Annotated in this window: 38 protein-coding genes and 1 tRNA gene; 23 read left to right on the top strand and 16 right to left on the bottom strand. The window is 51.2% G+C overall.

From position 1 onward, the window contains the following. Positions 1 to 69: 69 nt before the first annotated feature. Together AC0QH1_RS19190 and AC0QH1_RS19185 are read left to right on the top strand one after the other, a co-directional pair. A complete protein-coding gene (locus tag AC0QH1_RS19190; RefSeq protein ID WP_324632877.1) occupies positions 70 to 891 on the top strand; it encodes an alpha/beta hydrolase in 822 nt (273 codons plus the stop codon). 226 nt (positions 892 to 1,117) lie between these two features. Then, positions 1,118 to 1,747, top strand: a complete 630-nt coding sequence (locus tag AC0QH1_RS19185) for a precorrin-8X methylmutase (RefSeq protein ID WP_324632876.1) — start codon at positions 1,118 to 1,120, stop codon at positions 1,745 to 1,747. A gap of 58 nt (positions 1,748 to 1,805) precedes the next feature. Here AC0QH1_RS19185 and AC0QH1_RS19180 read toward each other — a convergent pair whose 3' ends face one another. Together AC0QH1_RS19180 and dapB are read right to left on the bottom strand one after the other, a co-directional pair. After that, positions 1,806 to 2,489 (bottom strand): phosphate ABC transporter permease, encoded by a 684-nt coding sequence (locus tag AC0QH1_RS19180; protein WP_324632875.1) that lies wholly within the window; start codon positions 2,487 to 2,489, stop codon positions 1,806 to 1,808. Between the two features lie 157 nt (positions 2,490 to 2,646). Continuing rightward, positions 2,647 to 3,474, bottom strand: a complete 828-nt coding sequence (gene dapB, locus AC0QH1_RS19175; protein WP_324632874.1) for a 4-hydroxy-tetrahydrodipicolinate reductase — start codon at positions 3,472 to 3,474, stop codon at positions 2,647 to 2,649. Between the two features lie 410 nt (positions 3,475 to 3,884). On the opposite strand from dapB, the gene AC0QH1_RS19170 reads away from it, so the two are divergent. The 4 genes from AC0QH1_RS19170 (at position 3,885) to AC0QH1_RS19155 (ending at position 12,133) form a co-directional block, all read left to right on the top strand. After that, positions 3,885 to 6,788 carry a CHASE2 domain-containing protein gene (locus AC0QH1_RS19170; protein WP_324632873.1) on the top strand — a complete coding sequence of 968 codons (2,904 nt, stop codon included), beginning with the start codon at positions 3,885 to 3,887 and terminating at the stop codon, positions 6,786 to 6,788. A gap of 606 nt (positions 6,789 to 7,394) precedes the next feature. Next, positions 7,395 to 8,492 (top strand): magnesium chelatase ATPase subunit I, encoded by a 1,098-nt coding sequence (gene bchI, locus AC0QH1_RS19165; protein WP_442957337.1) that lies wholly within the window; start codon positions 7,395 to 7,397, stop codon positions 8,490 to 8,492. A 145-nt stretch (positions 8,493 to 8,637) separates the two neighbouring features. After that, positions 8,638 to 9,132: a crossover junction endodeoxyribonuclease RuvC gene (gene ruvC, locus AC0QH1_RS19160; protein ID WP_324632872.1), complete on the top strand. Its 495-nt coding sequence runs from the start codon at positions 8,638 to 8,640 to the stop codon at positions 9,130 to 9,132. A 628-nt stretch (positions 9,133 to 9,760) separates the two neighbouring features. Further along, entirely contained in the window at positions 9,761 to 12,133 is a 2,373-nt protein-coding gene (locus AC0QH1_RS19155) for a sensor histidine kinase (RefSeq protein ID WP_324632871.1), read from the top strand. A gap of 24 nt (positions 12,134 to 12,157) precedes the next feature. Here AC0QH1_RS19155 and AC0QH1_RS19150 read toward each other — a convergent pair whose 3' ends face one another. The 3 genes from AC0QH1_RS19150 to nfi all read right to left on the bottom strand — a co-directional run bounded on the left by AC0QH1_RS19150 (position 12,158) and on the right by nfi (position 14,416). Continuing rightward, positions 12,158 to 12,715 carry an FHA domain-containing protein gene (locus AC0QH1_RS19150; protein WP_324632870.1) on the bottom strand — a complete coding sequence of 186 codons (558 nt, stop codon included), beginning with the start codon at positions 12,713 to 12,715 and terminating at the stop codon, positions 12,158 to 12,160. Between the two features lie 578 nt (positions 12,716 to 13,293). Beyond that, positions 13,294 to 13,551 carry a DUF7219 family protein gene (locus AC0QH1_RS19145; protein WP_324632869.1) on the bottom strand — a complete coding sequence of 86 codons (258 nt, stop codon included), beginning with the start codon at positions 13,549 to 13,551 and terminating at the stop codon, positions 13,294 to 13,296. Positions 13,552 to 13,753: 202 nt separating this feature from the next. Beyond that, complete coding sequence (gene nfi, locus AC0QH1_RS19140; RefSeq protein ID WP_324632868.1) at positions 13,754 to 14,416, bottom strand: deoxyribonuclease V; 663 nt, start codon at positions 14,414 to 14,416, stop codon at positions 13,754 to 13,756. A 241-nt stretch (positions 14,417 to 14,657) separates the two neighbouring features. On the opposite strand from nfi, the gene AC0QH1_RS19135 reads away from it, so the two are divergent. Together AC0QH1_RS19135 and AC0QH1_RS19130 are read left to right on the top strand one after the other, a co-directional pair. Then, positions 14,658 to 15,503, top strand: a complete 846-nt coding sequence (locus AC0QH1_RS19135) for a prohibitin family protein (protein ID WP_324632867.1) — start codon at positions 14,658 to 14,660, stop codon at positions 15,501 to 15,503. A 259-nt stretch (positions 15,504 to 15,762) separates the two neighbouring features. Further along, complete coding sequence (locus AC0QH1_RS19130) at positions 15,763 to 17,097, top strand: cytochrome P450 (RefSeq protein ID WP_324632866.1); 1,335 nt, start codon at positions 15,763 to 15,765, stop codon at positions 17,095 to 17,097. Positions 17,098 to 17,172: 75 nt separating this feature from the next. Here AC0QH1_RS19130 and AC0QH1_RS19125 read toward each other — a convergent pair. Next, positions 17,173 to 17,254: transfer RNA gene (locus tag AC0QH1_RS19125), tRNA-Leu, on the bottom strand. Positions 17,255 to 17,481: 227 nt separating this feature from the next. Continuing rightward, the gene (locus tag AC0QH1_RS19120) at positions 17,482 to 18,438 is read right to left on the bottom strand and encodes a DNA polymerase III subunit delta' (protein WP_442957336.1); all 957 of its coding nucleotides are present in this window, start codon (positions 18,436 to 18,438) and stop codon (positions 17,482 to 17,484) included. A gap of 221 nt (positions 18,439 to 18,659) precedes the next feature. On the opposite strand from AC0QH1_RS19120, the gene AC0QH1_RS19115 reads away from it, so the two are divergent. Both AC0QH1_RS19115 and AC0QH1_RS19110 read left to right on the top strand, forming a co-directional pair. After that, positions 18,660 to 19,982, top strand: coding sequence for an FAD-binding oxidoreductase (locus AC0QH1_RS19115; RefSeq protein WP_324632865.1), 1,323 nt, complete (start codon positions 18,660 to 18,662; stop codon positions 19,980 to 19,982). A 147-nt stretch (positions 19,983 to 20,129) separates the two neighbouring features. After that, positions 20,130 to 21,536 carry a (Fe-S)-binding protein gene (locus AC0QH1_RS19110; RefSeq protein WP_324632863.1) on the top strand — a complete coding sequence of 469 codons (1,407 nt, stop codon included), beginning with the start codon at positions 20,130 to 20,132 and terminating at the stop codon, positions 21,534 to 21,536. Positions 21,537 to 21,695: 159 nt separating this feature from the next. Here the strand turns inward: AC0QH1_RS19110 and AC0QH1_RS19105 are convergent, their stop codons facing one another. From AC0QH1_RS19105 to AC0QH1_RS19085, 5 genes are all read right to left on the bottom strand, one after another. Further along, the gene (locus AC0QH1_RS19105; RefSeq protein WP_324632862.1) at positions 21,696 to 22,253 is read right to left on the bottom strand and encodes a hypothetical protein; all 558 of its coding nucleotides are present in this window, start codon (positions 22,251 to 22,253) and stop codon (positions 21,696 to 21,698) included. A 327-nt stretch (positions 22,254 to 22,580) separates the two neighbouring features. Then, a complete protein-coding gene (locus AC0QH1_RS19100; RefSeq protein WP_324632861.1) occupies positions 22,581 to 22,769 on the bottom strand; it encodes a hypothetical protein in 189 nt (62 codons plus the stop codon). Positions 22,770 to 23,086: 317 nt separating this feature from the next. Then, the gene (gene murD, locus AC0QH1_RS19095; protein WP_324632860.1) at positions 23,087 to 24,463 is read right to left on the bottom strand and encodes a UDP-N-acetylmuramoyl-L-alanine--D-glutamate ligase; all 1,377 of its coding nucleotides are present in this window, start codon (positions 24,461 to 24,463) and stop codon (positions 23,087 to 23,089) included. A gap of 206 nt (positions 24,464 to 24,669) precedes the next feature. Further along, on the bottom strand, positions 24,670 to 26,829 hold the full coding sequence (gene glyS / locus AC0QH1_RS19090; RefSeq protein ID WP_324632859.1) for a glycine--tRNA ligase subunit beta: 2,160 nt from the start codon (positions 26,827 to 26,829) through the stop codon (positions 24,670 to 24,672). After that, complete coding sequence (locus tag AC0QH1_RS19085; protein WP_324632857.1) at positions 26,811 to 27,233, bottom strand: hypothetical protein; 423 nt, start codon at positions 27,231 to 27,233, stop codon at positions 26,811 to 26,813. The genes glyS and AC0QH1_RS19085 overlap by 19 nt, the downstream gene beginning before the upstream one ends. A 211-nt stretch (positions 27,234 to 27,444) precedes the next feature. On the opposite strand from AC0QH1_RS19085, the gene AC0QH1_RS19080 reads away from it, so the two are divergent. Beyond that, positions 27,445 to 29,439 carry a CHASE domain-containing protein gene (locus AC0QH1_RS19080; RefSeq protein WP_324632856.1) on the top strand — a complete coding sequence of 665 codons (1,995 nt, stop codon included), beginning with the start codon at positions 27,445 to 27,447 and terminating at the stop codon, positions 29,437 to 29,439. Positions 29,440 to 29,514: 75 nt separating this feature from the next. On the opposite strand, the gene AC0QH1_RS19075 is transcribed toward AC0QH1_RS19080, so the two are convergent. Beyond that, positions 29,515 to 30,381: a tetratricopeptide repeat protein gene (locus AC0QH1_RS19075; protein ID WP_324632855.1), complete on the bottom strand. Its 867-nt coding sequence runs from the start codon at positions 30,379 to 30,381 to the stop codon at positions 29,515 to 29,517. A 451-nt stretch (positions 30,382 to 30,832) separates the two neighbouring features. Between AC0QH1_RS19075 and AC0QH1_RS19070 the strand changes: the two genes are divergently transcribed. After that, positions 30,833 to 32,881: an elongation factor G gene (locus AC0QH1_RS19070; RefSeq protein WP_324632854.1), complete on the top strand. Its 2,049-nt coding sequence runs from the start codon at positions 30,833 to 30,835 to the stop codon at positions 32,879 to 32,881. Between the two features lie 215 nt (positions 32,882 to 33,096). Here the strand turns inward: AC0QH1_RS19070 and AC0QH1_RS19065 are convergent, their stop codons facing one another. Next, positions 33,097 to 33,564: a VOC family protein gene (locus tag AC0QH1_RS19065; RefSeq protein ID WP_324632853.1), complete on the bottom strand. Its 468-nt coding sequence runs from the start codon at positions 33,562 to 33,564 to the stop codon at positions 33,097 to 33,099. Between the two features lie 1,042 nt (positions 33,565 to 34,606). On the opposite strand from AC0QH1_RS19065, the gene AC0QH1_RS19060 reads away from it, so the two are divergent. Then, the gene (locus AC0QH1_RS19060) at positions 34,607 to 34,840 is read left to right on the top strand and encodes a hypothetical protein (RefSeq protein ID WP_324632852.1); all 234 of its coding nucleotides are present in this window, start codon (positions 34,607 to 34,609) and stop codon (positions 34,838 to 34,840) included. 309 nt (positions 34,841 to 35,149) lie between these two features. Further along, on the top strand, positions 35,150 to 37,672 hold the full coding sequence (gene ppsA / locus AC0QH1_RS19055; RefSeq protein WP_324632850.1) for a phosphoenolpyruvate synthase: 2,523 nt from the start codon (positions 35,150 to 35,152) through the stop codon (positions 37,670 to 37,672). Between the two features lie 369 nt (positions 37,673 to 38,041). On the opposite strand, the gene AC0QH1_RS19050 is transcribed toward ppsA, so the two are convergent. After that, positions 38,042 to 38,365, bottom strand: a complete 324-nt coding sequence (locus AC0QH1_RS19050; protein ID WP_324632849.1) for a Uma2 family endonuclease — start codon at positions 38,363 to 38,365, stop codon at positions 38,042 to 38,044. Between the two features lie 187 nt (positions 38,366 to 38,552). Next, positions 38,553 to 39,725, bottom strand: a complete 1,173-nt coding sequence (locus tag AC0QH1_RS19045) for a helix-turn-helix domain-containing protein (RefSeq protein ID WP_324632847.1) — start codon at positions 39,723 to 39,725, stop codon at positions 38,553 to 38,555. Positions 39,726 to 41,069: 1,344 nt separating this feature from the next. Between AC0QH1_RS19045 and AC0QH1_RS19040 the strand changes: the two genes are divergently transcribed. From AC0QH1_RS19040 to AC0QH1_RS19000, 9 genes are all read left to right on the top strand, one after another. Continuing rightward, positions 41,070 to 42,071 (top strand): L-lactate dehydrogenase, encoded by a 1,002-nt coding sequence (locus AC0QH1_RS19040; RefSeq protein ID WP_324632845.1) that lies wholly within the window; start codon positions 41,070 to 41,072, stop codon positions 42,069 to 42,071. 659 nt (positions 42,072 to 42,730) lie between these two features. Further along, a complete protein-coding gene (locus AC0QH1_RS19035; protein WP_324632844.1) occupies positions 42,731 to 43,372 on the top strand; it encodes a DUF6391 domain-containing protein in 642 nt (213 codons plus the stop codon). 112 nt (positions 43,373 to 43,484) lie between these two features. Continuing rightward, positions 43,485 to 43,865 carry a photosystem I reaction center subunit IV gene (locus AC0QH1_RS19030; protein WP_324632843.1) on the top strand — a complete coding sequence of 127 codons (381 nt, stop codon included), beginning with the start codon at positions 43,485 to 43,487 and terminating at the stop codon, positions 43,863 to 43,865. Positions 43,866 to 43,868: 3 nt separating this feature from the next. Next, complete coding sequence (locus AC0QH1_RS19025; protein ID WP_324632842.1) at positions 43,869 to 44,735, top strand: DNA-formamidopyrimidine glycosylase; 867 nt, start codon at positions 43,869 to 43,871, stop codon at positions 44,733 to 44,735. Positions 44,736 to 44,962: 227 nt separating this feature from the next. Next, a complete protein-coding gene (gene ndhO / locus AC0QH1_RS19020) occupies positions 44,963 to 45,178 on the top strand; it encodes an NAD(P)H-quinone oxidoreductase subunit O (protein ID WP_324632841.1) in 216 nt (71 codons plus the stop codon). A gap of 26 nt (positions 45,179 to 45,204) precedes the next feature. Continuing rightward, on the top strand, positions 45,205 to 46,182 hold the full coding sequence (gene mdh / locus AC0QH1_RS19015; RefSeq protein ID WP_324632840.1) for a malate dehydrogenase: 978 nt from the start codon (positions 45,205 to 45,207) through the stop codon (positions 46,180 to 46,182). A 155-nt stretch (positions 46,183 to 46,337) separates the two neighbouring features. Then, on the top strand, positions 46,338 to 48,314 hold the full coding sequence (locus AC0QH1_RS19010) for an AAA family ATPase (RefSeq protein WP_324632839.1): 1,977 nt from the start codon (positions 46,338 to 46,340) through the stop codon (positions 48,312 to 48,314). A 489-nt stretch (positions 48,315 to 48,803) separates the two neighbouring features. Beyond that, positions 48,804 to 49,034, top strand: coding sequence for a hypothetical protein (locus tag AC0QH1_RS19005; protein ID WP_324632838.1), 231 nt, complete (start codon positions 48,804 to 48,806; stop codon positions 49,032 to 49,034). A 108-nt stretch (positions 49,035 to 49,142) separates the two neighbouring features. Continuing rightward, positions 49,143 to 49,325 (top strand): hypothetical protein, encoded by a 183-nt coding sequence (locus AC0QH1_RS19000; RefSeq protein WP_324632837.1) that lies wholly within the window; start codon positions 49,143 to 49,145, stop codon positions 49,323 to 49,325. Positions 49,326 to 49,499: the final 174 nt, after the last annotated feature.

Below are 49,499 nucleotides of genomic sequence, written 5' to 3'. Positions count from 1 at the left end.
GGGGAGAACTCCTCCCTACGCATAAATGACGAGGGTTTCCGTTCTCCCCCTTACCAACCCTAATTTCTGATGAACAAGAAAATCATAAAACGTCTTTTAATTGGCGAATTTTCTTTAAAACGGCTGATGATTTCGGTGCTTTTTATCTATGCAGCAATTGGAAGTTATGGGTATTTTTTGTCAGATTGGATGATTTTTAAACCGCAACCTGATAGCTATCAAGACAGCGGCGATATTCTCAAACTAAAGTCTGGGAAAGGCAACTTAATTTCGGCAATATATTTGCCCAATCCCCAGGCGACTTATACCATTCTTTACAGTCATGGAAATGCAGAAGACTTGGGGGACATCCGCCCGGTCTTGAATCGAATTCGCCAGATGGGCTTTTCCTTGTTTGCGTATGACTATCAAGGATATGGAACCTCCGAAGGCAAGCCCTCGGAAAACAATGCCTATGCAGATATTAATGCAGCCTATGCTTATCTGACACAGAAACTAGGAAAATCACCGGAGCGAATTATTATTTACGGACGGTCTGTGGGTGGAGGGCCTGCGGTCGAGTTAGCAACCCGAGAACCGATCGCCGGTTTAGTTTTAGAAAGTGCCTTTACCTCAGTTTTCCGAGTTATCACCCAAATACCGATTTATCCCGTGGACAAGTTTAATAACATTCAAAAGATTAAGCAGGTGGATGCACCGGTGCTAGTGATTCACGGAACTGAAGACGAGGTGATTGCATTTTGGCATGGAGAGAAACTGTTTGCGGCGGCGAACGAACCCAAGACCTTTTTTCCCGTGCAAGGAGCCATGCATAATAATGTGATGGGGGTGGCCGGCGATCGCTACGCCGAGACCCTGCGCGAATTTGCCGCCGCCATCGAAGCCGAATAATATCAGCTAACAAATTCGCAATTGCCAACTTCAGAGAAAAATCCCAGGGGGATTGACGAATGGGGGAAAGGGGGATTAAATCAGCAGATAGAGGGAGAGCGTAGGCTGGTATGATTCTGAAGAAAGGCAAGCTGCCTGCTGGAAACAGCAATAGCACGGATGCCAGAAACAGAAAAATTCCGGCAATGGTGCTTGAAAATAAACGATTAATAGTAAAACGCTTAACATGGAATGGCACGCAACCGATGCCCAGAGTTTGGCAATTATTGACAGCGAAATCGGCGAGCACGTCTTCTCGCCGGCAGAGTACGAGATTGTCCGGAGGGCAATTTATGCCACCGCCGACTTTGAATACAAGTCCCTGATTCGCTTTTCTGACCAAGCCCTGCAGGCGGGTGCGGCGGCGTTAGCGGCGCGGAGTACGATCGTGGTAGACGTACCGATGGTGCAGGTTGGGATTACGCCGCATATTCAAACCACCTTTGCCAATCCGGTTTACTGTTCGATGGAAGCACTGACCCGGCCCCAAAAAGAGAAAACCCGTGCTGCATGGGGGATTGAGACCCTTGCGAGGCGCTATCCCGAGGGAATTTTCGTCGTGGGTCAGGCTCAGACAGCCCTAACCGCCCTCGTGGAATTAATCGAATCCGAGGAAATCCGACCCGCCCTCGTGATCGGAACCCCCTCCGGATTTGTGGGAGTAGATGCAGCAAAAGCGAGACTCAACGACTCGATGATTCAGAACATTCGAGTAGACGGGAGAAAAGGCAGTGCGGTAGTTGCGGTTGCCATAGCCAACGGGTTAGTGGATTTAGCGTGGCAGGCATACGGACAAGAAGGCAGGGGGATTATTTGACAGCAGTCAAAACTGGCGGGTGGACGCCCACCCCACCTCATCCCTGCACCCTTCCGAGTTAACGGCGTTTAGCGCGACGTTTGGGAGAGCGCCGATCGGCCTGGTAGCCGACCTCTTGAGAGACTTCTTCAAATAAATCGCGTCGCAAGTAGGGATAGTCGCTGACCCAAAAATTAATCCGGGGCAGAAAGATATCCGAGACCTTAGCAATGCGACCGAGGTCCCCACGGTTAGACATCACGAGCATTTCAGCGATATCCCCCGGAGCGATCGCCTTATGTTCGCGACGCAGGGGAACCCGAATGATGGTACTAAACCCAGTTTCATCACCCACCTCCAGATTCAGCCGCCGCTCGCGGTTTTCCACGATCACCAGCTCTCCGCGCTGGTTGACCGTTTCCTCCGTGCCCACCACATCTTCCGTGACGAAAACATCCAAGACCTCTCCTTGCCAGAAGCCACTGTATTTGTAGCGACGGCACTCGTAATTGCGACGAGCGGCGGAAGCGACCGGTCCCCAGAGCCAATACAGACCGATCGCGATTCCCAGGAGCAGCAGAAAAGGACGCCACTCATCTGGCAACAGATTCACCAACAACGTCAAACTTAAAATCCCGACCACAGAAATCAGCAGTCGCTGTAAAAAATCATTAAACTTGCCCCAAAAATAGAGATATTGAGCGCCAGTGGCGATGGCAGGAATCAGGGCATGAAAGGTTTCGCGAGTTAACGGAACTAGCATGAGCGAACGATAGGTAAGGGAAATTCTCGAGCAAACAAATAGAACGATCGAACAGCGCGAAGAAAGAAGTTTTGAGGCGGGGAATGGAGAGACTCCACTCACCCAACGCTCAAAACGCGAATCCAACCCCGGAAAAATCTTCGTTTAGAGAGTCGGGTTACAGGAGTTTTTCCAGACCATAGATCGTAGTTTTAAGTTGGAGGACCTTGCGAATAGCCAGGAGAACTCCCGGCATGTAGCAGGCGCGATCGCTGGTATCGTGACGGAGGGTATAGACCTGGCCCGGTGCGCCAAAAATCACCTCTTGGTGAGCGATCGAACCCGGGAGGCGGAGGCTGTGGATCCGGATGCCCTCGTGGATCTGGGTGCCCCTGGCCCCAGAGAGCTTTTCCGTTTCCTTCACGGCGGGGACATTATAAGTTTTCCCCAATTCCGCCAGCATTTGAGCCGTTTGAATTGCGGTACCGCTAGGGGCATCAGCCTTTTGGTTGTGGTGACGCTCGATAATTTCCACATGGTCGAAATATTGAGAAGCCGAGATCGCCGCTTGTTGCAGCAATACCATCCCAATCGAGAAATTCGGAACGATAACACAACCGATGCTCGCCTTTTCAGAAAACTCAGCCAGCTCATTAATTTGTTGCGGACTCAACCCCGTCGTGCCCACCACCGGGCGAATCCCATAGGCGATCGCGGCGCGGGTATTTTCATAAACCGAACTCGGGTGAGTAAAATCCACCATCACCCCCGGTTGTTTTTCCTGAACCGCCATTCCCAGAGTGCCCTGCAGGTCATTAATAATGGGAACTTCCAGCGGACCGCAACCTGCCACTTCGCCCACATCTTTGCCCATATACTCCGGATTGCGATCGACCGCTCCCAAAAGCATCATATCTTCAGCTTGGGCAACCGCCTTGACCACTTCGCGACCCATTTTACCGCCTGCCCCATTCACAACCACTGGGATAGGAAGTTGATTCGCCATAATCGAAAAATCCCCTTGAAGCTAACAAAGGAATTTTACCTTGGGAATGAACATGCAAGCCTAAAATAGCAACTAGAGAACACTCAGAAACTCGCCATCTGGCGAAAGACAGAGCCGACTTTCACTCGGGCGGAACAACCAACCTCCCCAGGTGATGTGCTACCAAGGAAGAGAAGACCCAACAAACCCGATCCGATTCTTGCCCGTCACGCGCCAGAGCCAGAGAAAAGTTGCGCTAGCGGCGTCCAAGACGAACGACGAGGGTGCATGTTCGATGGTCCCAAACATTCTGGAGGCGTTAGATGCGACCCCTACACCCCATACCACCATTTTCCCATCCCAAATTACCCCACGAAATGCAAAAATCTTCCTTTTAACCTTTGCAATCACTTCCTCCCCAATCAAACCCAGTGATTTCTCAACTTTGCCAAAAAATCAGTTCGATTTGGTCTGTGGTGCATCGACAGATAGGCGAAAGCCGACTCAACCGGATACAACCGGCATTTGGCTCCGTCTTCATTGCCTGCTTGCTCGTTTCCGGGGTCACGATCGCCGTGCGGGTAGCGGGTGGATTTCAATACTTAGAACTGGCCAACTTTGACTGGATGATGCGGTCTCGCTTGGGCGATCGCGATCCGGATGAGCGCCTGTTGCTCGTCACCATTACCGAGTCCGACATTCAAAACCAGAACCAGTGGCCCTTGTCCGATCGCGCGATCGCCACAGTATTGCAGGAATTATCCCAATACGACCCGGCGGTTATCGGACTCGACCTCTATCGCGATGTCCCGCACGAACCCGGTCATCAAGCACTGCTCGCACAGCTCGAAAAAACCCCCAATCTCATCGGCATTACCAAACTCCCGGACGCCCAAGAAGCCGGGGTGCCCCCGCCGCCGATGCTATCCCCGGATGCTATTGGATTTAACGATATCGTCAACGATCCCGATGGCGTGGTGCGGCGCAACTTACTCTTTGCCTCCAGCCAGACCAACGGTTTATCCTATTCCTTTGCCTTGCGCGTGGCGCTGCGCTACATGCAACAGCAAGACATTTCCTTGGAAAATAGCCCCGCCAACCCGTTGCACATCAATTTCGGCAAAGTCCGATTAAAGCCGTTACAGTCCAACTCTGGCGGCTATCAAACCATTGACGCCAACGGCTACCAAATCCTGCTCAATTATCGCTCTCCCGGCGCGATCGCCCCGGAAATTACCCTCACCGAAGTTTTAAACGGCGAAATTGACCCCAATCTCGTCAAAGATAAAATCGTCCTCATTGGCACCACTGCCCCCAGCCAAAAAGACTTATTTTTCACCCCCTATGGCGTGAAAACCGAGCGCGAAAACCTGCAAATGCCAGGGGTAATCATTCACGCTCAGATGCTCAGCCAACTGTTAAGCAGCGCCTTGGATGGACAGCCCTTGTTTTGGTATTGGCCCGAGTGGGTGGAAATCCTCTGGGTGGTGAGCTGGTCTTTTGCCGGCGGAATTATCTCGTGGCGCATGGAGCATCCCCTGGAATTGGGAGTCGCCGTTATGCTCGGTTTGGTAGGCATTTACGGGATTAGTTTTGGCGTATTTCATGGAGCCGGTTGGCTCCCCGTCATTGCCCCCGCCGTGGCATTTGCCAGCACCCTGAGCACAGTGGTGGTTTCCAAGTTACTGTATTATGCCTTTCACGATCGCCTCACCGGTTTGCCCAACCGCTCCTTATTTATGAAGCAACTGGAGCGATCCCATGCCAGAGTGCAAATCAAAACCCAAAAATCTCAGCCCCCGCAGGAACGCCCGGTTCCACACTCGGCAGGGGACTTAGAAAACCAGCTTTCGGTGGAGATCTGCGCACTGAATCCGCGTTCCACCCTTTCTACCTTAATCGCCGTCCTGTTTTTAGATCTCGATCGCTTCAAAAATATCAACAATGGACTCGGACATGACTTAGGCGATCGCTTGCTGATCGCGATCGCGGAGCGCATTCGCAAAACCCTAGCCCTTCAGCAGCGCTGCGGTCACTTTTCCACCGTGGAAATCGCCCGCGTCGGCGGAGACGAATTTGCCATCCTCCTCGAAAACCTCGACAGCGAACAAGAAGGCATTCACATCGGCGAAAACCTCTGCCGCCAACTGACTTTACCCTTTCACCTCCAAGGTCAAGAAGTCTTTACCACTGCCAGTATGGGAATGGCCCTCAGTCAGGGAGAAGAAAAACGCGATTTACTGCGCGAAGCCCATACCGCTATGTATCGCGCCAAGGCCCTGGGCAAATTACGTCCCGAGGTCTTTGAAAGCAAAATGCAACAAAATGCAGTGACCCGCTTTAAGCTAGAAACTGACCTGAGACGCGCCCTCTCCCAATGGGTGAAAAGTCCTGACGGTTCTGCATTCACCGATCCGGCTGGGGGTCGGCGAGCAGATGGCTGTGGGGTCTGTGCGGCACAAGAAACCCCCAATGGCAAAGCGGGGCAACCCCAGGCACAAATCCAACACTGTTTTTCGGGCACTGCGGGAAAACAGGCTAACGGTGCGAATGGGCGATCGCTCCCCACTGCCCCATCCCTCGACTCTGAATTCGTCCTCTATTACCAACCCTTAATCTGCTTGAAAACCGGAAAAATAGCCGGGTTTGAAGCTTTGGTTCGTTGGCTGCACCCGGAACGGGGAATGGTCTCTCCGGGAGAGTTTATCCCGATTGCAGAAGAAACTGGCTTGATTATCTCCCTCGGCGAGTTAGTCTTGTGGATAGCTTGTTGGCAGACTCGCCAGTGGTCCGAACAGTTCGATCGCTCTACACCCTTAATGATGAGCGTGAATCTCTCCGGGAAACAGTTCGCCCAACCCAATCTCATTGAGGTGGTCCAACAAATCCTTCGCGAAACCAATATCGATCCGAGCTACATCAAACTGGAAATGACCGAAAGCGTGGTGATGGATGACGTAGAGTTGGCCATTGAAATGCTTTGCTCCCTCAAAGGGTTAAACCTGAAGCTCGGCATTGATGATTTCGGCACGGGATATTCTTCGTTGAGTTACTTGCACCGATTTCCCACCGATACCCTAAAGGTGGATCGCTCCTTCGTCAGTCGGATGAATGAGGGAGATGAAAATGAAGCCATTGTGAAAACGATTATTACCTTGGCTCATAACTTGAAAATGGACGTGATTGCCGAAGGGGTGGAAACCGCCGACCAAATGGAACGCCTGCGATCGCTCGGTTGCGAATACGGTCAAGGGTATTTCTTCGCCAAACCGTTACCGCCAGATGCCGCTACAGAATTGCTCGCCTCCGATCCCACCTGGGGCTTTAACACTTAAACCCGAAAATCGCTTTCTTTGAACCCTCTGCATTGTCCCCCTCGCCGCGATCGCCGCGTGCTGCATGGGTAGACAAACGACAAACAACCACAGATCGCGAGACAATGAAAAACGCTATCCTTGAACAAACGCGATCGCACTCTCCATCCGTCGCGATCGCACGGTGGAGTCAAGACGGGGTGATTTTGCCTCCCCCAAGCAGAAATGCTCAACGCAGTTCAGCGCCGGAGTTGGTAGAGGAAAAATCGCCAAACTCTGGTAAACTTGTACCAGCTCAATGGGTACGGTAAAGGGCGGACACAGATTCCGAGCAAACCGGAGACACGACCCATTTGGCAAGGCTGGATGCCCTGTAAATCCTGGTATCGCCCAATTAGTAAATCTAGGGCGCTAGGTTAGAATCCAAGGACAATTCATTTTCTCAAATTAGCTCCAGACGGAAACGATTTGGAGGCGCATCTGGGCAAAAGCTTCCAGTGCGCGGTGAGAATGCCACCTGACTGGGATACGGGGAGCGGGCCTGACAGCCCACCGCCCTACCGGGACACCTCCACCTTGCTCCAGCAGGTGGGGGAGCATTCATATATTAGTATTTTAGGTAAACAAGTGAGTCCGACTGCCCAAGCTATTCCAACCCCTACCGCGATGGCGCGGCGTGCTGTCTTTCCTTTCACGGCAATTGTCGGTCAGGATGAGATGAAGCTGGCACTGCTGCTCAATGTAATCGATCCCAAGATTGGCGGGGTGATGATTATGGGCGATCGCGGCACTGGCAAATCTACAACGATTCGCGCACTCGCCGATCTGCTTCCCGAAATCGAAGTGGTCGCTGATGACCCCTTTAACAGCGATCCGTCGGATCCGGAATTGATGAGCGACAGCGTGCGCGATCGCGTCGCCAATAACGAATCCTTACCGGTGATGCGGCGCAAAGTGCAGATGATCGACCTGCCCCTGGGGGCCACCGAGGATCGCGTTTGCGGCACCATCGATATCGAAAAAGCCCTCTCGGAAGGTGTAAAAGCCTTTGAACCGGGACTGCTGGCAAAAGCCAATCGCGGCATCCTCTATGTGGATGAAGTCAACCTGCTTGACGATCACCTGGTGGATGTGCTACTCGACTCGGCAGCTTCTGGCTGGAACACCGTGGAACGAGAAGGGATTTCCATTCGCCACCCCGCGCGATTCGTCCTGGTGGGATCCGGGAACCCGGAGGAAGGGGAACTGCGCCCCCAATTGCTCGATCGCTTCGGGATGCACGCGGAAATCCGTACCGTGAAAAAACCTGCTTTGCGGGTGAAAATCGTCGAGGAACGCTCGGCATTTGACCAAAATCCCAAAGTCTACCTGGAACAACGCGCCCAAAAGCAAGAAGATTTGCAACAAAAGCTGATCGAGGCGCAAAATCTCTTGCCTTCGGTGACGATGGACTACGATCTGCGGGTGCAAATTTCCCAAGTTTGCGCCGAACTCGATGTGGATGGTTTGCGCGGCGATATCGTCACTAACCGGGCGGCGAAGGCGATCGCAGCTTTGGAAGGTCGCACGGAGGTGACGGTGGATGATATCCGCCGCGTGGTGACGCTATGTCTGCGTCACCGCCTGCGGAAAGACCCCCTCGAATCGATTGACTCGGGTTATAAGGTGCAAAAGGTCTTCTGCAGCGTCTTTGGCGTGGAAATGCCGGAAGAAGACAATGCCTAAGCTCTGAGATTTCTTCGTTGCGCTTTAGCGTCCCTAGCGGCGCTAAAGCTCAGGGCTTTGACCGGGATGAAACCAACAAGCAATCACTCTACAATGTAATATTCACTACCCTCCTTCAGCCGTTTTCCCACAGATTTATTCACTCATGGAAAAACGCATCCTGGGCCTCGACCCCGGGTTAGCTACTCTCGGATTTGGCGCGATCGCCTGCGAATTGGGCCAAGGTCGAACTGGCGCGGATAAGGTCTCGATTCTCGATTTTGGCATCATTCAAACCCCCGCCAAGCAACCGATGGGCGATCGCCTTCGCACCATTTACGACGATATGCAAGCCCTGGTAGAACAGTTTCAACCCGACCTGGTTGCGGCAGAAAAACTCTTCTTTTATCGCATGGGCAACACGATTTTAGTGGCTCAGGCCCGGGGGGTCATTCTGCTCGTATTGGCCCAGCATAATGTTCCCGTGGTGGAATACACCCCCGCCCAAGTTAAACTCGCACTCACCGGCTATGGCAATGCGGAAAAATACGACGTCCAAGAAGCGGTCGCTCGCGAGTTTAACTTAGAGAAAATACCGAAGCCCGATGATGCAGCCGATGCTTTAGCTGTGGCGCTCACTGCATGGTTTCAGGCAGTTTAAATCCAGGCATAAAAACATGATAAAAAGCGCGATATTTGAGGGAATATCGGTAAATTTTCGGAAATTATAAGCCGACAAAACAGCTCGAAACTGGGGAGCGGGATACGTAGAATTACCGACTGGAGCGCCGAGGGATGTGGGTAAAATCAACGAATTTTCCCGGGGAATTGTGCAGTAACAAAAAACAATAAAATGGGAGTGAGTAGTCCGGTGCAGCAAAAGCGGGATGCAAGGCGAGGATTTCTTGGGATTGTGACTGGAAAGCAGCATCTTCTATGACACAGATCACTGCAAAATATGGAGAGTGGGTTAATCTAAATTGGAATCGATTAAACATAAATCGCCTGTTACCCGAGAAGGTTGCAATGTCTCGTCTCCGAATGAGGTTATGTCGCCAATTCTACGAATGGGGTCAAATCGAGGCTGGATGCGCTCAGAAAAGGGGGTATGGGGATAGACATTGTGGCAACCGAGCCGAAGTTCGCATCCGGGGTAGCGATCGCGCCATAATTGCGGCGATCGCTTCGGGGCCTGATTCCCCACTGGGGGAGTTCGGGAGGATTAGACGACTTTCGCGAGGCGATCGTGGCAGTTGTAAGGGCATCTCATGGGCTAGGGAAGAAAAAAAATGCGCCAAAAAAAACAGCAGGTACAGCAGAGCATAATAGGAGAATGGGAACAGCGCTACCACCAATTAGGGGAGATGATTCCAGAGGCGATCGCCTTGGTGTGCGAAGCGCGAGTTTCTTATATTAACCGAGCGGGGGTGCGATTATTCGGTGCCGCTACACCGGAAGAATTAATCGGTCAACCCGCACACAAGTTGGGACTTCCTACCCTCGATCCGACCTCGGACGTACAAAATCCCACCCTCACCCAGTGCTTCCGGGTGGATGGCAAGACGGTGCAGGTGGAATTGCGCGGCTGCTTTTGTAGCTACAAAGGTAAGCCTACTATGCAGTGGGTGGGGCGAGAGATTTCCCCGATTCGAGCACCGGAAACGGCGGGGCAATCGGCAGATGGAAAACTCGACATTTTCTTCGATCGTTGTCCGGTGGCGGCGATCGAGTGGGATCGCGAGTTGCGGGTGTGTCGGTGGTCCGCCCAAGCCGAAACCCTCTTGGGGTGGCGTGCCTCGCAAGTAGTGGGCAAGCATCTCAGAGACGGGATTTTGGTCTATCCTACAGGGGCGGACTCAATGGAGGAAGCGATCGCCGATTTGCGGCAGGGGAGAGCGCGCCACACCCGGATCGAAGCCCGCTATTTGACGCCTTCTGGCAGAAGTATAAAATGCGAATGTTTGCTGTCATCCGTGGTAGATCCGGGAGGGGAACTCCGCTCTATTCTATCTTTTGTGACACCAGAGCGGGATTCTGCCCACTCCCGCCAACTAATGCAGGCCAATCAATCCTTGCAAACCGAGGTAGAAGAACGCACGGCGGCGTTAAAAGAATGCAACGATCGCTTTGTGGTAGAAGTGGTGCAGCACACTCTGGCCAAACGCTCTTTGGAAAAGCACTTAGCGGCGATCGAATCCTCTATCGACGGCATTGCCCTGCTCAACAGCGATCGCGAATATATCTATCTCAATCCGGCTTATGCCAAACTCTACGGCTACGATCGCCCCAGCGACCTGCTGGGCATGAGCTGGCAAAACCTATATCATAACGCACAATTCAGCGCATTTCAAGATACCTTGCTGCCTTTTATCAGCGAGAGTCAACCCTGGCGGGGAATCGCCAAGGGAATTCGTCGCGATGGCACGGAATTCTATCAAGAAGTCTCCCTCACCGCACTAGAAGACGACGAACTAATTTGCATCGCCCGCGATATCAGCGATCGCCACTCCGCCCAACAGGGACTGCAACAAGCCAAAGATCGACTGCAAGCGGTATTAGATGCCGTCCCCGGAAGCGTCGCCTGGATTAGTTCCGACTTGCATTATATGGGAGCCAACAAATTTTTAGCCGCTCAGTTTAATTTAACCCCAGAAGACTTTATCGGTCAACCCCTTGGCTTTCTCAAAAGTACGCCGGAATTGGGCGAATTTATGCAGCGGTTTTTTGCCGATAGCGATTGGCAAGCCTCCCGCGAAATTGAAAGCCACTATCAAGGTCAGACGCGCAATTACTTGCTTGTGGCGCAAAAATACGACAATGGAAAGGCAGCGGTTTCCGTAGGAATTGACATTACCCACCTCAAGCAACTCGAAAGCAAACTGCGCGATTCTTTAGCCCAAGAAAAGCAACTAGCGCAACTGCGATCGCAGTTTATTTCCATGACCTCCCACGAGTTTCGCACGCCCCTGACTACCATTCAATCTTCCACGGAATTACTACAGCATTACAGCGATCGCTTCTCTGCAGAAAAAAAGCTCAAGCACTTCGATCGGATTCAAATGGCGGTGAAGCGAATGACCGATTTGCTCGATGATGTACTGATTATTGGCAAAGCAGAAACCGGCAAACTTCAATTCCAGCCCCAACGACTTGATGTCAAAGCATACTGCGAGGAATTGGTGGAAGAACTGCAACAGAGCGATCGCGATCGCCACCCCTTTGATTTCACTTTTAACGGCACCTGCCACTCGGGGTGGATGGATCGAAAACTCCTGCGGCACATTCTCGTGAATTTGCTCTCCAATGCTCTCAAGTATTCTCCCGAAGGCAAGCCGGTTCGCTTGGCGCTAAATTGCCGCGATCGCCAAGTCACGTTCCACATTCAAGACGCGGGAATCGGCATTCCCAAAGACGACCAAAAACGGCTTTTCGAGACCTTTTATCGCGCCACCAATGCCACAAAAATTGAGGGAACCGGACTGGGATTGGCCATTGTGAAAAAATCGGTAGAGTTACACGGCGGCACCATTTCCGTCCACAGTGAAGTAGGAAAAGGAACGACCTTTATCGTCACCTTACCCTTGCCGATTGAACCACCAAAAGCCCACCCTCTAGATGAAGAAAAGCAGATCGGCACCAACGGAAACCTCGCTTACAATTAAACCGACAAGGCAAGATATAACCTATCATTCACTATTGCTTGACATGACCACACTTTTTGCCGAACTCAGAGAGGAACCACACCAGGGACAACCAAAATCCAGTAACTTATTCGGAGAGACTTTCTTGCAGTTGGGACATTCCAATCCGTAAGTGGGGAGGGGTTTACGCGCGGGGCGACGGCGACGGCTTTTTTGCCCCACCAATTCCTTTCCTGAAGAGTTAGGCGAGAGCATCACTGCAGCCGGATCTCGCGGATCGATGGCAATCACTTTCAGTTTCACTTGTCCCAACAGAATAATGCTGCCTTGACGTAAACTGGCACTGCCTTTGGTGAATTTATGGCCATCCACCGTGGGGGGATTGGTATAGCGCAGGTTCCGCAAGTAAAAACTATTTTTTCCGTGGTGGTAAAAGATTTCCACATGCAATCCCGACACGCTTGAATGCAGTAAAACGATATCGCAGCGAGTCGGATCTCGACCGATTCGCACGGTACCGGGGTTTTTGCTTGGCTGATTGTCCCAAAGGGTCTGAACTCTGACCTCTCCGGCTTCTACCCATCCTAATGTTAATTCGTGCATAACTCTCAAAGGCTCTCCTACTGTGGCAGCATAAATATCGACCTACCCGCGCTCGGGTGAAATTCGATCCGGTTTGGCAAGAACGATTGTTATTCTAAATGCGGCATGTGCCGCCGCTTCGCTCTCCGAGTTCCGGAGAGTATTTCGATTATCCCAATAACTTCGGGGAGTGTCTGCGATCGGATGTCATTTTAGGGTGGCATTTGATTTGCCAATACCTATCTGGGAATGTCGTTAACGATCGCCGGATCCCTCGGTCTTGAGTGCCCCCCTTTTAATCTTCACCCACGTAACCGCATGGAATCGGGCGGCAATTAAACTCCTCCACTGGATCGATTTTCTCATAATTTTGTCAGTAAATTGACTGATTTCCAACAAAAAAAGACGCGGTTAGGCTAGCCTCTCGCAAGACCAGTATCCGCGCCCACAGGATTCCAAAAGGATTCCGAAGCCAAGCGGCTAAGCATTTGGAAAGCGTTTTCACGTTGCACCCTATGCAAAAATACGACAAAAAACATTTACCACTACTGGCAGGCAATTTTAGGTAAATATTATACCCCAAGCGCCATCAAAAGTCCCTAAGGGTCTTCCGTACCCCGTCGCCCTCTATTGGAGGACTCTCCAATGCCCAGTTCTTGCTTGGAGTAGCTTAATTTTTCCCAGAGTTGTTCGATTTTATCAAAGGCATCTTCTAGAGAAAGCTTGCCGCCGGTTGCTAAATTACTCAGAATGCTGGCTCGATAGCCGAATTCCTGTAAGTTATCGTGGAATAGGATGTTTTCCGGTTTAACCACGCGGCAACGACGCCCTGGGAAATATCCAAAATTAGCGGTCATTGTATTCACCCCCGGTCGAGTTTATTTTCTATTTCTATTATGAATCCCCAAACTTTCTATTATCAGTGATATTGTCACAGCAGCGGCAGTGATATCGGACACAAAGGGAGGCGATCGCCGACATAAAGTTTTGTAACTCTCGTCGGCGAAACGGGCAATCGCGATCGCCGAGACTGGAAAAACCGACTTCTGGCGTGCCTTCTCAACCCTCGGATGCCAGTTTGTCACTGTAGCGCGTGGTCTCGGGCAATCGGTATTTTGGGGTACAGCGCAATACATAATCGATGGCGGTGGGCAGGGAAATGCGATGTCCGATGGAAATGTAAATCGGATTGACGTTGCTGCGCGTACGCACCACCGCCCCGATGATTTCACCTTGATGTCGCAAGGGTTGCCACGCGCCGCGCTGCTTCCCTAACTCGTCATGTTCGCCAATAAACCGGGATTTGGCCACGCCAATGGCCGGCAGGTCGGTCAATACGCCCAAATGGCACGCCAACCCAAACCGACGCGGATGCGCCAACCCCTGTCCGTCGCATAACAACAAGTCGGGGATCTGGGTTAACTGTTGCAAGGCGTCTAAAATCGCCGGGACTTCTCGAAAGGAGAGGAATCCGGGAATGTAAGGAAAGGTGGTGGGACGAGTAGCGATCGCGCGATCGCAGATCTGCAAATCCGGAAAACTCAGCACCGCCACCGCCGCCTGAGTGATGCTATCGTTGTCTTTGTAGCCTACATCCACCCCCGCCACATACTGCACTGGGGGCAAATCGTCTTGCGCCACCACTTGCGATCGCAACTGCTGCTGAATCGCGATCGCCTCTTCCGTGGTTCCAGGCCAACCATGAGCTGCCGTAATCTTCATAAAACTTCATCAATTAGTGACAAGTTTAGTGCTTTAGGTTTATCATAGAAAAGCCCACAAATCATTACCGGAAAAATGGAGTAAACCTCCGCAGCAAGACCCCTTGCTTTCTGCACAACCCACAGCCCACGCCAAAGCAGCAAGGGAATGTTTAAAATTTGATAAAATTTTAGAAAATGCGCCGACTCTGGTGTGGGACGAGACCCAAAGCACCTTTAACACAAACTAAGAGCAGCAAAAGATGAAATACTCCTCTTCCTCTAATCCTTCTTACAACTCCAAACAAGCCATTACAGTGGCAGGTGGAATAACCGGAGTCATCTTGTTATTTATATTAGCCGCCGCCTTTAAGCCCTTTGTGATTATTAACGCAGGGCAACGGGGGGTATTGATGAAATTCGGTAAAGTCCAAGAGGGAATTCTCGATGAAGGCATCCACCCAATTATGCCCATCGTGACCAGCGTTGAAACCATGAGCGTGCGGGTGCAGAAAAACGAAATCGAAGCCGAAGCCGCTTCTAAAGATTTGCAATATGTCACCATGAATGTGGCACTCAACTGGCGAGTAGACCCGGCGCGGGTCAATACCATTTATCAAACTATCGGCGACGAAAGTGAAATCGTCAATCGGATTATTTCTCCAGCCGTTTCGGAAGTGGTAAAAGCTGCAACTGCCAAGAAAAATGCCGAGGAAATCATCACCAAACGCACGGAACTCAAGCTAGAAATCGACAATCAAATCCAAGAGAGATTGAGCGAGTATAGCGTTTTGATTAACGATATATCCTTGGTGGATATCCAGTTCTCGCCAGAATTTGCTAAGGCAATTGAAGCGAAGCAAATCGCCGAACAAGAAGCGAAACGGGCATCTTTTATCGCTCTGAAAGCCGAACAAGAAGCCCAGGCGGATATCAACCGGGCAAAAGGTCAAGCCGAAGCACAAAGATTGCTGCGAGAAAGCATCACCGCACAACTGCTGCAAAAGCAAGCGATCGAGAAATGGGATGGTCAATTCCCGATGGTGATGGGCAGTGATGGCGGGGCGCTACCGTTTATTAACATCAAAACCCCGGGGGCGAATAACTAGAGCGTCGGTTCAGGAGAAAGCTACAAGAAACCGGGAATCTTGCCCTCAATCTTGCCCGATTGGCAACGAATTAGAGAGCAAAACCCGGTTTCCGGTTCGGTGGAACTCAACAAGAAGCGATCGCTGAGAACCGAGGAAGCCCACTGAGGATAGAGGATGGAGAATTTTCCCAATTCTCAATTCAAAATTGCTCAATTCTCAATTTTCAAGCCAGCGCGGTGGCACAATGGTGGGGAGTTGGGTTCTACTGAAAAAAACCATGACCACCACAGACACTTCGCGATCGCTGCCCTTACCCCCCGGAAGCTTTGGTTGGCCGATAATTGGCGAAACCATTAGCTTTCTTCGCGATCGCGACTTCAACCAAAAGCGTCAAAAAAAATACGGTTCGGTTTACCGCAGCCATATCTTCGGACAACCTACCGTCATGTTGAGCGGTTCAGAAGCGAATCGCTTTCTATTTACCCACGACAACAGCTATTTTGCCGCCACTTGGCCTTATAGTACCCGCACTTTACTCGGTTCGCTCTCCCTCGCCACCCAAAGCGGTACCTTGCACCAACAGCGACGCCGCCTCATGGCGCAGGCGTTTGTCCCCAAGGCCCTGGCGGGATATCTTCCCCGCATGGAAAAAATCACCCATCAATATCTCGCCAAATGGGAAGAGTGGGGGGAAATGACCTGGTATCCGCAACTGCGAAATTACACCTTTGACATTGCCAGCATCTTGTTAATTGGCACCGAAACCGGCTCGGAAACTGCCGCATTAAGCCAAATTTTTCAAACCTGGACCGAGGGGTTATTTTCCATTCCCCTAAATTTACCTTGGTCCCGGTTTGGAAAAGCCATGCGGTGTCGCCAATTACTATTAGATAAAATCGAAGAAATCGTCCGCCGCAGACAGCAAGAAAATACCCCGCGCAACGATGCTCTCGGGTTGCTCTTAGAGGCGCGCGATGAAGAGGGAAACGGGTTAACCTTGGAAGAATTGAAAGACCAAGTGCTTTTGCTGCTGTTTGCCGGTCACGAAACCGTCACTTCTTCTCTCGCTTCCTTGTGTTTGTTGCTGGCGCAGCATCCCGAGGCGATCGCAAAGCTGCGCGAAGAACAGCAGCAGGTGGGATGCTCGGATTCCCTGACAATGGACCTATTCAAACAGATGACCTACCTCGAACAGGTCGTCAAAGAGGTGTTGCGAAAGGTGCCACCGGTGGGGGGTGGATTTCGGCGCGTGGTGAATTCCTGCGAGTTCAATGACTATCGAATCCCGGAAGGATGGATGATTCTCTATCAAATCAATCAAACCCATCAAGATGAGGCGGTTTATCCGCATCCGGAGGAATTCGATCCGGACCGATTTGGAGCCGATCGCGCGGAGGATAAGCAAAAACCCTTTAGTTTCGTGCCCTTTGGGGGCGGGGTGCGGGAATGTTTGGGGAAAGCATTTGCCCTGCTGGTGATGCGGGTATTTGCCACCCATTTGGTGCGGAATTATCGCTGGGAATTGCTCCCAGACCAAGATTTGGAGTTGGTGACGGTGCCCACCCCCCATCCTCGGGATGGATTGCGGGTGCGGTTTCGCCGTCGGGATTGAGGGGATGAGTAATGCGATCGCGCCTCTGGAGATTAATCCGAAGCGCGATCGCCGTTCCCTCTACCAGTTTCCCAATGCGGACGAAAGGACTTGAACCTTCACGCCTTGCGGCACTAGAACCTAAATCTAGCGCGTCTACCAATTCCGCCACGTCCGCGTGTCTTTGATTTTAGCAGAGCTTGCCCGTAAATGTGCAAGCTATCTCGTGACAAGTTGTGGCTCTGGGAAGGGTTCCTCCCCGACCGCAACTGCAAGTAATTTTTTATTATATCACCTGCTGTCGGTTTTGTGCAAGGAATTTTTGGAAAAAGCGGGGGATTGAAATCGCGCCTTGGCAAGCAACGCCCGCCTACGCGGGCTAATTATCATTCGCACCCTTTCGGATTAACTCATCCCCATCAGGGTGACTTCCCAGACCAGACGCGGACTGGCATAATTGAGTAAATTGCGCCGCGCCCGTTCGAACTGATGAATCGGGAAATCGCTGATAATTCCTTGTTCCTGGGAAGCAATCCAATAGGCTTGCTGCAGGTAGTCGAGTAACCACAGTTGTTCTGGGGTATCCAGAGTGCGATCGATTTGTTTGGCTAATTCTAGGGCTTGCTGGGTCGTGAAATGGAACTGGCGGGGTTTTTCTAATAGTTCTGGGGGAATTTCTTGTAAGGTTTGCCAACAGGCGATCGCCATTCCCGGGGACCCCTGCGCCATTCCCAACACCGCCTGATTTTGCAAAATCTCCTCATATCCTTCCCGAAGCAATATCTCCGCCATCTGCTCATCAGTAAGGCGATAAAACGGAATTCGCTGACAGCGAGAAACCAAAGTTGGCAGCAAAGAATCCACCCCGGGCGCAATTAAAATCAAGGTTGCCTGTCCCGGTTCTTCCAAAGTTTTTAACAACGCATTCGCCGCACTTTCATTCATAGTTTCCGCTTGTTCGATAACCACCACCTTTCGCAGAGCTTCCAGGGGATTTCTACCCAGAAACTCCCCGATATCGCGCACTTGTTCTAAGCGAATTTGTGGCGGGGCTTTCCGTTTGAGTCCCGCCGCTTGCGCTTCTTTGGTGGTCAGCAATTTTCCTCGGTCTAAATAGGTGGGTTCTATCCACAGCAAGTCCGGATGATTTTCTAACTTGCGTTTCACGCCCACAGTAGAACCTTTTTTAGAAATTAACAGTAATTCTAAAAAGCAACGCGCCGCCAAAGCACGCCCCACCCCCGCCGTCCCCACAAATAAATAAGCAGGCGCAATGCGTAAGCACTCCACCGCCTGGGTGAGCAATTCCACGGCTTGCTGTTGTCCGACAATCTTTTCAAATGGGTTCAGTTGGTTAGTCATTGGTCATGTGGTAACAGGTCAAAGGACAAATAACAAACAACAAGATGGAAGTGGGCTGCATGTGATATAATATCCCACCAATGAAAAAAGCAGTAGAGGAAAATTTTTTCTCAGGGCTAGAAAGAAGCTTTAACATTAACGCATTAGTCATTAGTCACTGGTCAAATGACTAAGGACAAATGACCAATGAGCAATAACCAAAGACCAATGACCAAGGACAAATGACAACTGACCAAGGACAAGAAATGAAAGCGATCGCAGAACAAATCGAAAGTATTCTGGGAAGCGACCGGGCGATCGCCTGGGAGGATCTGCGGGATCCGGTGCGCGATCGCTGGCTTGGGTCGCCGCCGGTTTGCATTGTTTATCCAAAAACCGCCGATGAAGTGGGTGAGGTAGTGAAAGCGGCGAATCGCAATCGCTGGAAACTCCTGGCTTGCGGGGCGGGGAGCAAGATCCACTGGGGAGGAATTCCCGAGGGGGTGCAGGTGGTGGTGAGTACGGCGCGCCTGAACCGATTAATCGAACGGGCGGTGGGGGATTTAACCGTAACGGTGGAAGCGGGGATGCGCTATGCGGATTTGCAGAATAACCTCGCCTCGGTGGGACAGTTTCTCGCCTTAGATCCAGTGTATCGTCAGTTGGCGACCCTGGGCGGGATTGTGGCCACGGGAGATACGGGAAGTTGGCGACAGCGGTATGGTGGCGTGCGCGACCAACTGCTGGGAATTTCCTTCGTCCGCTATGACGGGGAATTGGCGAAAGCGGGGGGTCGCGTGGTGAAGAATGTCGCCGGATATGACTTGATGAAATTACTCAGTGGGTCATATGGCACATTAGGGATAATTTGTCAAGTCACGTTTCGGGTGTATCCGAAATCCCTAGGGTCGGGAAGCGTGGTGCTGACGGGGGATGCAGAGGCGATCGCCACCGCCACCCAAACCCTGCGAAATTCCGCCCTGACGCCCACAGTCCACGACCTGCTTTCCCCCCAACTGGTGAGTGGATTGGAGATGGGGGAAGGAATGGGGTTGCTGGTGCGGTTCCAAAGTTTGAGTGATAGCGTGGAAGAACAATCCGCCCGGGTGTTAGAAGTGGGGGAAAAACTGGGGTTAAACGGAAGCGCTTATCCGGAAAGTCAGGAAGCGGATTTATGGCGACGATTGAGAGAAATAATGGCTCAATCCGACACTGAAGGGGCGATCGCCTGCAAAATAGGAGTAAGACCCACCGAAGCCGTCGCCACCCTGGCAAAAGTTGACCAAATCCTCGGCGGATCTGCTGTGGGTCAAATTCACGCCAGTAGCGGTTTGGGTAGTCTGGGATTCGACGCTGAAAATGCCGTGGAGAAGATTTCTCAAATGCGACAACTGTGCCAAAATAACGGCGGATACCTCACCGTGCGATCGGCCCCGATTCACATAAAACAACAACTCGATATCTGGGGATACACCGGAAATGCCCTAGATATTATGCAAAAAATTAAGCAACAGTTCGACCCCGAAAATATCTTTAGTCCCCAGGGTTTTGTCGGAGGAATTTGAAAGGACAGTTCATGGCAAAAAATCGGCAACCAATTGGCCGATAAACAGCGGATAAAACCCCCGACAACCAATCGCCTCCATAGAGGTTGCCGATTCTCCCCTGATTCCAAGCTTTCCATCAAAGATAGCCGTATAGATTCTCGTTTTATGAATACCACAGAAAATCGCACCGTTCCGGCCAAAGAAAGTAACTTCCTGAATCAGAATCCGCATCTACAAGACTTGCCCGAAACGGAATCCCAACAACCGGGATTTGATGCGAAACATCCTCCGGATCCAAATCTCATCAATGCCTGCGTTCACTGCGGATTTTGTCTTTCCACCTGTCCCAGTTATCGGGTGATTGGGAAAGAAATGGATTCCCCGAGAGGGCGGATTTATTCAATGGAGGCGATTAATAAAGGGGAAGCACCATTAGCCGAGACCACGATTCACCATTTCGATACTTGCTTGGGATGTTTGGCTTGCGTCACCACTTGTCCGTCTGGGGTAGAATACGATAAATTAATTGCAGCAACTCGTCCGCAGGTAGAGCGCAATTACGAGCGTAGCCTAGGCGATCGCGTGTTTCGCAGTTTGATTTTTAACCTATTTCCCTACCCCAACCGACTGCGCCCCTTACTCGCCCCCCTATTTCTGTATCAAAAACTCGGCATTTCTAACGCGATTCGTCGCAGTGGAGTGCTGAAAAAATTCTCCCCTCGCTTAGCGGCGATGGAATCGATTTTACCCGAAGTCACGGTAGATTCATTTCGCGATAATTTGCCGGATGTGATTCCGGCCCAGGGAGAGAAACGCTATCGCGTGGGGGTCATTTTAGGATGCGTGCAACGGTTATTTTTCTCCCCGGTGAATGAGGCAACAGTGCGGGTATTAACCGCCAATGGATGTGAAGTGGTGATTCCGAAAAGCCAGGGATGTTGTTCCGCATTGCCCGCCCACCAAGGACAAGAAGACCAAGCCCAGGCGATCGCCCGTCAAATGATAGACAGCTTTGAAGGAACTGGCGTGGATTGTGTCATTATCAACGCCGCCGGATGCGGTCATACTTTAAAAGAATACGGCCACATTCTGCAAGACGACCCCACCTATCGCGAAAAAGCCAAAGCCTTCGCCAGTCAAGTCCGAGACGTGCAAGAATTTCTCGCCGAAGTGGGATTAACCGCTAAACTTTCTCCCTTAACTGACGGCGAATTAAAACTCGTCTATCAAGATGCTTGTCACTTGTTACACGGGCAAAAAATCAGTCAGCAACCGCGCCAACTGCTAAAAGAAATTCCCGGCGTTACTCTCACCGAACCCATTGATGCGGCATTGTGCTGTGGCAGTGCGGGGGTTTACAACATGCTCCAGCCCGGAATTGCCGATGAATTAGGTCAGCAAAAAGCCGAGAATCTCGTCAATACTGGCGCGGAATTAATCGCCTCCCCCAATCCCGGTTGTTCGTTGCAAATTAAAAAGCATTTGCAATTACAAGGGCACGATTTATCCTTAATGCACCCGATGGAATTGTTAGATTTATCGATTCGCGGGGAAAAGCTGATTAAACGCTAGATAAACTGCAATTAATTCTCTGTTGGTAAAGCAGAGGTTAGAAACCGGGTTTCTTGGCAACCGATTGATTGCTTGGCAAAACAGTAGGACTGAGAAACCCGGTTTCTTGTCCCGGTGGGTGGATAAAAAAATCCGTTTGTCACCGCTCGGGGTAAAGTCTTATTGTAGCACTTCAATCAGTTGGGCTAACTCTTCTCGCAGTTGCTGAGTGTTGCTGTTATCCGGTTCGAGTTCGAGGGATTGATCAAAGGCGGCGAGGGCTTGTTCGAGGAGGGGAATCGCTTCTTTTTGAGTGCGTGCTGCACTGGCAACTAATAATAGGGCACCGCCAAAATTATTCCAACCGCCCGCTTCGGTTCCGTCACCCCAATTGCCATCGCCAGTTAAGGCGCGACGACAAGAATCAACGGCTTGTTGATATTCGTTGATTTGACCGAGGGCGACGCAGCGATTGGTCAATCCCATCGAATAATCCGGTTTGAGTTCGAGGGCGTTGTTGCACGCTTCGATCGCCTCTTGAAATTGTTCTTCCTCAATCAGCAGACTGCATTGATTCGCCAACTGGATGTGGCGATCGCTGTCTGCTTGTGCCCACAGGTTCTCTGTAGCGTTTTCAGCAGTGTCACTCACTCGGCGATCGGGAGTGGTGGCGATCGCGCCTTGCGAAAGGCACACCACCGCCGCGAGGATTCCAAACCATCTGTATTTCCGTACCATTAAAATGTGAAAGGAGGAGTTTACCTAATTTATGAAACCATAAATTAGGGTAAAAAACATGAAAGCCGGTTTCAATAGTCAATGGTCAATGGTCATTGGTCACTGGTCACTGGTCATTGGTCATTAGTCACTGGTCACTGGTCAATGGTCAATGGTCACTGGTAATTGGTATTCCCTCAAATGACAAATGACAAATGACCAAGGACAAATGACCAAGGACAAATGACAAATGACCAATGACCAACGACAAATGACCAATGACAAATGACAATTTTTACCCTGAAAAAAAACCTTCCTTCCGGGAGTACAGGGGGGCGATCGCGTTTGTTAAGCGCCCACCTTCAACCATCCTCGGCGTAGGGCATAAAAGAGTCGGTTGACTACTCTTTTTTCTTCTCCATCTAAAGCATTGTTTGATAATGCAGTTCTGAGTTTGTATTCGTGGATCCAGCTAATTTGGCCAGAAACCCAAGCCTGAGCAAAAATTTCGCAGATGCTTTCTTCAATAATCATCATAGTTTTGAATTGCCGATTGCTTGATTTAAAAACCCGGTTCTAATGTGGTTTATTTTTCAAGCTTCATCTGTGATTTGAGTACAGAAAACCTGGTGATATCCTGGTTGCTGGCGGTTGATAAGCGTTACCTTATCCGAGTGACGAATTTCTCGCAAAAGGGCGATCGAAATCACGGCGGTTTGCGGTTTTATCGGCCATATACCCTCAATGCCTGCTTCGTTGGGACAGTTGAAGCTTGGGCGGACAGAAAAATACCCCCTCTGGGGAAGACCTCAGAGGGGGCAAAGCGCGCGCGAGACTTTTTTTCCGTTGCCGTTCTATTCGGAAGGCAATTGCAAACACAGTTCGCGAAAATGCTCGCCGCGTTGCTCGAAATTTGGATATTGGTCGAAACTGGCACAAGCCGGCGATAACAGCACCACGCGCGCCCCATGTTCCTGGGCTAATTCTGCCGCGCGCGACACTGCCCGTTCCATTCCATAGGCGATTTCATATCGCGAATTGCCAACTTGTTCCAATCGGTGAGCGAAGGCATCCGCCGCATTACCAATAAGCAAGACGCGGGCGACTTTGGCTTCGATAGTTTGCAACCAGGCGCTATCGTCCCCGTCTTTAGCCTCGCCGCCAGCGATTAAAATCACCGGGGAATCAACCGAAGCCAAGCCAACTTGTGCGGCGTCGTAGTTGGTAGCTTTGCTGTCATTAATCCAGTCAATGCCCTGCCAGGTGCGGATCCGTTCCAGGCGGTGGGGGACACCGGGGAAGTTAGCGATCGCCTCAGCGATGGCATCTTTCTCGATTCCCGCCAATCGTGCAGTTCCCACAGCCATGAGTAGATTTTGCAGATTATGCGCCCCAGGCATTCGCAAACTGTCTACCTGGACAATCGGTTCGCCCATAGCGATCGCCCAACCCGCTTCGATATAGACCCCCTTCTCCGGATTTCCGAGGAGTTCGCTTTTGCCCTGGACGCTGGTCCAGCAGGCATCCGGCCACAAATCCGGTACAGTTTTCCGCAAATAAGGGTCATCGCCGTTAATTACTTGAAGCTGCGATCGGCGCAACAAAGACGCTTTAATCTGGAAATAATTTTCCAACGTGGCGTGACGGTTGAGGTGGTCCGGCGTAAACGTAGTCCACACGCCGATTTGCGGCGCTAAAGACGAAGAAGACTCGATTTGATAGCTGCTAATTTCCGCAATCACCCAATCTGGGGGTTTTGCCGTTTCCTTGCCTCGGTCCAAGGGATTTAACGCCAGTTCCGTAGCAGCATAGCCGATATTGCCACAAGCCGGGGCATGAAGTCCCGCCGCTTGGAAAATTGCCGCAATCAACGCCGTAGTGGTGGTTTTGCCATTGGTACCCGTCACCCCCACCCAAGGCGCGAACTTCAGGTGACGCCAAGCCAATTCCATTTCGCCAATGGTTTCGATACCGCGATCGCGGGCGCGGACCAAAGCGGGTAAATCCCACCGAACCCCCGGACTTACCACGACCAATTCCAGGGAGTCGAGGGCGTCAAACGACTGCCCCAACTGCACCTGTATGTCTTCCGTTTCGAGTTGCTGTTGCTGTTGGCGCAGGCTATCGGTGCTATTGCGATCGCTCACCGTCACCTGCCATCCTTGGCGTTTTAACAGTCGCGCCGCCGCAACACCTGAGCGTCCCAGTCCAATGATATGAGCCTTTGGCATAGGTCGAGGGGTCGTGTGAGTAATTGTCCAACGTTCATTTTACCCTCTATTGCCCCCACCCACCGGAATGGGTGGTCAATGGTCAATGGTCAATGGTCAATGGTCATTAGCCAATGGTCAATGGTCACTGGTCATTAGTAATTGGTACTCCTACAAATGACAAATGACAAATGACCAACGACAAATGACAAATGACCAACGACAAATCAGCTCTTGACAATTGGACCAAAATCTGCTAATACGCGAGCGTGATTTCGGAGTAGGGCGATGAGATTCAAGCGGTTGCGGCGGATATCGGGGTCGGGATCCATGACCAGCACGCTATCTTCGCCATCGAAGAAATTGGACACCACGGGGGTGATGTGGGCCAAAGCATCCACTAACTGCTGATAGTTGCGCTGGGCTTGGGCTGCTTGAGTTTTGGGAAGCAAGTCAACCAATGCATCGTAGAAGGCTTGTTCCGAGGATTTTTGGAACAATTTCGGATTCACCTCGCGAGTGGGGTCGAGGACCGTAGTGGGGAGTTCGCCTTGCTTCGCCAGACGGGCGGAACGGTTGACGGTTTCGTAAATAGTATCCAAGGTGCCATTATTGCGAATAGATTGCAGGAATAAAGCGCGATCGCGAACGTCCAGCAAATCCTGTAACGATCGCTCCTTATATTCCGGGTCATCTTCACCGAGGATAGCATTAACCAAATCGTAATCGATGCCGCGTTCTTCTTGCAACAGCGTGCGAATTCGCTGCCAGAAAAACTCCGATAACTGTTGCAATAAATCCGGCAAAACAGTGGGATGATTTGATTTAAAATCTCCCGAAATTCGCGCGAGTAACTGGGACAAATGCAGCGGTAAATTAGCCGCCCAAGTAATCTCGATGATAGCATTAGCCGCGCGGCGCAACGCAAACGGGTCTGAAGACCCCGAAGGAATCATGCCCAAGCCAAAGATACTCACCAAAGTATCTAATTTATCGGCAATGCCCACCACTTGACCGGGGAGAGTTTCCGGTAAGCGATCGGAAGCATTGCGGGGTAAATAGTGTTCAAAAATTGCCGTAGCCACCGCTTCTGGTTCTCCACAAGCGCGAGCGTATTTTTCCCCCATGACCCCTTGCAATTCGGGGAATTCATACACCATTTGCGTCACCAGGTCAGTTTTGCAAAGCAACGCGGCATTATCGATATAGGCGCGTTCTTCTCCTGTGACGTCTAATTGCTGGCAAACCAGGGCAGCAATGTGACTTAAGCGGTCTACTTTATCGCGCATGGAGCCTAAGTCTTCTTGAAAGGTCACGTCTTCCAACTTAGGCAGATAACTTTCCAAAGGTTTGGTGAGGTCAGCTTTGTAGAAAAATTGTCCGTCAGCCAATCGCGCTCTAATCACCCGTTCGTTGCCCGAAGCGATGACATCGGATTTAGCCGGGTCGCCATTAGAAATGGTAATAAAATAGGGGAGAAGTTCGGCGGTTTTGGTTTTAGATTGAGGAGATTGTAAGACGGGGAAGTAACGCTGGTGACTGACCATCACGGTGGTAATGACTTCCGGGGGGAGGATTAAGAATTCCTCATCAAAGCTGCCGAGAACTGCAGTGGGCCATTCTACGAGGTTGGTGACTTCTTGAAGTAAATCCGGGGAAATATCTGCCGTACCGCCGACTTTTTGAGCGGCGGATTTAACTTGTGCGACGATGGTTGCTTGACGCCGATCGCTATCGACTTCGATAAAGGCATATCGCAGGGATTCGACATAATCCGAAGCTTGGGAGAGTTGGATCGGTTGAGGATGCAAAACCCGATGACCGTAAGAGAGGCGATCGCTGCGGAGGGTTTCCGAACCGTTGTCTAATTCTAAGGGGAGAACTTCTTTATCGAACAAGGCGACTAACCAGCGCAAGGGGCGGGAAAACTTCATATCGCCATCGCCCCAGCGCATTAATCGTTTGCCTTCGAGTTTGGTAATCCAGTCTGGGATTAATTCGTGCAGAATATCCGTGGTGGGACGTCCGGCGATGGTTTTATTGACGAAGACAAAATCGCCTTTTTCGGTGGGGCGAATTTCTAATTGGTCGAGTTCGACTTGTTGTTTGCGGGCAAATCCTTCTGCAGCTTTGGTAGGTTTGCCGTCTTTGAAGGCGACTTGTGCTGGGGGACCTTTAATTTCTGATTCCCGATTGGGTTGAGTGGCGGGCAATCCTTCGATGAGAACAGCCAAGCGGCGGGGGGTTCCATATACATAAATAGCGTCATTTGTCAAGAAGTTTTCCGACAAACTGGCGGGAATGCGCGATCGCCACTGTGCGATCGCCTCATCGAGAAAATTGGCGGGTAATTCTTCTGTACCGACTTCTAATAGAAAGGTAGGCATATTGCATTGCACTGTAAGGGACATGGAGTCGCGATCGCCCAATCGTTTGGGTTAATTGCATATTGGGCGCGCGACCCTTTCCAGAATACGTCAAGAAAGCCCTCTGGTTCTAGAGGGGGTGACAGGGTGGATTTGAGGATGGGTGATAGAAATCGCCTTGGGGATGAACCCGTCAGGGGGGCGATCGCCCCAGGGAAATCCCATGAAACCGACGATTCATCGGGTCTCAAGGAGGAATCGATGGTAAAAGCCAAAGCGCAACTCAATGGAATGCCGGGATTTCTAAAGTTCAGGCGCGATCGGGTAAAGGCATAGTGCCAACGGGAAAATAAGTGAGAATAAATCCATGCACAATTGACAAAAAATTTTCCCACTTCGATAAAAAATTGTGAAGGGTTTTCCACAGTTCAAATGTTTTGGTAGGATAAGCAAATAGCGGGGTATTTTTCGGATTTACGGGGAGACCTCGGGGGCGATCGCGTTTGAGTGCAAAGACAACAGTGTCCACAGCACTCGGGTGAGTGACCGAAAAATAGTCCGCGTTCAATCAATGGGTGGATCTCCCCAAGCTGTGGGAAAATGATAAATAAGATTGCGAAAACATTACGGCAGAACTTGCCTGGTCGAAATTATCCTTATCTTCCCGTGGCATTTAGCGCGATCGTGGGGGTAGGATTAACAGCGATCGCCACGGTGATGGTGTGGAAGTCGGAAGTGGCCAAAACCCAAGAAACCCTGGGAAGACGACTCGAAAATCTTACCGTAGCGTTGCAAAGCAGTATTGACAAATACGTGCAAACCACAATGGCTCTCGGGGCCTTTTACGATGCCAGCGATCGCATTTCGCGGCAAGACTTCAAACAATTCGCCCAACCCTTTTTGGATAATTACCCGGGTATTCATGGGATGGCGTGGGTGATTCCCGTGCAGAAAAATCAGCGCTGGAGTTACGAACGGGCCATGCGCCTGTCAGGACTTCCTAATTTTCAGATTAAGGCGCGAGATGAAGCGGGCAAATTTGTTGTCGCCCCGGACAAAGAGGTATATTTTCCCATCACCTACGGCGAACCTACCCCGATTTATAAAAGCATATTCGGCTTTAATCTTGCTTCAGATCCGCATTACATAAGCGCTTTAGAAAAAGCTCGAGATACCGGGGCGATCGCGGCAACGGAACGGGTAATTTTAGCGATTCAAGCTGGCGGATTGGCGCTTTACCGACCGGTTTATCGGGAAGACCGACCCACGGATACGGTAGAAGAGCGCCAGGAAAACTTTCAGGGAATGGTCTACACGATTTACAAGCTTTCCCAGATGGTGCAAGAATCGCTCAAAGGCATTAATCTAGAGCGGTTGGATTTTTATCTGCTCGATGAATCTGCTGCAGATGAAAATCGATTTTTAATTTTCTATGATTCAAAAACCGGCCAAATCATCGACAATTACAGCAGTGAAAAGCCCACGGAAAAATTGCGGGGGTCTTTATGTCCGAGTCTCACCCATTGTACTCGCACCATTCAAGTGGCCGATCGCCAATGGATCGTGTTACTTGTGCCGCAACCGGGCTTTGCAAGAACCCAATTGCCCACTTTAGCCACCCTGGCGATTGGCTTGCTGCTGACCAGTACCCTGGGGATTTATCTGTGGATGTCCATCCGGCGCACTGTAGATTTAGAAGCCGCAATGGAAAAATTGCAAAAAACGCAAGCCCAATTGGTTCAGGCAGAAAAAATGTCCTCCATCGGACAATTAGTGGCGGGAGTGGCGCATGAAATCAATAACCCGGTGAGTTTTATTTACGGCAATATCAGTCATGCGGATGAATATAGCCGAGATTTGCTTGAATTGTTGCAACTCTATCAGCAGCATTATCCCGAACCGGTGTCGGAAATTCAAGACCAAGCCGAAGCGATCGACTTAGATTTTATCATCGAAGATTTACCGAAAACCCTTTCTTCCATGCAAGTGGGAGCCGATCGCATTCAACAAATCGTGCTTTCTTTGCGAAATTTTTCCCGCATGGATGAAGCGCAGATGAAGAAAGTGGATATCCACGAAGGAATTGAAAGTACCTTAACCATTCTCAAGCATCGGCTCAAAGAAACTGCCGGACACCCGCGCATCAAACTGATTAAAGACTACGGGAATTTGCCTCTGGTGGAATGTTCTCCCGGGCAACTCAATCAGGTGTTTATGAATTTGATGGCAAATGCGATCGATGCTTTAGAAGAAGTCAGCACTAAAAAATTAGGCGCAGATTATGTGCCGACGCTCACCCTCCGCACCGAAGTGGTGGAACCGGGGCATACATTTAGAAAAAGCCACTCGATATCCGGGTCTAATCCCACAGAAGTTACTGTAGAAACTCAGGCGGTTGTCATTCGGATTGGGGATAATGGAAGCGGCATCGACCGAAAAACAATCGAGCAGATATTTTTGCCATTTTTTACTACTAAACCCATTGGGAAAGGCACGGGGTTGGGACTGTCTATCAGCTATCAAATTATTGTGGAAAAACATCACGGGATTTTGCAGTGCTTTTCAAAACCTGGAAAAGGAACCGAATTTTATATCGAACTGCCGATCGCCCAACCGATTCAAATTGCTTGAGTTGTAGAGTAGGGTGGTTCACCAGAGGATTGGCGATTGGAAAATCGGCAATGAATGGGCGCGCGATCGCCACGGTTAGGGATTGCGCGATCGCTCTAACAGGCGTTCCACACTCTGAGCTTGTTCCCCATTCCCTTGTATCCGATAAAGTTCTTTAGCATATTCCAAAACTCGTTGCGCTTCCCCGACTTCCCCTTGGCGGAGAAAAACTAATCCCGCGCCATAATAGGCATTGGCATAATTAGAATTGGATTCGGCGGCGCTGCGAAAGGCATTTAAAGCGGCATTGTAGTCTTGTTGGTTGTAGAGAATCAAGCCGAGATGATAGTGGGCTTCGGCATAGTTAGAGCGCTTGGCGATCGCCTCTTCAAAGGCGGCTTTTGCGTCGGGAATTTGGCCGAGTTCGAGATAAATGAGTCCCAAATGATAGGGAGGTTCCGGGGCGTTGGGACTGTAGGTGATGCTGGCGCGAAACGCGCCGATTGCCTCATTCCAGGATTCCTCTTGTTTGAAAATCAATCCTAAGTTATAATGGGCCAGTCCCATTGTGGGTTCGAGTTGCAGCGCCTGTTGTAGGTAATCGCGGGACTGTTGCAGATTGTTACCTTCCAATAAAGCCGCCCCTAAATTGGCAAATGCCAGAGCAAAAGTGGGATCGGCTTGGGTGGCGCGGTAAAATGCATCGGCGGCAGCTTGCAGTTGGCCATCTTGACGCAGAGCCAAGCCCAGGTTATAATGTGCCGCCGCCAGGGAAGGAGCCAGTTGCGTGGCGCGCTCGAATGCCGCGATCGCTTCCGAGATTTGTCCTTCTTGGATGAGTCCGAGTCCGCGATTGACCCAGTTAACCGCCGCGTCGGGGTTGGATTGCGCTTGGGCGAGGGCGATCGGTTCCCAGACCATTGCGCCGGGTCCGCCCGCAACCATCCATAGCATTGCGCTCATCGCGATAATCTGCCGCCATGTTTTCCGTGTGAATTGCATCCCCCTGCCCCGTGGCTGTTGCCCGTTTCAGAATTGAGAGTTAAGAATTGAGAATTGAGAATTGAGAACTAAGAATTGAGAATTGAGAAGGAGTGGAGACTCTCGGCATTTGAGAAAACTGCTCGTTTTTCCCCCGGAGGCGATCGCGCAGTGCCGGGAATCCTTTACAAAACTTATTAATTCACCACACTTATTAACCGGGATAAAATTTTGTTAAAATTCGCGAAATAGGCACCCTAGCAAAGTGTTTCAGTTTTAAGATATAAAGGAACCTGAAAGAAAGCCGAGTTAGAGGAGAATCGATTAAGTTCATCCGCCAAGGGTTAGAGTTCAAGGGGATATTATACCACAAATCCTAACCCCGGAGAAAAACTTTCATTTTTTTTAATGTTTGAACTCAAGGGAGTGAGTTATGACCGAAAGAGTACCGTCGGGCGTGCGGAACGTCGCCATTGTAGGACCCTATTTAAGTGGAAAAACCACCTTGCTAGAAAGCTTGCTGTTTGTCACGGGTACGATTACCCGCAAAGGCAGCATTAAAGAAGGCAACACCGTCAGCGACAGTTCTGCAGAAGCCCGCGATCGCCAGATGAGCGTCGAAGTATCCGCCGCCACCACCCGGTACGAGGATATTCGCTTCACCTTCCTCGACTGCCCCGGATCGGTAGAATTCATCCAAGAGACCTACAGCGCCTTAATCGGTGCCGGTGCCGCCGTGGTGGTTTGCGAACCGGAAGTCAACCGGGTGCTGACCCTAGCGCCCTTGTTTAAATTCCTCGATGACTGGGAAATCCCGCATTTGGTCTTCATCAACAAAATGGATCGCTCGAAAAACAGCTTCATGGAGGTGCTTAACGCCTTAAAGACCGTTTCTAGCCGTCCGTTGGTGCCCCATCAATATCCCATTCGCCAAGGGGAAGAGCCGATCGGCTTTATCGATTTAGTCAGCGAGCAAGCCTTTCACTATCATCCCGGTGCCCCGGCGGATCCGGTTCCCATGCCAGAGGAGCTCAAAGACGCCGAACAGGCGGCGCGTCAGGAAATGCTCGAAGAGCTAGCCAATTTTGACGATCGCCTGTTAGAAGAACTGCTCGAAGATATCGACCCCCCGCAAGAAGAAATCGTCGCCGATCTGAAAATGGAATTGAGTGCCGATTTAATCGTCCCGGTGTTTATGGGAATTGCCGAACAGGACTATGGGGTGCGCCACTTACTCGATGCGTTGGTGCGCGAAGCCCCCGCACCCAGCGCCACCGTGGAACGGCGCGGGTTGAAACTGCCGGCTAACGATCCAGTGGCGCAGGTCATCAAAACCTATTACACCCCCCAAGGGGGAAAACTCTCCTTGGTGCGAGTGTGGCAAGGGGAAATCACCGACAGCATGAGCCTGAATGGGGTGCGCGTTGGCGGGATGTACCGGATGATGGGACAGCAGACCGAAAGCGTGCAACGTGCGGGTGCGGGAGAGTTAGTGGCACTCAGCCGCATGGAAGGAATTTTCACCGGCGACACCTTAACTCGCGACAACGGCAAGCCAAAGATTGAATTACCCAAAGTCGAACCCATTCCTGCCGTTTTCTCCCTTGCCATTACGCCAGAAAAGCGCAGCGACGAAGTGAAAATCAGTGCGGCGATGAGCAAGTTGCTCGAAGAAGACCCGGCATTGAGCTGGGCACAACATGGAGACACCCACGAAATCATTCTCTGGGGTCAGGGGGAAATTCACCTAAAAGTGGGGTTGGATCGGCTGCGCCGCAAGTATAACTTGCCGATGAAGACCCATGTGCCGCACATTCCGTATAAAGAAACCATTCGCAAAACTACAGCTCGCGTACACGGACGCTACAAGCACCAAAGCGGCGGACACGGGCAGTTTGGGGATGTTTACTTGGATATTCAGCCCCTCCCGCGCGGTGAAGGCTTTAACTTCAGCGAGAAAATTGTCGGCGGTGTGGTGCCGAAGCAGTATATTCCCGGGGTGGAAACCGGCGTGCGCGAGTACCTGGAACAAGGCCCGTTGGGTTTCCCGGTGGTGGATGTGGCGGTGACTCTGGTGGATGGATCGCACCACTCGGTGGATAGTTCCGAACAAGCGTTCAAGCAAGCGGCACGTTTGGCGATGCAGGAGGGCATGACTCAGTGCCAACCGGCGTTACTCGAACCGATCGCCTCGGTGGAAATTTCTGCACCCAGCGATTTTACCTCGAATATGATGCAGTTGATCAGCGGTCGTCGCGGCCAGATTTTGGGCTACGAACCGATGTCCGACTGGAAAGGATGGGACCGACTTTCGGCTTATATCCCGCAGTCGGAAATGCAGGATTTAATTGTGGAATTGCGATCGCTCACAATGGGCGTCGGGTTCTTTAACTGGGAATTCGACCACCTGCAGGAAGTGCCGGATAAACTGGCCGAGCGCGTGTTGGCCATGTATGCTGAGGAAAATGGCAACGGCAAGTAAGCGCTGGCGGCGTGAGGAGTGCCACGGGGGAAGGCTTTTCCCCAAGTAGAGACCTGAGATGGGTCTCTACTGCGACGCCGGCGATCGCCGGCGTCGGATTATTGCTTATCTTGGCTGGCGAAAATGCCGCTGAATAACATGACCAGTCCGCCCAGGGCGATCGCGATCGCTAATCCCCCCATAATCGCATCTAATGGGCCGATATTCTCCATTTTTTAATCCTCCAGGGGATCGCAACGAATTTCTATGATAAATCCATCTGGATCGTAAATGTAAATTCCTCGCCCGGTGGGACGAGTCACCGGCCCTTGGGCGATGGGCACTTGATGGTGATGGAGGGCGTCTACCGCGCGATCGAATAATTGCGCCTCGATATCAAATGCCAGATGATTGGCGCGAGTAAAGGCCCGTTGCGGATCGGGATCTGGCGGCGATAAGTCCGGTTCGGAAAATAAGTCGATGACGGTATTATCTGGAGTGACAAAGTTGGCGACTTTTCCCGCCGCCACTAATTCGCGCAAGGTGCTGGGCACTTCCTCGCCGGTGAGTTCGTGCAAGCCGAGGATATTACCATAAAAATGACGCGATGCGTTCAAATTTTTGACGTTAAAGGCGATATGGTGAACGCGCCGCAAGCTGCCCGGATCGATGGCAAAGGTTTGAGGTTTGATGTTGGGAAGCATGAGAAGCAGTGGGTTGGCTGATGGACCGCGAGGGGAAAACAAATGGGCGATCGCCTGGGTTTTAGGGGAGCATCGCCCTGCTGTTTTTACTCGGTGCTGATTATAACCCGACCTTGCCCCGGGCGGCAAAAGCGATCGGGGGTTGGATTGTATCTTGCGACGATCCCCGTTTTTTTGCCACTCTGGGAGGATGTCACGAGAACCCTGATGTGATACCCTGTTTTAGTTTGCCGAATGCACCCGGTTTTTTCTCCTTTCCTTCCCTCTCGGGTTGCACCGCAGATGGGGCGATCGCCTCCCCAGGTTGCGATCCAGACCGCCTTACTGTTCTGGGATCGCCTGGTTTTAACCTCTACAGCCAATGCTTAACTTAACATTAAGAATCGCAAACTGTATCTGAGATAACAGCGACTCGGAAAATGTTCGGCTAACATAAAGACCTGTTTGCTGGCAGAATTTGTAAATGGTGCGGGTTGTCGGCTGTGGAACGAGTTGAGTCGTGGTGAAGTGACCCGCGATTCAACCCAAAGGCAGGGATTTCGCACGCGAGGTACGCCAAAAGAAGGAGGAGTTCGAACAGATGGTAGTTAGGAGTCAAATACAGGGTAGGCGATCGCCGGGGATCGAACCCCCAACTCCATATGCCTGGAAAATGGCCTCCACCGTCTCTCTCACACGCAGCTCGTTCCCTACCCAACCCGCGTACATGTCATCCCCCTATGGAGTGAAAAATCAGGAGTTTACAATGAGTTTAAAAAAAAGGAGAAATTCTGTGGGTACAAGGTGAAGACAGGAGGGAAAATGGACGCGCGCTGGCTTCATTCTCAATGGTCTTTGGCATGGGAATCCAATTTTAAGAAAAGAAACACTTATTTACTTATAATAAAAACTAATCACTATCCCAAGCAAATCCTATCTTTGCCTTGACTTTACCAGCAGGAAGCAAGATGCTTTCAGAACGTTTCGATTGTCATCTAGGTGGAGACAAAGAAGCCCTGAAAGAGATAACCTGTTGAGGGGTCGGGAGTGGGAAGAAATAAGGATGAATATTTGTAAATTAAGCACCATCAAAATGGCGAAGCCAGGGTGCAAAACCTGGAACCAACAGGGGGAAAATTTATCCCCTCACGCCGGAAAACTCTCCAGGGGCTATGCAATTGGAAGAACTCGCGCCTCGGTTTTCCCAGAGGGGAAGTACCGAATTGTCGAATTGCCGATTTTCTTTATTATTTTTTTAGGATTAGGGGTAAAGAGTGGGGAATTTCAGTCAGAATAGCCCGGATTAGACCGGATTTATAGCTGCATCGGGGAATCCCGGGGTATCCGCCACAAACTGGAAAATTAAGTAAAGCTAAAGGTGGTTGAAATTTGGAGAAAAAGTTGATAAAGTAACCAGTGTCGAATCAAAGAAGCAGGAACAGGAGGATTTGTCAGAGAAAGTTGAAAAATAAACATTTTGTTAAGCAGGAAAAGAAAAAAATTGAGTTATGATACGATAGAGAAAGAAACGAAAGACTTGTTGAAGAGAAAAGACATTTGTCTTAAAGTTGTTAAAACGAGCATCAGTTAACGGGAGACGAATTCTATGGTTTCTACAGCGCCAGAACAACAATCCAAAGGTTCCAAGGAAACAGCATTAGTGCTGACCTTTGAAGAAGTCGGGTTAGCCGACCTCGCCTTAGTGGGAGGGAAAAACTCCTCCTTGGGTGAGATGATCCAACAGCTCGCGTCCAAAGGCGTCAACGTACCCACCGGTTTTGCCACCACCGCCTATGCCTATCGATATTTCATTGAAAAAGCCGGGTTGGAAGACAAGCTGCGGAAGTTGTTCTCCGACTTAGATCTCAACGATTTGAACAACCTGCGGGAACGGGGAAAGCAAGCCCGGGCAATGGTGATGAACACGCCGTTCCCGAAAGAACTCGACGATGCGATCGCCGAAGCGTATTTGAAGTTGTGCGAAAAATATGGCAGCAACACCGAATTTTGCAAGCGGTTCGGGCCAGAGTACCAAGAAATGTGCGAGCGCTTCAGCACCGACCTTGACGTAGCCGTGCGTTCCAGCGCCACCGCCGAAGACTTACCGGATGCCAGCTTCGCCGGACAGCAAGAAACCTACCTGAACGTGCAAGGCGTGAAAGGGGTACTCGAAGCGTGCCACAAGTGCTTCGCCTCCTTATTTACCGATCGCGCGATTTCCTACCGACACCAATACGCTGAAAAACGCGAAGACTTCGACGAATTCAGCGTTGCCCTTTCCGTCGGCGTGCAAAAAATGGTGCGTTCCGACTTAGCAACCTCCGGGGTCATGTTCTCCATCGACACCGAAACGGGCTTTAAGAACGCCGCCTTAATCACCGCCGCCTACGGGTTAGGGGAAAACGTGGTACAAGGTGCCGTCAACCCCGACGAATACTTCGTCTTCAAGCCCACCTTAAAAGAAGGCAAGCGTCCGATTCTGGAAAAACGCTTGGGCAGTAAAGAAATCAAGATGGTGTATGACGTGGGCGGTTCCAAGCTCACCAAGAACGTCCCGGTTCCCGAACCCCAACGCAATCAATATTGCATCACCGATGATGAAATTTTGACCTTGGGTAAATGGGCCTGCATCATCGAAGACCACTATAGCGCCGCCCGGGGCAAAGAAACCCCGATGGACATCGAGTGGGCGAAAGACGGGATTACCGGCGACTTATTCATCGTGCAAGCGCGTCCGGAAACCGTGCAATCGCAAAAAGCCGGCAACGTCATCCGCAACTTTAAACTCAAAGGCACCGGCGATGTGGTTTCCCGGGGTCGCGCCGTGGGCGAAATGATCGGCCAAGGTAAAGCGCGCGTCATCCTCGACGTCCACAAGATCGACGAATTTAAAGAAGGTGAAGTGCTGGTCACCAACAAGACGGACCCCGACTGGGAGCCGATTATGAAGAAATCCAGCGCGATCGTCACCAACCAAGGTGGACGGACTTGCCACGCCGCGATTATCGCCCGGGAAATGGGTATTCCGGCGATCGTCGGTTGCGGAACTGCCACCAGCGACGTCAAGACTGGAGAAGAAATCACGGTTTCGTGTTCCGAAGGGGAAGAAGGGAAAGTCTACAAAGGCATGATTCCCTTTGAAGTCGAAGAAACCCAAATCGACAACTTACCGCGCACCAAGACCAAAATCTTGATGAACGTGGGCAACCCGGAAGAAGCCTTCGGTCTGTCCTCCATTCCTTGCGATGGTATTGGTTTGGCTCGTTTCGAGTTCATCATTGCCAACCACATCAAAGCTCACCCCTTGGCATTGATTCACTTTGACAAACTCGAAGATGAATCCGTCAAGAAAGAGATTGCCAAACTCACGGCATTGTATCCCGACAACAAACCGGAATTCTTCGTAGACAAACTGGCACATGGTATCGGCACGATCGCCGCCGCCTTCTATCCGAATCCGGTTGTCGTCCGCATGTCCGACTTCAAGAGCAACGAATATGCGAACCTGTTAGGCGGTAAGCAATTCGAGCCGAAAGAAGAAAACCCGATGATCGGCTGGCGCGGTGCCTCCCGTTACTACGACCCGAACTACGCCGAAGCCTACGGGTTGGAATGTAAAGCCCTGAAACGGGTTCGCGATGAAATGGGTCTGACGAACGTGATTCCGATGATTCCCTTCTGCCGCACCCCGGCTGAAGGTCGCAAAGTGCTAGAGACGATGGAAAAATTCGGTCTCAAGCGCGGCGAAAACGGCCTGCAAGTGTACGTGATGTGCGAAATCCCCAGCAACGTCATTCTGGCGGATCAGTACAGCGAAATCTTCGACGGCTTCTCCATCGGTTCCAACGACCTGACTCAGCTCACCTTGGGTCTCGATCGCGACTCCTCCTTGGTGGCACATATCTTTGACGAACGCAACAAAGCGGTTAAAGATATGGTTCAAATGGTCATCGAAAAAGCCAAGAAGAACAATCGCAAGATCGGTATCTGCGGTCAAGCACCGTCCGACTATCCCGAATTCGCCCGCTTCTTGGTGGAACTGGGTATCGACTCCATCAGCTTGAACCCCGACTCCGTGATGAAGACCCTGCTCGACATTGCCAAGTTGGAAGAATCGCTGAAGAAGTAATTCCTCTGTGTAGTCGGGAGACCTAACTCTCCCGCTACGCCAAAATAGTCCGCTGCGGCGGGCTATTTTTTTTGGGTTTGGTCAGGGTTGGTGCGCGACCCCCGAGGTGGATGGGATGATGTTCCCACGAATTGCAGGGCGGGGGTCACTCACCCTACGGTTGACAAAAAAAGCGCTCGCGTTATCCAATCCGCCAAAGTATAAGAAAATTTTATCGCAAAACTCGTCAAAATTTCTCGATTTTGTGGTATTCTAAACATAATGGAAAAGGTGCGGCCATATATAGGCTAAATTGGTATTTTTTCAGTTTGAGTTGCTTTTTAACCGATGATTGTTGCACCAGGGTGAATTCACACATTTACCCCCAACCTAGGGAATCCCGGCTGACTGGAAAATCTGCGCCGGTGTGATTTGCAATTCTACCAATAACGAATCGGTTATTACTTCATCGCCGCCTTTCGTTTGTGGGGGGCGATCGGGATAGAAAATGGTCGCGGTTTTCGCTTTCGCATCGATAACCCAGACGCGAGAAACCCCCGCATTTAAGTAATCTACCGCTTTGGCGCTGATTTCGCCAAAGGTTTGGTCGCAAGAAATAATTTCGATCGCCAATTCTGGGGGGACGGGACAAGGTTCATCCAGGATCCGATCGCGGCACAGGCGATCGTGCGAAACGTAAAGCCAATTAAACAATAGTACATCATCGGGATATGGCAGGAGATAAAGGGTCTTCGTCGCTCCCGAGGAACGATTTAGGTATTATAACAGGATTGGGTGTGCGCGATACCGAGGAAATCGCCCCCTTAAGAAAATTGTAACCTTCAGGGGGCGAGGGAGGGTAAACACTCACTTGGGCAATGCGATCGCTCATTGCTGAGGATTACACCTGGAGTATTTTATGAGTTTCCGCGACTTTCTCCTCGGACTCTTCAAAGTATAGACGCTCCTCCAATTCAAACTCGCTGATTCCTAAGATTTCAGCAGCCGATCCCAGGGAAAGCTTTTCTGATGCAACTGCACGATAAGTAAGTTCGATAAAAATGCGTGGCAAACGGTCTTCTATCGTCATAAATGGCCGATCCGATTCATTCGGTTTAGGGGAATAGCCGAGCATTTGGGCTAACACTTCCGGCTGCACTTTATTCCACCGTTCCGGAGAGCCGGTTAAGCAGGATTCTTCCTTCAATCGATAAAGCATCGTTTCATAGCTTACGCCAAAATAACGCGCCAGATGGATTGCATCTGCCGGATTGGCAACTGCCTTGATTTGATGAGCTTGCAAACGCTCGATTAACGCCTCAGAAGGAATGAGGAAATAGGCGGCAAAGCGGTTAGCAAATGTCTCCAGAGAACGGGTATCGTTTTGGCGGCAAAAAATAGCGGGCCAGTGGTTTTGGTAGAGACTATGAGCGAATAAATGCCCTAAGGTCAAGTGTCGATCGCTCCTGGATAATTCTTCATTCAAAACTGCAATATATCCCAGGTTTGGGTGAAGGAAAAACAGTCCACGAATCGCGTTTGCTTCTTGACCAAAGGGAAGCATAAAAATATGGTAAGTCCGGCTTTCCAAGAAACCTCGCAAATCCAACAGGGGTGCTATTCCCAAATGGTAATGAGATCGCGCCTTTTGGGCAGAAGCGATCGCCGTCTGCGCTTCAGCCAAGCGATCGTCGGGAACCGGAGGAAACGGTGAGTGAGGAATACCCGGAAACGGAATTTCCATCCGCATGTATAATTCTTCTAGAGCCGACACCTTTTCCATCAGCCGTCCAATTCCCGCCTTACTGGAAGGAGAAATATTCTGTGAATCGAGACGCAAGGCATCTTCCCAGTCTCGCGAGGGAATTTCCGCCTCGAATATATAGCGAATCGGAACTCCGTACAGTCGTGCCAAACGCTCTACAGTCAAAGCGTCCACTCGGCGCTTACCGCTCTCGTACTGGTTGAGAGCAGATGGCGTGACATCAATCAGTTGAGCCGCCTCGGTTTGAGTCATTTGCGATCGGTCGCGCGCCAGCCGCAATTGCTGACCTAACTTTTCGTAATTCATCATTTTAATTTAATGGTATCGTTTCGCCAGATGCCAGAGTGTATCACCGATTACCCCGGATCCAGCCAAAGAGGGTCTGCCTCGGTGGATCCTTCGGTGGGGGATAGATCTGCCTCTGTGAGCTTCAAAATTCTGCCCTAGGAATGACAGACATCATACTTCAGGCGAGAGGGGGATTGACCGAATCTGCGATCGCGGGCGATCGAAGGTTCGGAAACAGCCATCGGCTATGGGATCTGGGCAAATGGTTTCATTTCCAGCCTCCCAACGTTTTACAGACCTCTACCAATGATTATAACGCTGTGTTAAACTAATGGCTATATAAAATTGCATTTTAACAATGTTTTTGAAATTTTCCATGAACAATCTAATCATAGATACAGTTGTTCTACGGGTCATGAGCTTCGCTCATCCGCAAGGAATAAACATCCTCCTAGAAGCGCTCGATGTTTCCTCTGCGAGGTTCCCCGCCAAAGTCTACAACCGAGACGACGAGAGTATCCCCTCGAAAACAATGATGAGGGGTTAAGTGAATTCGCGCGGGGTCTGCGCTACGCCAAGCGCCAGACTCTAGCTCAGTCTAAGCGTTATCAAACCCTCTTGGAAAATGCAAGGCAATTAGAGGAACACTTCGATCGCGGTACTCTGGTTGTGGATCGATTAACTGTAGAAGAACTCGATCGGCGAGAGATACTTCGTCAAAGATATCCCATCGATGCGATGTCGGGGAAGCGGCTTGTTTGGTGTTGATACAGCGTTACCCAAACGATGCCGTTTTTATATCTTTCGACGATCGGGCTTGCGAGGTGGCTTGCGATCTCGGTATTTCTTATCTGACGCGCGGCGATTTTTTTGAGGCGTGGATCGATCGCTGTGAGCCGATAGTGGCGGAATTTGATGCTTTAGTTCAGGGGATGAAAAATGCGAGACATCAATTGAACTCATCGGAGTTGGAACGATTACGAAGCCGACTTCATCCATAATAACGGGAAGCTGGGAGTCCAACCCCCAGGGTTTTTTCCTCGCACTTCGCCTTTCGCTGATGGAGATAACAGTTTTCCGCTGCTTCCCCTAACAAGAGCGCGATCGCCTTATCTACGCCATTCATTTTTAGCATAAAATTGAAACCAACCCTCACCCTGTAGGCTGCAAAAAACCACCCACTGACTCACTCGCATGGGGAACTCCGCCCACCAGATCGGGGGGTCAAGCCGCGCGATCGTTCTGGTCGGATTTTTCATCATAACTCATTCCCCTGTGGCATCGCCCTCCCTCTTGAGAAGGGTGCGAAATCAGTGGAAAAAGACTATCCTAACGGGCAGAAGTCATAGACGGAAAGAAAAGGTAATGTTCGAACATTTATTTACCCCTTTAGGGGACGCTGGTGCAGAAGGGATGAGCAATCGTCGTCCCGTTAAGGGAGTGATTATTGGTGCGGGTCAAGTGGGGATGGCTTGCGCCTATTCCCTGCTGATTCAAAATACCTTAGACGAGATGCTGTTGGTGGATATCAACCAAGAAAAGTTGAAAGGGGAAGTAATGGATTTACTCCACGGGCTGCCCTTTGTGTCGCCCACCCAAGTGAGAGCGGGAAGCATAGAAGAAAGTCAGGATCCGGATGTGGTGGTGATTACCGCCGGGGCAAAGCAAAAACCGGGGGAAACGCGGTTAGATTTGGTGCATCGCAATGTGGAGATTTTCAAAAGCTTGATTCCAGATGTGGTGAAATATTGTCCCAATGCAATTTTACTCTTAGTGACGAATCCGGTGGATATTATGACCTATGTCACCTTGAAATTATCGGGCTTTTCCAGCAATCGGGTTATCGGATCGGGGACGGTGCTGGATACGGCACGCTTCCGGTATTTATTGGCGGATAAGTTACAAATCGACCCGCGCAGTCTGCATGCTTATATTCTTGGGGAACATGGGGACAGCGAGGTGCCGGTGTGGAGCAAGGTGAATATTTCCGGGATGAATTTGTGCGGGGAAGCGGGAATCGATGATTGTTCTACGGAGAATGCCAATCTGCTGCAGGATATTTTTTCCCAGGTGAAAAATGCGGCATATGAAGTGATTCAGCGCAAGGGGGCGACCTCTTACGCGATCGGGTTGGGAGTGACGCAGATTTTACAGGCGATGTTACGCAATCAAAACCGGATTTTGACGGTGAGTTCTCTGATTAATGGCATTCACGGGATTAATGATGTGTGCCTGAGTTTACCTGCGGTGGTAAATCGCCAGGGAGTGACGCGCATCGTAAATCTCACTATGACGCCGAAAGAGAAAGAACTGCTGCAAAAATCGGGGGCGGTGATGCGGGAAACTATCGATACGCTGAATCTGTAATTGCCATTTTTTGAATGAGCGATCGCAATTCTCTCGGTACAAAAATCGCTCGCAGTCAGGACACGGCAGTGCCGTGTTCCGATATTATATCATAGTTACCGGGATAAATGGCACAAAATTTAGTCTGCGTAGGCAGACTATAGCGCTGTTGTCCCGGGCCACACGAATGCCTGTGCCTCGGCGCGATTTCAATCCCCCGCTTCTTCGATTCCGGTGAGGAGGCGGAGCCTCCGGGGATAAGTTCCCTGGCTTTACCAGGGAACGAGATAAAATTTAGTCCGCGTAGGCGGACTTTGCCGGCCCAGGCGCGATTTCAATCGCCCGCCTCTAAATTCTTCAAAAGATACCCTCAGATTAAACAACAAAAAATCAGGGTTCGACGCTAACAATAAATCGGGGATTAAAGCGGCGATTTAATGATAAAATAGGCAAACAGCGGATAATAGATTATAGGTAACGGGTCACAGAGAGGGGGGTGAAAGACAGCCGAGGAATTTTTATCGACAAAGGGGGCAATTGAGGGGAGAAATTTACAAAAACTAAGGGCAAAAAATGCCGAAAAAAAAGGCGCGATCGCCGGTGCGTGCAGACAGACTCGTTATCCTAGTGGTTAAGATGAGAAAAACTGATGCGTTTCAACCCTTTGGAGACTTGCTGCGATGACCAACGCCACTCCTGCTTCCGCCCCGGCGAATCAGTTGCCGTTTGAATTTGCTCCGCAACCGACCCAGGATGCAGATTTACTCGCGCAACTGCCCTTTATCCCCGGATTAAAAGAACTGCTAGCCGTGCGGCAAGTTCATGCCTTAGAACATGCCACGGTGTGGGTACTGAGCGAAGACCCGAATACCTCCGAGGTGGGGGTTGCTGCAGCGCCGCGATCGCGCGATAACCAAGGCTTAGGCGGAATGTCCACCGATCGCGGATTTTACCTTTACGGCGAAGTAAACGCTGCCGATGTCCGACGTGCAGCGCATCGCGCCCTCGATCGCCTCACCCGAGGAGAATGGGACCTCGCCGTGCATCCGCGCTGCGGCACCAATCTCTCCGTCGGAATGCTACTCACCGCCTCTCTTGCCTTTGGGCTGACGATGGTGTTGCCCCGGGATCCCCTGTCCCAACTCTTGGGCATTGGCGTAGCTGCCACCACTGCCTCCCAACTTTCTCCCGACGTGGGAATCGTTGCCCAACGGTACGTGACCACCGCCATTCCCTTTAACCTAACCATTGAAAACATTTCCCCCATCCGGGACATGTGGGGTCGCCCCGGGCACTTCGTGGAAGTGCGCTGGCGGGAATAGTTAACAAAACTTAAAGATGAAAGGGTGCCAGACTCTCCCGAGAGAGTAGTACGCTGAAAAACAATTCTCCTTTAACTTGTTGTTGTTGCATTCATAAAAGGGAAAAGCACTCATGGTTCAACGTGGTTCTAAAGTCCGCATCTTGCGCAAAGAGTCCTACTGGTATCAAGACGTCGGCACCGTAGCCAGCGTAGACCAAAGCGGCATCATCTACCCGGTGATCGTCCGCTTTGAGAAAGTCAACTACGCCGGCGTCAACACCAACAACTTCGGCGAAGATGAAGTAGTCGAAGTGGAAGCACCGAAAGGCAAGAAGAAAACTGCTGCCACGGGCGGTGGGAAGCAAACCACCACAGCGGCGGGGGCGCGCAAAACCGGCGCTGGTGCCCCACGTGGCAAAGGTGGCGGGGCGAAGGAAACCGCCGAACCCGAAACCGGGTTGGGTAGCACCAACGTCGAGGGCGATCCCAATCAGGGAACTGACGCCCGCTAACTGGTGCCGGAACTGCCAGAAGTCGAAACAGTACGCCGAGGTTTAACCGAATTAACCCTCGGCGAAACCATACGGGGGGGAGATGTGTTGCGATCGCGAACCATTGCCCACCCGGTTTCTGCTGTGGATTTTTTGGCAGCACTGGAAGGTTGCGCGATCGCTTTCTGGCACCGACGCGGAAAGTATTTGCTCGCCCAACTGCACCGACCCTCTGCCAACTCCTCCCACACACCGGGGGGTTGGCTGGGGGTTCACCTGCGGATGAGCGGCCAACTGCTGTGGCTCCATCCCCAGGAGGCCCTGCAAAAACACACCCGAGTCCGCATTTTCTGCACCGGCGATCGCGAATTGCGCTTCGTAGACCAGCGCACCTTCGGCAAAATGTGGTGGGTTCCGCCCCATACGGCCCCAGAAACCATCATCACCGGCCTAGCAAAACTCGGCCCGGAACCCCTTTCCCCAGACTTTTCCCCAGACACCCTGCGCCACGCCCTGCACCATCGGCGCAGACCCATCAAAACCGCCCTGTTGGATCAATCCATCATTGCCGGGTTGGGCAATATCTACGCCGATGAAGCGTTATTTCTCAGCGGTATTGCGCCCACCCAACTGTGCAGCGACCTGACCCCCACCGACATCGATCGCCTGCACCACAGCATTATCCAAGTCTTGCAAGAAGCGATCGCCGCCGGCGGTACCACCTTCAGCAACTTTCTCAACCTCCTCGGCGTGAACGGTAACTATGCCGGCGTCGCCTGGGTTTATAACCGCACCGGCCAACCTTGTCGCCGCTGTAGCACCCCCATCCAACGCCTGAAACTCGCCGGACGTTCCACCCATTTTTGTCCCCACTGTCAGCCCCAGGGGTGAATGGAGAATCCAGCGCCCGGGAGGCCAAACCGCCCGCCAAAATGTAAAAAATTGTTACGGAATATATCCGAAAGTTAAGAAACCGCCGATCGCCCTCATGCAACCTGCCCCAATTATGAGTGGCATAGACCAAACCCGATAGGCAAAAAAGCGCCCGGGCGAAGCGAGAGCGCCATCGGGCATTAAAATAGTCCCCAGAAACATTTCTAAACATTACCCAGACAATTATGGCCGTCAAAAGAGGAACTAAGGTTCGCGCCGTGCGCGAAAAGTTAGAAAATAGTCTAGAAGCCAAAGCCAGCGATTCGCGTTTTTCGCCCTATATCTTTGAAACCAAAGGCGAAGTCCTAGAAACCAAAGGGGATTATGCCCTAGTGAAATTCGGCCAAGTCCCCACCCCGAACATTTGGCTGCGGATCGACCAACTGGAAGAATTCAAATAAGCACTCCGCCAATCCCAAGGGAAATTATGACCTCTGCCCCCTTCCGTCCCCAGTTTTGCAAAAGTCCCCGCGTCTCGATTATTGGTGCGGGAAAAGTCGGCAGCACCCTAGCCCAGCGCGTCGCCGAGAAAAACCTCGCCGATGTGGTGATGCTGGACGTAGTGAAAGGAATGCCGCAAGGGCTAGCCCTAGACTTGATGGAAGCCAGGGGGGTAGAACGGCACGATCGCCGGATTGTGGGCACCAACGACTACGAGGATACCGCCGAATCCGACATCGTAGTAATTACGGCAGGGCGTCCGCGCAAACCCGGGATGAACCGGGATGACTTAATCGAAGTCAATGCCAAAATTGTTGGCGAAGCTGCCCAACAAGCGATCGCGCGATCGCCCGATGCCATCTTAATCGTCGTCACCAATCCCCTAGACGTGATGACCTATGTCGCCTGGGAAGCCACCGGGCTTCCCAGTCGCCGCGTCATCGGTATGGCCGGCATTTTAGACGCCGCCCGCTTTAAAACCTTCGTGGCGATGGAATTAGGGGTTTCCATCCAAGAAATCAACGCAATGGTACTCGGCGATCATGGCAACTTGATGGTGCCTTTAGCGCGCTACTGCACCGTTAGCGGCATTCCTCTAACGGAACTGATGGATCGCCCCACCATCGATCGCCTAGTGGAACGCACCCGCCACGGCGGCACGGAAATTGTCGAACTGATGCAAACCGGTAGCGCTTACTTTGCTCCTGCCTCTTCGATTTGCCTGACCATCGAAGCCATATTACTCAACCAATCCCGCATCGTTCCTGCTGCTGCCTACCTCGAGGGTGAATATGGATTGAAAGATCTATTTCTCGGCGTTCCCTGCCTGTTGGGATGTGGTGGAATCGAAAAAATTATCGAACTCGACCTCACCGATGAAGAACGCCAAGCCTTTCTCGCTTCCGGTAAATTAGTTTGCGAACACCTAGAACAAGCCAAAGCAATTCTGGGTAAAAGTTCCTAGAGCATCGGGATTAAGAATTGAGAATTTGGCTCGATTTTCGCGCCTTGTCTTTTCCCGCGCGAGTGCCAACGGGCAGGAACTCTGGTAGCGAATAGGTCTTCGCCGTTACGTCAGGTTTCGGAAAAAAAGAGGCACACTTTAATTAGAACCCGAAGATGGCTTCGACCCGCCAACACCAGCACTTTGCTATGCCCAGTCGTTCGATTTCTTCCATCAAAGCACTCAATGCGGCGATCGCCACGGACAATCCGTTTCCCCTCTCGGCGCGCGTCAGCGATCGAGAAATCTGGGGATCGCAGCTACCCAATCTATCCAGCTTAAACGATTGTGCCACTCGCGTGGTCCTGCAAGCCCTGCAGCAAGCGCGCCAGGGGCAATCTCCCCTCAATTCGATCGCCGTACTCGGCAACCCAGGCACCGGCAAAAGCCATCTGATCGCTCATCTGCGCCATCAGGTGCAACGAGATGCCCGGGCGTTGTTTGCCTACATCAATGCCGGTCAGTTTACCGACATCAATCTGCTGCGCTATCAGTTTTTGCAACGAGTGGTAGAGAGTTTGCGCCATACCGGGAGTGGCGGCGTCATGCAGTGGCAGTGCTTAGCCGCCGCGATCGCCTCTACAGCGCTGCGATCGCTCCATTGCGACCCCCGCATCCTTTCTCCCTCGGAACTTTCCGCCAAACTCAATGCCAATTCCCTGGCCAAAAATCAAGCCTGGGTCGATCGCCTTACCAATGCCCAATTCCTCCTCAAACCCAACTTCGGCGATCCGGATTTAGTGCGGGCGATTATTTGGACCTTGTGCAACGCCCAAGCTCCCTATAGCATAAAATGGCTTTCCGGTCAAGAAATTGGCCAAGCCAAAGCCGAGGAGTTGGGATTGCCCAATCCCCCCCGGGAGCATCGGGATGCGGATGCCTGGGAGAATCTGGTGCATCTGTTCGAGATAATTAGCGCCTATTACCCCTTGATGATTTGTTTTGACCAGGTGGAGGCGAGAGATAAAAGCGAGACGGGGTTGAAACGGGAACGAGTGGTGGCGAGTTTGATTAAGCGGATTTGGGATACGGTTCCGAGGGCGCGCCTCGATCGCGGGATTGTCATCCTGAATGTGATGACAGAAGAAACCTGGAAAACCAGGGTAGAACCCCTTCCCCAAGGAATTTCGGCATATCTGTGCAAGCACAAAGAACCGATGCAGTTACGGGCGATCGCCGGGGAAAATGTAGTAGAGTTGGTGAGGCAGTGGTTGCAAGGGTATTATCGTCGTCACAATTTAACTCCGCCGACGCCGATTTATCCCTTTGACGCCGGTCAACTGGAAGCCCTGGCGCGCGAAAAGCTGACCCTGCGCGAGGCCCTGGAATGGTGCGCGGAAAATTTCCGCCCGGTGGAAGATGACCCCTTCGAACAGGTGGAAACTGCCTGGGTTTCAGCGATCGCAGCGGTGGAGAATCCAGAGATTTTTGCCGATAACGCCCGGATTGGCGATGCGCTTTACTTCGCGTTTTACAGCGCGGTGGGAGAGGAAATTGGCGAAGTGACGATTCACGACGTCAGCGATGAAATTCAGCGCCATTACCGCAATGGGGGGTATTTGAATTTTAGAGCGCTGGGATATGGCGCGGGCAAGGGAGTGGCGATCGCCGTGGCGGTGTTACAGGATAACCACGCCAAAAAGGTGGAGGCGGGGTTAAAACGGTTGGTGCAATACAATACGTTTGCCCTGACTTGCGGCTGTTTGATTCGCGATCGCGATCGTCCTATTCCTTCCCATTGGCAAGCTTATCGGTATTTGCAACAACTGATCGGCGATCGCGGCGGGAAATGGGTGGATTTGAATCGGGCGGATATCACACCGTTGCTAGCCCTGCGATGGATCCATCAGCATCGGGAGGAGTATGGAATTCAGGAAAACCAAATTTTGGAGTATATTCGCGATCGCCGTCTGGTGGTGGAAAATCGTTTGATGCAAGCGATCGTGCGCGATGCGGTCCCCAGTGGAGAACTTGACGAATTGTTTGTGGCGCAAATCGATGACCCCCTCTGTTTGGAGTCGTCGGAATTCGAGGGAGACGGTCCGGATTTAGCCCAGGTAGATGCGATCGCCGCCGAGGGTTCTCAAGAGTAACGAACTCGCCACAGGGGCGGTTCATTTTCTCCGCCCCGTGGGTCGATTTTGTACCGGAAATTTCATCGACTTATCCGCTTTTTGGCGGCAAAATGGGACGGGAAAACTTAAATCCGATCCACTTGTGCTAAAGTTCCGGATCGGATTGGGGTTGCAGGAGAAGCGAGGGTATTTTTGCCTAAATCCCTACAGGAAAACCGGCGTTTTTTTTCGGAAGAAAGTTAGGGGTTTTCACGGAGGAAAAAGTCGAGAGGGCTACGCTATCTTTGTAGCCTAAGAAACAAGCAAAACGGCGATCGCGTCTTGAGGAAAATAGAAGGCGACAGCTTCAGGGAATGAAGATGTCAGTCTTTTTTTTGAGGACAGATAAAAACCTGTCACAGATGCGAAATCAAGCGGGTGTGTCGGTCTTAGGCTGTAAATAAGAAAATTCGCACCTAGAATTTGGGTGCGGGACTGGTAATATTTTTCACTCGAAGGTAATGAATCATGTCTGTAGGTTGTATTATTTTCCTCGCGATTTCCCTGAGTGCCGGTTGCGTGTCTTGCGACACCCGCGAAGAAATTGCCGCCGTATTGGCGGGATCGATTTCGGCGGTTTGTATGGTGGTTAGCTTGGTGTTAGCCCCCTGGTTGGTGAAGCTGTTGGTGGTGTTTGCCATGTTGGTGGCGTCTAAGCGTCTCATCCCCGACGATCCTCATCATGTTGGTGGCTCATAATAATTGATTTTGCGTTTTGTAAATTTTCCTTTATAATCTGTTACAAGAAAGTCCAAAATCCGTAAGGTATCCCCTTGCTGGTAACGAAGAACAAGAAGAGGAAATGGTATGTCTCAAATATTTCCGGTTATTTTGTTTGCGATCGCCACGATCGCGATTGCTTACTTTCTAGAACTGTTTGGCGTGTTGTTGGGAGGGGTTTGGTCTATTATGGATGCTATCCCCGATTGGTCCTGGACCGTGGTTCTGTTGTTGATGGTGATTGCCACTTATCGCGCTTTACCCGAATAGGTTACCGAGAATCGGCGTAAAGCCCCCGGATTTATCCGTGGGGATATAAGCCGAGCGACTGACCCAGGGTTCCCCGCAATTATATTCGTTGGACATTATAAGGCTTTGTGCTGTATAATATCATAAGGAGGTGAAGAAAATGTTTGGATGCCAACAAATTTTAATGAATCCCAA

This window comes from Phormidium sp. CCY1219, assembly GCF_055795085.1.
The sequence above is the reverse complement of the archived record's forward strand: the minus strand, read 5'-3'. Positions and strand labels throughout refer to the sequence as shown.

Excerpts from the sequence above, each read along its gene's own strand:
- AC0QH1_RS19190 (WP_324632877.1), top strand. The coding sequence starts at position 70 with ATGAACAAGAAAATCATAAAACGTCTTTTAATTGGCGAATTTTCTTTA.
- AC0QH1_RS19185 (WP_324632876.1), top strand. The coding sequence starts at position 1,118 with ATGGAATGGCACGCAACCGATGCCCAGAGTTTGGCAATTATTGACAGC.
- AC0QH1_RS19180 (WP_324632875.1), bottom strand. The coding sequence starts at position 2,489 with ATGCTAGTTCCGTTAACTCGCGAAACCTTTCATGCCCTGATTCCTGCC.
- dapB (WP_324632874.1), bottom strand. The coding sequence starts at position 3,474 with ATGGCGAATCAACTTCCTATCCCAGTGGTTGTGAATGGGGCAGGCGGT.
- ruvC (WP_324632872.1), top strand. The coding sequence starts at position 8,638 with ATGGAAAAACGCATCCTGGGCCTCGACCCCGGGTTAGCTACTCTCGGA.
- AC0QH1_RS19155 (WP_324632871.1), top strand. The coding sequence starts at position 9,761 with ATGCGCCAAAAAAAACAGCAGGTACAGCAGAGCATAATAGGAGAATGG.
- AC0QH1_RS19150 (WP_324632870.1), bottom strand. The coding sequence starts at position 12,715 with ATGCACGAATTAACATTAGGATGGGTAGAAGCCGGAGAGGTCAGAGTT.
- AC0QH1_RS19145 (WP_324632869.1), bottom strand. The coding sequence starts at position 13,551 with ATGACCGCTAATTTTGGATATTTCCCAGGGCGTCGTTGCCGCGTGGTT.
- nfi (WP_324632868.1), bottom strand. The coding sequence starts at position 14,416 with ATGAAGATTACGGCAGCTCATGGTTGGCCTGGAACCACGGAAGAGGCG.
- AC0QH1_RS19135 (WP_324632867.1), top strand. The coding sequence starts at position 14,658 with ATGAAATACTCCTCTTCCTCTAATCCTTCTTACAACTCCAAACAAGCC.
- AC0QH1_RS19130 (WP_324632866.1), top strand. The coding sequence starts at position 15,763 with ATGACCACCACAGACACTTCGCGATCGCTGCCCTTACCCCCCGGAAGC.
- AC0QH1_RS19120 (WP_442957336.1), bottom strand. The coding sequence starts at position 18,438 with ATGACTAACCAACTGAACCCATTTGAAAAGATTGTCGGACAACAGCAA.
- AC0QH1_RS19115 (WP_324632865.1), top strand. The coding sequence starts at position 18,660 with ATGACAACTGACCAAGGACAAGAAATGAAAGCGATCGCAGAACAAATC.
- AC0QH1_RS19110 (WP_324632863.1), top strand. The coding sequence starts at position 20,130 with ATGAATACCACAGAAAATCGCACCGTTCCGGCCAAAGAAAGTAACTTC.
- AC0QH1_RS19105 (WP_324632862.1), bottom strand. The coding sequence starts at position 22,253 with ATGGTACGGAAATACAGATGGTTTGGAATCCTCGCGGCGGTGGTGTGC.
- AC0QH1_RS19100 (WP_324632861.1), bottom strand. The coding sequence starts at position 22,769 with ATGATGATTATTGAAGAAAGCATCTGCGAAATTTTTGCTCAGGCTTGG.
- murD (WP_324632860.1), bottom strand. The coding sequence starts at position 24,463 with ATGCCAAAGGCTCATATCATTGGACTGGGACGCTCAGGTGTTGCGGCG.
- glyS (WP_324632859.1), bottom strand. The coding sequence starts at position 26,829 with ATGCCTACCTTTCTATTAGAAGTCGGTACAGAAGAATTACCCGCCAAT.
- AC0QH1_RS19075 (WP_324632855.1), bottom strand. The coding sequence starts at position 30,381 with ATGAGCGCAATGCTATGGATGGTTGCGGGCGGACCCGGCGCAATGGTC.
- AC0QH1_RS19070 (WP_324632854.1), top strand. The coding sequence starts at position 30,833 with ATGACCGAAAGAGTACCGTCGGGCGTGCGGAACGTCGCCATTGTAGGA.
- AC0QH1_RS19065 (WP_324632853.1), bottom strand. The coding sequence starts at position 33,564 with ATGCTTCCCAACATCAAACCTCAAACCTTTGCCATCGATCCGGGCAGC.
- AC0QH1_RS19060 (WP_324632852.1), top strand. The coding sequence starts at position 34,607 with ATGAATATTTGTAAATTAAGCACCATCAAAATGGCGAAGCCAGGGTGC.
- ppsA (WP_324632850.1), top strand. The coding sequence starts at position 35,150 with ATGGTTTCTACAGCGCCAGAACAACAATCCAAAGGTTCCAAGGAAACA.
- AC0QH1_RS19045 (WP_324632847.1), bottom strand. The coding sequence starts at position 39,725 with ATGATGAATTACGAAAAGTTAGGTCAGCAATTGCGGCTGGCGCGCGAC.
- AC0QH1_RS19040 (WP_324632845.1), top strand. The coding sequence starts at position 41,070 with ATGTTCGAACATTTATTTACCCCTTTAGGGGACGCTGGTGCAGAAGGG.
- AC0QH1_RS19035 (WP_324632844.1), top strand. The coding sequence starts at position 42,731 with ATGACCAACGCCACTCCTGCTTCCGCCCCGGCGAATCAGTTGCCGTTT.
- AC0QH1_RS19030 (WP_324632843.1), top strand. The coding sequence starts at position 43,485 with ATGGTTCAACGTGGTTCTAAAGTCCGCATCTTGCGCAAAGAGTCCTAC.
- ndhO (WP_324632841.1), top strand. The coding sequence starts at position 44,963 with ATGGCCGTCAAAAGAGGAACTAAGGTTCGCGCCGTGCGCGAAAAGTTA.
- mdh (WP_324632840.1), top strand. The coding sequence starts at position 45,205 with ATGACCTCTGCCCCCTTCCGTCCCCAGTTTTGCAAAAGTCCCCGCGTC.
- AC0QH1_RS19010 (WP_324632839.1), top strand. The coding sequence starts at position 46,338 with ATGGCTTCGACCCGCCAACACCAGCACTTTGCTATGCCCAGTCGTTCG.
- AC0QH1_RS19005 (WP_324632838.1), top strand. The coding sequence starts at position 48,804 with ATGTCTGTAGGTTGTATTATTTTCCTCGCGATTTCCCTGAGTGCCGGT.
- AC0QH1_RS19000 (WP_324632837.1), top strand. The coding sequence starts at position 49,143 with ATGTCTCAAATATTTCCGGTTATTTTGTTTGCGATCGCCACGATCGCG.